This is a genomic window from Nostoc sp. UIC 10890 (assembly GCF_054786515.1).
The window spans coordinates 5606320-5663990 of sequence record NZ_JBSGKF010000001.1 but is presented as its reverse complement, the minus strand read 5'-3'; the positions used below and the strand labels follow the sequence as shown (position 1 = coordinate 5663990).

49 protein-coding genes and 1 pseudogene (2 of these 50 only partly in view) are annotated in these 57671 nt (G+C 41.8%); 30 read left to right on the top strand and 20 right to left on the bottom strand.

What is annotated here, in order from left to right; genetic code table 11:
- Positions 1-257, bottom strand: the beginning of a protein-coding gene (locus tag ACWATR_RS23545) for an ABC transporter permease (protein WP_460337767.1). 520 nt of this gene lie to the left of the window's left edge; only the first 257 of its 777 coding nucleotides appear in the window; the start codon lies at positions 255-257; its stop codon lies beyond the left edge, outside the window.
- Between the two features lie 328 nt (positions 258-585).
- Between ACWATR_RS23545 and ACWATR_RS23540 the strand changes: the two genes are divergently transcribed.
- Positions 586-1734, top strand: a complete 1149-nt coding sequence (locus ACWATR_RS23540) for a DegT/DnrJ/EryC1/StrS family aminotransferase (RefSeq protein WP_460337764.1) — start codon at positions 586-588, stop codon at positions 1732-1734.
- 128 nt (positions 1735-1862) lie between these two features.
- Here ACWATR_RS23540 and ACWATR_RS23535 read toward each other — a convergent pair whose 3' ends face one another.
- Complete coding sequence (locus tag ACWATR_RS23535; protein WP_460337761.1) at positions 1863-2606, bottom strand: DUF561 domain-containing protein; 744 nt, start codon at positions 2604-2606, stop codon at positions 1863-1865.
- Positions 2607-3001: 395 nt separating this feature from the next.
- On the opposite strand from ACWATR_RS23535, the gene ACWATR_RS23530 reads away from it, so the two are divergent.
- Entirely contained in the window at positions 3002-3403 is a 402-nt protein-coding gene (locus ACWATR_RS23530; RefSeq protein WP_435026484.1) for a fasciclin domain-containing protein, read from the top strand.
- 207 nt (positions 3404-3610) lie between these two features.
- The gene (locus ACWATR_RS23525; protein WP_460337758.1) at positions 3611-3946 is read left to right on the top strand and encodes a hypothetical protein; all 336 of its coding nucleotides are present in this window, start codon (positions 3611-3613) and stop codon (positions 3944-3946) included.
- 129 nt (positions 3947-4075) lie between these two features.
- On the opposite strand, the pseudogene ACWATR_RS23520 reads toward ACWATR_RS23525, so the two are convergent.
- Positions 4076-4558 (bottom strand): annotated as a pseudogene (locus ACWATR_RS23520) (GNAT family N-acetyltransferase); the annotation flags it as partial.
- A gap of 498 nt (positions 4559-5056) precedes the next feature.
- Between ACWATR_RS23520 and bicA the strand changes: the two are divergent.
- The 9 genes from bicA to ACWATR_RS23475 all read left to right on the top strand — a co-directional run bounded on the left by bicA (position 5057) and on the right by ACWATR_RS23475 (position 12466).
- A complete protein-coding gene (gene bicA, locus ACWATR_RS23515; protein WP_460337755.1) occupies positions 5057-6739 on the top strand; it encodes a bicarbonate transporter BicA in 1683 nt (560 codons plus the stop codon).
- Between the two features lie 152 nt (positions 6740-6891).
- Positions 6892-8307 carry a cation:proton antiporter gene (locus ACWATR_RS23510; protein ID WP_460337752.1) on the top strand — a complete coding sequence of 472 codons (1416 nt, stop codon included), beginning with the start codon at positions 6892-6894 and terminating at the stop codon, positions 8305-8307.
- Between the two features lie 254 nt (positions 8308-8561).
- Positions 8562-8897, top strand: a complete 336-nt coding sequence (locus tag ACWATR_RS23505; RefSeq protein WP_460337749.1) for a cation:proton antiporter subunit C — start codon at positions 8562-8564, stop codon at positions 8895-8897.
- The gene (locus tag ACWATR_RS23500) at positions 8894-10333 is read left to right on the top strand and encodes a cation:proton antiporter (RefSeq protein ID WP_460337746.1); all 1440 of its coding nucleotides are present in this window, start codon (positions 8894-8896) and stop codon (positions 10331-10333) included. The genes ACWATR_RS23505 and ACWATR_RS23500 overlap by 4 nt, the downstream gene beginning before the upstream one ends.
- Positions 10318-10707 carry a Na+/H+ antiporter subunit E gene (locus tag ACWATR_RS23495; protein WP_289795147.1) on the top strand — a complete coding sequence of 130 codons (390 nt, stop codon included), beginning with the start codon at positions 10318-10320 and terminating at the stop codon, positions 10705-10707. Before ACWATR_RS23500 ends, ACWATR_RS23495 begins: the two co-directional genes overlap by 16 nt.
- On the top strand, positions 10704-10961 hold the full coding sequence (locus tag ACWATR_RS23490; RefSeq protein ID WP_460337742.1) for a hypothetical protein: 258 nt from the start codon (positions 10704-10706) through the stop codon (positions 10959-10961). The genes ACWATR_RS23495 and ACWATR_RS23490 overlap by 4 nt, the downstream gene beginning before the upstream one ends.
- On the top strand, positions 10958-11236 hold the full coding sequence (locus tag ACWATR_RS23485) for a monovalent cation/H(+) antiporter subunit G (RefSeq protein WP_460337739.1): 279 nt from the start codon (positions 10958-10960) through the stop codon (positions 11234-11236). The genes ACWATR_RS23490 and ACWATR_RS23485 overlap by 4 nt, the downstream gene beginning before the upstream one ends.
- Positions 11229-11807 carry a DUF4040 domain-containing protein gene (locus tag ACWATR_RS23480; RefSeq protein ID WP_460337736.1) on the top strand — a complete coding sequence of 193 codons (579 nt, stop codon included), beginning with the start codon at positions 11229-11231 and terminating at the stop codon, positions 11805-11807. Before ACWATR_RS23485 ends, ACWATR_RS23480 begins: the two co-directional genes overlap by 8 nt.
- Positions 11804-12466: a Na(+)/H(+) antiporter subunit B gene (locus ACWATR_RS23475; RefSeq protein ID WP_460337733.1), complete on the top strand. Its 663-nt coding sequence runs from the start codon at positions 11804-11806 to the stop codon at positions 12464-12466. Before ACWATR_RS23480 ends, ACWATR_RS23475 begins: the two co-directional genes overlap by 4 nt.
- An 81-nt stretch (positions 12467-12547) precedes the next feature.
- Here the strand turns inward: ACWATR_RS23475 and ACWATR_RS23470 are convergent, their stop codons facing one another.
- From ACWATR_RS23470 to ACWATR_RS23440, 7 genes are all read right to left on the bottom strand, one after another.
- Positions 12548-13903, bottom strand: coding sequence for a UDP-N-acetylmuramoyl-tripeptide--D-alanyl-D-alanine ligase (locus tag ACWATR_RS23470; RefSeq protein WP_460337730.1), 1356 nt, complete (start codon positions 13901-13903; stop codon positions 12548-12550).
- Between the two features lie 313 nt (positions 13904-14216).
- Positions 14217-14663 carry a tellurite resistance TerB family protein gene (locus ACWATR_RS23465; RefSeq protein ID WP_420758513.1) on the bottom strand — a complete coding sequence of 149 codons (447 nt, stop codon included), beginning with the start codon at positions 14661-14663 and terminating at the stop codon, positions 14217-14219.
- 177 nt (positions 14664-14840) lie between these two features.
- Positions 14841-14978, bottom strand: a complete 138-nt coding sequence (locus ACWATR_RS23460; RefSeq protein ID WP_176727159.1) for a hypothetical protein — start codon at positions 14976-14978, stop codon at positions 14841-14843.
- A gap of 469 nt (positions 14979-15447) precedes the next feature.
- Entirely contained in the window at positions 15448-16368 is a 921-nt protein-coding gene (locus ACWATR_RS23455; protein WP_460337726.1) for a histone deacetylase family protein, read from the bottom strand.
- A gap of 73 nt (positions 16369-16441) precedes the next feature.
- Positions 16442-19078 (bottom strand): EAL domain-containing protein, encoded by a 2637-nt coding sequence (locus ACWATR_RS23450; protein WP_460337723.1) that lies wholly within the window; start codon positions 19076-19078, stop codon positions 16442-16444.
- A 626-nt stretch (positions 19079-19704) separates the two neighbouring features.
- A complete protein-coding gene (gene ileS / locus ACWATR_RS23445; protein ID WP_460337720.1) occupies positions 19705-22587 on the bottom strand; it encodes an isoleucine--tRNA ligase in 2883 nt (960 codons plus the stop codon).
- 360 nt (positions 22588-22947) lie between these two features.
- A complete protein-coding gene (locus ACWATR_RS23440) occupies positions 22948-23385 on the bottom strand; it encodes a hypothetical protein (protein ID WP_460337717.1) in 438 nt (145 codons plus the stop codon).
- Positions 23386-23535: 150 nt separating this feature from the next.
- Between ACWATR_RS23440 and ACWATR_RS23435 the strand changes: the two genes are divergently transcribed.
- The 9 genes from ACWATR_RS23435 to ACWATR_RS23395 all read left to right on the top strand — a co-directional run bounded on the left by ACWATR_RS23435 (position 23536) and on the right by ACWATR_RS23395 (position 33161).
- Positions 23536-23832 carry a hypothetical protein gene (locus tag ACWATR_RS23435; protein WP_460337715.1) on the top strand — a complete coding sequence of 99 codons (297 nt, stop codon included), beginning with the start codon at positions 23536-23538 and terminating at the stop codon, positions 23830-23832.
- A 338-nt stretch (positions 23833-24170) separates the two neighbouring features.
- Entirely contained in the window at positions 24171-24539 is a 369-nt protein-coding gene (locus ACWATR_RS23430) for a Crp/Fnr family transcriptional regulator (RefSeq protein ID WP_196514110.1), read from the top strand.
- Between the two features lie 178 nt (positions 24540-24717).
- A complete protein-coding gene (locus ACWATR_RS23425) occupies positions 24718-25083 on the top strand; it encodes a Lin0512 family protein (RefSeq protein ID WP_292850790.1) in 366 nt (121 codons plus the stop codon).
- Between the two features lie 200 nt (positions 25084-25283).
- Entirely contained in the window at positions 25284-25622 is a 339-nt protein-coding gene (locus ACWATR_RS23420; protein ID WP_069073499.1) for a hypothetical protein, read from the top strand.
- Between the two features lie 263 nt (positions 25623-25885).
- Positions 25886-27070: an AbrB family transcriptional regulator gene (locus ACWATR_RS23415; protein ID WP_460337710.1), complete on the top strand. Its 1185-nt coding sequence runs from the start codon at positions 25886-25888 to the stop codon at positions 27068-27070.
- A gap of 475 nt (positions 27071-27545) precedes the next feature.
- The gene (locus ACWATR_RS23410) at positions 27546-27893 is read left to right on the top strand and encodes a DUF3040 domain-containing protein (protein ID WP_460337707.1); all 348 of its coding nucleotides are present in this window, start codon (positions 27546-27548) and stop codon (positions 27891-27893) included.
- Between the two features lie 16 nt (positions 27894-27909).
- Positions 27910-29991 carry a dynamin family protein gene (locus ACWATR_RS23405; RefSeq protein WP_460340628.1) on the top strand — a complete coding sequence of 694 codons (2082 nt, stop codon included), beginning with the start codon at positions 27910-27912 and terminating at the stop codon, positions 29989-29991.
- Positions 29992-30139: 148 nt separating this feature from the next.
- Positions 30140-32362 (top strand): dynamin family protein, encoded by a 2223-nt coding sequence (locus tag ACWATR_RS23400; RefSeq protein ID WP_460337704.1) that lies wholly within the window; start codon positions 30140-30142, stop codon positions 32360-32362.
- 103 nt (positions 32363-32465) lie between these two features.
- On the top strand, positions 32466-33161 hold the full coding sequence (locus tag ACWATR_RS23395) for a DUF305 domain-containing protein (protein ID WP_460337701.1): 696 nt from the start codon (positions 32466-32468) through the stop codon (positions 33159-33161).
- Between the two features lie 89 nt (positions 33162-33250).
- Here ACWATR_RS23395 and ACWATR_RS23390 read toward each other — a convergent pair whose 3' ends face one another.
- Together ACWATR_RS23390 and ACWATR_RS23385 are read right to left on the bottom strand one after the other, a co-directional pair.
- Positions 33251-33541 (bottom strand): type II toxin-antitoxin system RelE/ParE family toxin, encoded by a 291-nt coding sequence (locus tag ACWATR_RS23390; protein ID WP_460337698.1) that lies wholly within the window; start codon positions 33539-33541, stop codon positions 33251-33253.
- Positions 33538-33768 (bottom strand): addiction module protein, encoded by a 231-nt coding sequence (locus tag ACWATR_RS23385; protein WP_334850497.1) that lies wholly within the window; start codon positions 33766-33768, stop codon positions 33538-33540. Before ACWATR_RS23385 ends, ACWATR_RS23390 begins: the two co-directional genes overlap by 4 nt.
- A gap of 431 nt (positions 33769-34199) precedes the next feature.
- Here ACWATR_RS23385 and ACWATR_RS23380 point away from each other — a divergent pair, with 431 nt between their 5' ends.
- The gene (locus ACWATR_RS23380; RefSeq protein WP_460337695.1) at positions 34200-36968 is read left to right on the top strand and encodes a DUF3131 domain-containing protein; all 2769 of its coding nucleotides are present in this window, start codon (positions 34200-34202) and stop codon (positions 36966-36968) included.
- A gap of 530 nt (positions 36969-37498) precedes the next feature.
- Entirely contained in the window at positions 37499-39481 is a 1983-nt protein-coding gene (locus ACWATR_RS23375) for a glycosyltransferase (RefSeq protein WP_460337692.1), read from the top strand.
- A gap of 158 nt (positions 39482-39639) precedes the next feature.
- Here the strand turns inward: ACWATR_RS23375 and ACWATR_RS23370 are convergent, their stop codons facing one another.
- The 3 genes from ACWATR_RS23370 to ACWATR_RS23360 all read right to left on the bottom strand — a co-directional run bounded on the left by ACWATR_RS23370 (position 39640) and on the right by ACWATR_RS23360 (position 41400).
- Positions 39640-40659: an aldo/keto reductase gene (locus tag ACWATR_RS23370; protein WP_460337690.1), complete on the bottom strand. Its 1020-nt coding sequence runs from the start codon at positions 40657-40659 to the stop codon at positions 39640-39642.
- Between the two features lie 124 nt (positions 40660-40783).
- Positions 40784-41119: a cytochrome c6 PetJ gene (gene petJ, locus ACWATR_RS23365; RefSeq protein ID WP_460337685.1), complete on the bottom strand. Its 336-nt coding sequence runs from the start codon at positions 41117-41119 to the stop codon at positions 40784-40786.
- Between the two features lie 56 nt (positions 41120-41175).
- Positions 41176-41400: a hypothetical protein gene (locus ACWATR_RS23360; RefSeq protein WP_460337682.1), complete on the bottom strand. Its 225-nt coding sequence runs from the start codon at positions 41398-41400 to the stop codon at positions 41176-41178.
- A gap of 191 nt (positions 41401-41591) precedes the next feature.
- Between ACWATR_RS23360 and ACWATR_RS23355 the strand changes: the two genes are divergently transcribed.
- From ACWATR_RS23355 to ACWATR_RS23345, 3 genes are all read left to right on the top strand, one after another.
- Positions 41592-42392 carry a histidine kinase gene (locus ACWATR_RS23355; RefSeq protein WP_460337679.1) on the top strand — a complete coding sequence of 267 codons (801 nt, stop codon included), beginning with the start codon at positions 41592-41594 and terminating at the stop codon, positions 42390-42392.
- A gap of 228 nt (positions 42393-42620) precedes the next feature.
- Entirely contained in the window at positions 42621-43427 is an 807-nt protein-coding gene (locus tag ACWATR_RS23350) for a hypothetical protein (protein ID WP_460337676.1), read from the top strand.
- Between the two features lie 643 nt (positions 43428-44070).
- Positions 44071-45009 carry a phosphoribulokinase gene (locus ACWATR_RS23345; RefSeq protein WP_460340625.1) on the top strand — a complete coding sequence of 313 codons (939 nt, stop codon included), beginning with the start codon at positions 44071-44073 and terminating at the stop codon, positions 45007-45009.
- A gap of 216 nt (positions 45010-45225) precedes the next feature.
- Here the strand turns inward: ACWATR_RS23345 and ACWATR_RS23340 are convergent, their stop codons facing one another.
- On the bottom strand, positions 45226-45801 hold the full coding sequence (locus tag ACWATR_RS23340; RefSeq protein ID WP_460337673.1) for a hypothetical protein: 576 nt from the start codon (positions 45799-45801) through the stop codon (positions 45226-45228).
- Between the two features lie 97 nt (positions 45802-45898).
- Positions 45899-46462, bottom strand: coding sequence for a hypothetical protein (locus tag ACWATR_RS23335; protein ID WP_460337671.1), 564 nt, complete (start codon positions 46460-46462; stop codon positions 45899-45901).
- Between the two features lie 171 nt (positions 46463-46633).
- On the opposite strand from ACWATR_RS23335, the gene radC reads away from it, so the two are divergent.
- Entirely contained in the window at positions 46634-47365 is a 732-nt protein-coding gene (gene radC, locus ACWATR_RS23330) for a RadC family protein (RefSeq protein WP_460337668.1), read from the top strand.
- A 711-nt stretch (positions 47366-48076) separates the two neighbouring features.
- On the opposite strand, the gene ACWATR_RS23325 is transcribed toward radC, so the two are convergent.
- From ACWATR_RS23325 to ACWATR_RS23315, 3 genes are all read right to left on the bottom strand, one after another.
- A complete protein-coding gene (locus tag ACWATR_RS23325; protein WP_435025516.1) occupies positions 48077-48868 on the bottom strand; it encodes an SDR family NAD(P)-dependent oxidoreductase in 792 nt (263 codons plus the stop codon).
- 291 nt (positions 48869-49159) lie between these two features.
- A complete protein-coding gene (locus ACWATR_RS23320; protein ID WP_460337664.1) occupies positions 49160-50632 on the bottom strand; it encodes a PGAP1-like alpha/beta domain-containing protein in 1473 nt (490 codons plus the stop codon).
- A gap of 82 nt (positions 50633-50714) precedes the next feature.
- Positions 50715-52724, bottom strand: a complete 2010-nt coding sequence (locus ACWATR_RS23315; RefSeq protein ID WP_460337661.1) for a hypothetical protein — start codon at positions 52722-52724, stop codon at positions 50715-50717.
- A gap of 604 nt (positions 52725-53328) precedes the next feature.
- Between ACWATR_RS23315 and ACWATR_RS23310 the strand changes: the two genes are divergently transcribed.
- From ACWATR_RS23310 to ACWATR_RS23300, 3 genes are all read left to right on the top strand, one after another.
- Positions 53329-54786, top strand: coding sequence for an NADH:flavin oxidoreductase (locus ACWATR_RS23310; protein ID WP_460337658.1), 1458 nt, complete (start codon positions 53329-53331; stop codon positions 54784-54786).
- Positions 54787-54851: 65 nt separating this feature from the next.
- A complete protein-coding gene (locus ACWATR_RS23305; protein WP_460337655.1) occupies positions 54852-56327 on the top strand; it encodes a c-type cytochrome in 1476 nt (491 codons plus the stop codon).
- Between the two features lie 31 nt (positions 56328-56358).
- Positions 56359-57671: the 5' portion of a c-type cytochrome gene (locus tag ACWATR_RS23300; protein ID WP_460337652.1), read on the top strand. 124 nt of this gene lie beyond the right edge of the window; the window shows 1313 of its 1437 coding nt (coding positions 1-1313); its start codon is at positions 56359-56361; its stop codon lies off the right edge, out of view.

Below are 57671 nucleotides of genomic sequence, written 5' to 3'. Positions count from 1 at the left end.
ATGCGATTTCGTGCGACAATCGCCGTAATTGTCAGCATTATTACTAATAACCCCAAAACTGCCCAAGCATTGTCTAAAGCCAAGATGAAATCTAAAATGTATCCCAATACAAGAAGTTGTAAGATGGTTCTCCCAGTAGCAAGGGCTAAGTTTAACTCTAGTCCTAATTTTTCCCAGGCAGATAAACCAATGGCGATCGCCATCAATCCCACAGCAATAGCTAAATCCACAAAATCCAGCTTGATCAATTCCTGCATGGGTTCTCTATCTCCTAGTATTTTCTTCTCACAGCAGCCCACACAAGAGGAACTTTGATCCGATGTGTTGGATCTTGGTTGATATATATCACTTTCATCAATTCAAAATTCCAAATGGTACGACCTTAACATGGCAAACACCTAGTATGCCTACTATCTGTAAATTAAATGTGCGGCAGTTTACCGCGTCACAATTTAAGTAAAAACCCTAATAGATGCGTATCTTGGGCGATAGTCTTTTAGTAGCTCCTATATTGATTAACAATTCAATCAGCAAAAATTGACTGTCGAAGTGCATCCTTTGTATCTTCCGATAAAATGAGAACTCATGATCCAAAGTGTAAATCCCATCCCTGCCTTTGATATCAAGCAGCAATACACCACCATCGAAGCAGAAGTAAGTGCAGCCGTCTTAGAGGTTTTAGCTTCTGGCCGCTATATTGGCGGCCCCTTAGTCGAAGGCTTTGAACAACAGTTTGCCGCTTATAATACTGTTACAGAATGTGTGGCTTGTAATTCTGGTACTGATGCGCTCTACTTAGCGTTACGAGTCTTGGACATTGGTGCAGGCGATGAAGTGATTACAACGCCTTTCACCTTTATTGCTACATCTGAAGTGATTAGCGCCGTTGGTGCAAAGCCTGTTTTTGTTGATATTGACGCTACTACGTTTAATTTAGATGTGGAGCAATTAGCGGCGGTCATTACACCCAAAACCAAAGCGATTATCCCGGTTCACCTATTTGGACAACCTGTGGATATGACATCATTAATGGCGATCGCTCAATCTCACAATTTGGCAATAATTGAAGATTGCGCTCAGTCTACAGGGGCTATGTGGGCTGATCAGAAAGTAGGAAGTATTGGACATATTGGTTGCTTTAGTTTCTACCCTACCAAAAATCTTGGTGGTTGTGGTGATGGCGGAGCAATAACGACTAATGATCCAGCGATCGCTACCAAACTCCGAATATTACGAGATCATGGTAGTAAAGTTCGATATTTACATGAGGAAATCGGTGTAAATAGCCGCTTGGATGCTCTGCAAGCAGCCATCTTGCAGATTAAGCTGCGTTATTTAGATATTTGGAATGATCGCCGACGAGATATCGCCAACTATTATTATCAGTTCCTCAGTCAAATTCCAGGGATAGTCCCGCCCCAAGAATTACCTGAAGGTGTTGGGGTATGGAACCAATACACTATTCGCATATCAGGCGAAGGGCGCAATGGTTCTAGCGCCAAATATCGAGATTGGGTGCGTAGTCAATTGCAAGAACAGGGCGTAAGTTCAATGATTTACTACCCCCATCCTTTACATTTGCAGCCAGTTTATCAAAATCTGGGCTATCAAATTGGGGACTTACCAATAGCAGAGCAAGCTTGCCATGAGGTTATATCCCTACCCATGTTCCCAGAATTGACACAACAGCAGCAAGATCAGGTGATTTATGCCTTGAAAGAAGTTATGAGTTAGAAGTTAGGAGTTAGGAGTTAGAAGTTAGGAGTTAGGAGTTAGGAGTTAGGAGTTAGAAGTTAAAAGTTTTGAATAAATAAGTTTCTTCAACTCATCACTCATCACTCATCACTCCTAACTCATAACTCTTAACTCCTTACTACATTTGCAGTAGCTAAGGCTTCTACTAAGCCACGCACAGCGGCAATCATTGCGATTTCGCTATTGAGTTGGTTGATGGCGGAACCAACACCAACACCAGCCGCACCAGATGCGATCGCTAAAGGTGCAGTGACGCTAGAAATGCCTGAAGCACACAATACTGGCACTGACACTACACGGGAAATCTCAAAAGCTGCTGCCAAGGTGGGAGCAGCTTTTTCAATTAATCCTAGAGTTCCAGGGTGAACTGGGTTACTGCTAGTACCGCCTTCGGTTTGGATAATGTCCGCTCCAGCTTTCACCAATTCTTCTGCTAACTGTACCTGTTGATCTAGTTCCAGGATGTGGGGAACGGTGACAGATAGGGTGATGTCTGGGAAGAGAGCACGAGTTTGCTTAGTCAGCGCTAGCACTTCCACAGCCTCAAAGCGGCGTCCTTGAGCATAGAAGGAATCGAAATTACCGATTTCAATTAAATCAGCACCCGCTGCCACTGCTTGTACAAATTTATCTGGCTCTACTGCCGATACACAAACAGGTAAATTTGTCAAACTTTTAGCTAGCTGGACTAAAGCTGGATCGGCGGCAATATCGACGAAAGTAGCACCGCCTAATTCAGCAGCTTTGACAGTAGCAGCAACGCTAGCAGCGTCGAAATTATTTAAACCGCTGATCACTTTTAGAACGCGGCGGTTAGTAAATGCACGTTGGAGTGTGGAATGCATCGTCATAGTTTGGCTTTTGAAGCTACGAAAATTAGGTATATTCTACCGTCCCTCAGTTGATGAGAGACTAAATCACTATAGTAGTTGCCAAATATTGATAATTTTATCGAGTCAGGCAGAAGGCAGAGGGCAGTCTTGCTGGAGGAAAACTGCCCGACGCTCGATAGTGCAGCGTTAGCGACACAGGAGCGTCTGACTCGCTACCGCTGCGCTATCTGTTTCCTGCCGCGACCATAGGGAGCAGGTTTAAGACCCCCACTGAACTCTCGTTCAGGCTGCTAAATCAGTAGGGGATTCAACCCCTTCTGCCTCCTGCCTCCTTCAAAATTTATTTTATTTAATAAAACTTAAAAGAGGTTTATTATCCTCTAAAATCTTTTGCAGAGATTTAGGTAAGATATATGGCTGATATTGTTGATATTGCAGTTACGGCTGAGTCTTTTAAAACACTGGTGGCGGCTGTACAAGCTGCTGGTTTAGTAGAAACATTAAAAAGTCCTGGCCCATTCACTGTCTTTGCACCAAATGACGATGCTTTTGCCAAGTTACCAGCAGGAACTATCCAAACTCTGTTACAGAATATTCCCCAGCTAACGCGGATTTTAAAGTATCATGTCGTTCCAGGAAAGCTGCTAAAGGCTGATTTGGCAGAGATCGGAACGGTTAATTCTGTGGAAGGTTCACCCATTAAAATTGATTCTTCCGATGGTTTTGAAGTTAAAAATGCCACAGTTTTAGCAGCAGATATCGAAGCTGATAATGGTGTAGTACACGTTATCGATACGGTAATTTTACCGGGTTAATTTAGCTAGGGTGGGTATTTTCCACCCTACCTATCTAAAATCTTTAGAATTAACTAACTATTGAGTAGTATCAAAACGTAACTCAATAGTTTAATTTATGTTATATTCGCAATGTGATTACTCACTCATCTGTTAATATAGATTTCGTTATTTTAAAATAAAGTAAATTAAATTCTTAAAAAGCTAACATCTATCCCAACAAAATTAATGCTCGATTTTAACACCTTAGCTGAATTCTCTCGTGGCAACTGCATAGGTATCTGTGCATTTCTTGTACCAGCGAACTTGCTGATCACAATTTTAACGATGAGCCTAGTAGCATTACGTCGCCCATCATCTCAAGTATGGCAATCTGCTGGAATTGCTAGCTTTTTCGCTTCCGTAATGATACTGCATGTATATACCTGGTTCCAGATTGGCGTGGTGATGGCTCCTACTTATATCTTGATGTCACTAGCAATCAGCTGCTTGGTAACTAATTTGGCAGCAATTCTTTTTCAAAGACGCTACAGTAACACCCCTGGTCTTTCCAACAACTCCTGAAATCTACACGTACTCTCAACGATATAATGACAATTAGTGAACTTTAAATTTTGGATTTTGGAGTGAAAGATTCAAAATTCAAACCTGGTTTCAGAGGAACTAGTTTGAACTATAGAAAAATCTCAAATCTCAAATCCCAAATTGATTGACACTTTTCCACTCATGTTCAAGGATGGCATATAGCCAAGAGTCTCGCCATTTTCCCTTAATCCAATGGTGTTCTCGCAAATATCCTTCTTGTTGCATTCCGATTTTTTGCATAACTCTTGCTGAGGCAATGTTTTCTGGGTGACAAGTTGCAAATATGCGATGTAAGTCTAACTCCTGAAAACCAAATGATACAACTGCTTTTACAGCTTCAGTTGCATATCCTTGTTCCCAGAATTACTTAGTGAAATAGTATCCAATATAGCCTGTTTTGTTATCAGTATCCTGAATGGATATGCGACAGATACCAATTAATTGCTTTTGGGCTTTCAAAGTCACTGCTAAGGCAAAATGCTGACGGGGTTTTTCGCCTTGCGATGATATTTCTCTTTGCAAAAAATTTTTGGTATCTTCTTCACTATTTGGGCCAAAAGTCAAATAACGCACAACTTCGCGATCGCTAGCGTATTTATGAACCGCTAACTAATCTGATTCTACAAAGTCCCGCAGTATAAAACCTTGGCTTTCTAGTGGTAGATTCGTTGTTTTGGATTAACAAGCCACATACTATTGTAATCAAAGTTAGCCAACACGTATAGCCTTTTATCTATGAAAGCAATTTAATATTTATTTAATATTATGGCTTGTAAATTAACAACATTGTCATCTAAGGCTGTAAGCTATTATTGATCCCATTCAACTTGACGATTAATAAAACTTGCGATCTTTGTAAGTTTTTCAACTCAAATTTTTGAACTGTCTTTGGCCTAAGCCTTACCGATTGGTGATTCGTATTCAGCGGCTCGCCATCTAGAAAAGTACCATAGCCCTGCTGCTTTGCAAAGAATTAAAGTTTTCTTTGTCTAATTTCTCATGGCAATAAAACTTCAAACTTACTCAAAGTAGCTGGCAATTTTGAGAAACCCAAATTTATTTTGCTGTTTTTGTAACCAAAACCCCAGTATGTCATTGACTAATACGATCAACTTTAGAAACTTACGAGGCGATTTATTCGGTGGTTTAACTGCTGCGATCGTTTCGTTACCTCTAGCGCTGGCATTCGGTGTTGCTTCCGGTGCTGGGCCTGTAGCTGGCCTTTATGGTGCAGTTTGCGTCGGCTTTTTCGCAGCCTTATTTGGTGGGACACCAACCCTAATCTCTGAGCCAACTGGGCCAATGACCGTGGTTATGACTGCAATTGTCAGTTCCATGACCGCAGCTAACCCCGAAAACGGCTTGGCAATGGCATTTACCGTAGTTATGCTAGCGGGAATATTTCAAATCTTTTTTGGGATATTTAAGTTGGGTAAATACATTACCCTCATGCCTTACAGCGTGATTTCTGGGTTTATGTCTGGGATTGGCGTGATTCTGATAATTTTGCAGATTGCTCCTTTTGTCGGACAACCAAACCCTAAAGGTGGCGTACTGGGGATGGTGCAAAATCTGCCTCAGTTATTAACTCAGATTAATCCTGCCGAAACAGCTTTGGGCTTGCTTACGTTGGCAATTATTTTCTTCATGCCATCCAAAATCAAGCGTTTTGCTCCTCCGCAGCTGGTGGCATTAATTATTGGAACTATAGTTTCTTTAACCATATTCGGTGGTACGGATATCAGACGAATTGGGGAAATTCCTGTAGGACTGCCCACATTACAAATGCCTACCTTCACTGCATCCCAAATGACAATCATGATTGTTGATGGGGCAATGTTAGGGATGTTGGGTTGTATTGATACTCTACTAACGGCAGTAATTGCAGACAGTTTGACCCGTACTGAACACAAATCTGACAAAGAATTGATTGGTCAAGGTATCGGTAACTTAGTATCTGGTTTGTGTGGTGGGCTACCTGGTGCTGGTGCCACGATGGGAACGGTAGTTAATATCCAAACTGGTGCTAGAACAGCTGTCTCTGGTTTAACTCGCGCATTAATTTTGTTAGTTGTAGTTTTGTGGGCTGCGCGTATCACTCAACCTATCCCAATGGCGGTATTGGCTGGTATTGCTCTCAAGGTGGGGGTTGACATTCTTGACTGGAGCTTCTTGAAACGCGCTCACAAGGTGTCGCTGAAAGGCACAATCATCATGTACGGTGTGTTGTTTTTGACCGTATTTGTTGACTTGATTGTTGCCGTCGGCGTGGGAGTCTTCATTGCTAATATCTTAACTATCGATCGCCTCTCTGAATTACAAGCTCAGGAAGTGAAGACAATTAGCGATGCCGATGATGCAATTGTCTTGAATGACGAAGAGAAAAAATGGCTTGATCTAGCTAATGGACGTGTCCTGCTATTTTACCTGAGCGGGCCGATGATTTTTGGAGTCTCCAAAGCGATCGCTCGTGAACATTCAGCAATGGCAGACTCTGATGTGTTGATTATGGATTTGACTGATGTACCAATGTTGGGTGTGACTGCATCTTTGGCAATTGAAAACGCCATCAAGGATGCTAGTGAACAAGGTCGTCATGTGTTAGTTGTTGGTGCAACTAGCAAAGTCAAAAAGCGCTTAGACAAGTTTGGCATTTCGAGGTTTGTACCAGAGCATCACATGTTTGTAGATCGTATAGATGCACTTAAACAAGCCGTTGCTTTAGTTAATCCTCATGCAAGTTCTGCTAATACTCCTGGGGTTAGCATCTAGACTGACACCTATTAATAATTCGTAATGACGCTCGCAGACTCGCTACCGCTACGCTAACGTAATTCGTAATTCGTAATTTAATTATTAATTACGAATTACGAGCTAGAAATCATGAATTATTTTGGAATTAATCAGCAACACAAATAGAAAACATGATTTTTTCAGAACCAATAGTTAATTCATTTGCCTGGTTGAATTTTTTCCCTGTGGGTTTACAACCACCTTTACTAGCAACAACCAATGAGGCAGAATATGCTCCTATTGTGCTGACTGGAGTATTGCTAACTTTAGTAGTCATTTATCTGGCTAGTAAAATTGGTGGCGAATTATTTAGAATGATTGACTTGCCACCTGTCTTAGGAGAATTAGTTGGTGGCGTGCTTGTGGGTGCTTCTGCTCTGCATTTGGTAGTGTTTCCCGACAGTGGAGCAACTGGTAGTGACTCCATTATCATGGCTATCCTGCAATTCATTAACAACCTCAGTCCTGATGCAGTCACATCAATCTTTCAAAGCCAGAGCGAAGTTGTTTCTGTACTCGCCGAACTAGGTGTGATCATTCTGTTATTTGAAATTGGTCTAGAATCAGACTTAAAAGAATTACAGAAAGTTGGTTATCAAGCGACAATTGTTGCTTGTGTTGGGGTAGCTGTTCCTTTTGCGGCTGGCACGGCGGGGCTGATTTTATTGTTTCATGCGCCAGTAATTCCAGCGATTTTTGCAGGTGCAGCGCTCACAGCTACTAGTATTGGGATTACCTCCAAAGTTTTGTCAGAAATTGGGCAGTTAAAATCTCGTGAAGGTCAGATTATTGTCGGTGCAGCGGTAATTGATGACATTTTAGGCATCATTGTATTGGCAGTGGTTGCGAGTCTTGCTAAAACTGGTGAGGTTGATATTTTCAACGTCATTTATCTAATTGTCAGCGCTACAGTCTTTCTCATTGGCTCGATTTTATTAGGTAAATATTTCAATCAAAGTTTTGTTGCCATTGCTGATAAATTGCAAACGCGAGGTAACTTAATTATCCCAGCATTTATCTTTGCTTTTTTCATGGCTTTTTTGGGGAGTGCCATTCATTTAGAAGCTATCTTAGGCGCATTTGCGGCTGGCTTAGTTTTGGATGAAACGGATAAACGCAAAGAGCTAGATGAGCAGGTTAAACCGATTGCTGATATCCTAGTACCAGTTTTCTTTGTGACAGTTGGCGCGAAAGTTGATTTAGGCGTTCTTAATCCTTTAGTTCCAGAAAATCGAGAAGGATTAATTATTGCTATCTTCTTAATGTTGGTAGCAATTATCGGTAAGGTTGTCACAGGATGGTCGGTTTTTGGTCAACCTGGAATTAATCGGTTAGCGGTTGGTGTGGGGATGATTCCCCGTGGCGAAGTTGGGTTAGTGTTTGCTGCCATTGGTGCAGCTAGTGGTACCCTTGATAAACCATTGCAAGCTGCGATCGTTATTATGGTGATTTTGACAACCTTCTTAGCACCGCCTTTATTGCGGTTTGCATTCAAACAATCACCAGAAGAAAAAGAAGCTTTAGAGGAAGCCAATTTAATCAGCTAGTTGCTTTTACCCTTAGAAGTTGTTTGAAAAGTTTTAGGCTGTGTATTTTAGGTACTTATTGATCCCCCCTAACCCCCCTTAAAAAGGAGGGAAGCGGAATCAAAGTCCTCCTTTTTAAGGAGGATTTAGGAGGATCTAAAGATTTTGATACCTCAGCCACCACTTTTAAAACATCCTCTTAAAAACAAAATAGGTAAAAGAGACGAATTTTCTTTTCTCTTTTACCTTCAACCCTCATCCAACAGGCAATTTCCGTGTTAGAAGCGTGCATATTCGCAACAATATTTTGCGGATTTTTTGGCATCATCCTTAAAAAGAACCTCGTTATGAAGATCATCTCTATGGATGTCATGAGTACGGGGGTTATCGCCTATTACGTGCTAATTGCATCACGAGGTGGTTTGTTCACACCAATTATTTCCAACGTCAAAAATATCAGATATGCCGACCCGGTTCCCCAGGCGGTTATATTGACGGCGATTGTGATCGGATTTTCGATTCAGGCGTTAATGCTAGTCGGCGTTATGAAGCTATCACGAGATAATCCGACTTTGGAAAGCAACGAAATCGAGAAGAATAACACGCCATGAATAGCATTACCATCGCCTGGATTGCACTACCATTTTTTTTGGGGTTTGTTATTTATCTGCTCCCAAAAGTTGACAAATATCTCGCTTTGTCTGTGGCTTTGGCTTCGACAGGATATGCATTGCAGCTATTTGTCACTCAGTCGCCACTGACACTACAGTTAATAGATAATTTTGGCGTTATTTTAACAGTCGATCAATTAAGCGGCTACTTTATATTAACTAATGCGTTGGTGACGGCAGCAGTCATCCTCTACTGTTGGCACAGCGATAAGACAGCTTTTTTTTACGCACAACTGATCATTTTGCACGGCAGTGTCAATGCCGCGTTTGTCTGTTCGGATTTGATCAGTTTATACGTGGCGTTAGAGGTGAGTGGTATTGCTGCGTTTCTATTGATTGCCTATCCCCGGACTGACCGCTCGATTTGGGTTGGCTTACGTTATCTGTTTATCAGCAACGTGGCAATGCTTTTTTATCTGGTTGGCGCGGTGTTGGCATATCAGGCGCATAATTCCTTTAGTTTTGAAGGTTTGCGCGTAGCACCTCCAGAAGCCCTTGCCCTGATTTTTTTGGGACTCTTGACAAAAGGAGGAATTTTTGTATCAGGATTATGGTTGCCGTTGACTCACTCCGAATCGGAAACGCCAGTGTCGGCGATGCTATCGGGAGTTGTGGTAAAAGCTGGTGTCTATCCATTGGTGCGGTGTGCGCTAATGGTGGCAGAGGTTGATCCGATAGTAAGAACCTTTGGAGTTGGCACGGCGCTTTTGGGAGTGTTCTATGCAGTCTTTGAAAAAGATACCAAGCGGATGCTAGCATTTCACACGGTTTCGCAGTTGGGCTTTATCCTCGCTGCGCCGTCCGTGGGTGGTTTTTATGCGCTGACGCACGGACTGGTGAAATCGGCACTTTTTCTAATTGCTGGGGCTTTACCGAGTCGAAATTTCAAGGAACTGCAACATCAAGCGATCGCTACCCCAGTTTGGATTGCCTTAGTTATAGCCAGCTTCTCAATATCGGGCTTTCCCTTGTTATCTGGCTTTGGGGCAAAAGTGTTGACAACGAAGAATTTGCTGCCTTGGCAAGCGATCGCTATGAATATTGCCGCCCTTGGAACAGCAATATCTTTTGCCAAATTCATATTTCTGCCGCGTGGGGGAAAAACAGAGGTAAAGCCTGGTTTCTGGGCAGCCATGATTCTATTGCTCGGTGGGCTGTTCCTAGCTAATATTGCGTATTACGAGGCGTACACCGTTGAGAATATAATTAAACCCCTCGCAACCATCGGCATTGGATGGTTGGCGTATTTACTAATTTTTAAACACTCAGCACTCAAGCTACCGCGTGTCCTTGAACAATTTGACCATTTGATCGGTGTCATGAGTCTGATTTTAATCCTATTGTTCTGGAAGGGATTTGCATGGTTGGGTATTTAAATCTAATATTGCGACTGACTATCTGGTTTTTGCTCACTGCCGATTTCAGTGTGGCAAATATCATCATTGGCATCAGCATCGCCCTCCTATTGCCGGGTGGTCGCACAGCTAAACAATCATTAAAAGATTGGCTGCGTGTGCTGGGTGAAATTATGGTGGCGATTCCGCAGGCGTATATTGAGGCATTTCAACTCATCCTCCGCCCGCATAAATACGAAGATATAACGATGGAACAAGTTAAACCAGGACGCACACCAGGGCTTGTATTCCTAGATATCTTCCTAATTACCTTTACGCCAAAGACCATTGTTTTGAAATACCACGAAGCAGGCTGGTACGAAGTACATTGGGTGCGACGGAGGAGAAAAGTATGATCCTGAATCTAGTATTGATTGCCATGATTTTGGCACTGCTCATCCCCATGTATGAGGCATGGCAAGATGATGATATTTGGCAAAAAATGCTCGCATTTGCCAGTGCTGCCACCAAAACTTCAATCATGATACTGGTGATATCCGTCTTCCGTGATGATTGGATGATTGGTGTTGTCGGGGTCATCATCCTAAGTGTGGGAAATGCTGGCTTAATGTTGCTGGCTCATGTAATCAAACGAATGAATGAAGTATGATTGACTTTTTAGGTTATATATGTATATGTTTAGGACTTTTCTTCTGGTTTTGGGGAACCTTTCCTTTGTTGGGCAAGCGATCGCTATTATTCAAACTCCATAGTCTTTCGGTTGCAGACACCCTTGGTTCAATGAGTATCATCATCGGGCTGCTCTTAAAGATACCCAGTGAATGGCCGCTGCTCATCCTCGCTCTCATCTCCTTGGCCATCTGGAATACGGTGCTGGGGTATGTATTGGCTTACTGTTCTAGTAGCGAGGGTAACTATGAATGATAGCTATCTCTATGTAATCATCGCCCTACTGCCGTTGGCTGCGTGTATGGTGGTATTTCAGGTAAATCCATACCATGCGCTGGTAATTCGCGGCATATTGGGAGCGGTGTCGGCAATGGTATATGCGGTTTTAGGAGCGCCTGATGTGGCTTTGACCGAAGCATTGGTGGGTACTATGCTGGCAATTACCCTTTATGCGGTGGCAGTACGTTCATCCCTGGTGATGCGTCTTGGCTTGGTCAAAGACGAGGCAGATGACGAACAGCATTTTGGGCAAATGATGGATGACTTACGCACAATTTTTCGTAAACGCCAGATGCGTCTTGAACTGGTTCCCTACCCAAATACCCAAGCTTTGCAACGGGCGCTAATGGATAAAGAAGTTCATGCGACCTGTGTCAGACGAGAACACGCTGATCCAGACCAGGCAACCAGTGAGGACGACAAACAGTTTTATCACACCGCCATTAGGGTGAAACGCATCTATGAGATTATGCAAACTGAACTTACATCACCAGCGACAATCCTGAGTTATGTAAGTACACCAGCTGAAGGGGAGAAGCATAAATGAAATGGATCTACATTGCAGCAGGGATAGCGCTGTTTGTAAAAATGCTCGTCTTGCCGAATTCAGCGCCAGTCGTACCGGATTTCTCGATCGTTGAATCGATTGTTAAAGATGGTGGCATACCCAATGCGGTTACAGTTATCATTCTCAGGAATCGGTTGTATGACACTATCTTCGAGGTAGTAGTATTTACGATCGCAATTATGGGAGTTAATTTTCTGCTGGCGAATGAACAGCCGTCCTGTGCGATCTATAGTTTCACAGATCAACCATCCATTGTGCTGGCGCGTTTGGGAGCAACTATTGCCGCGTTGGTAAGTATTGAACTAGCTATTCGGGGGCATCTTAGCCCTGGCGGTGGTTTTGCGGCTGGAGTCGCAGGTGGAACTGCGATCGGGTTGATTGCTATTACTTCATCACCAGAGTGGATGCAAGGGATTTACCAGCGCTACCACGCCGCTACATGGGAGAAAGTTTCGGTTCTTGTTTTCATTGTACTGGCGGCTATAACTCTGGCTGGAGTTGAGTTACCGCATGGAGAAATGGGCGCACTTTTGAGTGGGGGGATTGTCCCCTTGCTGAATATTCTAGTTGCAGTCAAAGTCGCGTTGGGGTCCTGGGCGGTGATTGTGGTTTTTATTCGCTATCGGGGATTGTTGTGAGAGTTTCTATTGGGGCATTGGGCAAACAGGTGACTCTTGCCCATGCCCAAAAACTCCATCCCGCAAGTGGCGTGGAGTTTTTCATTTGGGAAATTCTGCACGTAACTGATTAACTACCCGATCTAATCCCACAGAATGGGCAGCTTTAAACAATAAACGATCGCCTGTTTGCACAAATGTCTTCAACCTAGCCACCAAATCAGCATGAGTTGCAAAGCACTCCGATGGGATACCTTCGGCACTTTGAGCGATCGCTTCGGCATCTTGTCCATCTACCAAAACCAACAAGCCGTCTAAATTCAATTTTCGTACTGTTTCTCCGACTCGCTGGTGCAACTGCTGCGATCGCTCTCCCAATTCTTTCATTGCACCCAACACAGCAATTTTCCGCTTTCCGGGTGTATCTGCCAATAATTGCAACGCTGCTATCATAGCTTCTGGTGCAGCATTATAAGTTTCATCTAAAATTACCACATCGTTGGGTAAGGTAAATCGCTGCGATCTTCCTGTCGGCATATCCACGATCACACCTGCTTTGAGGCTTGCCCAATCTATCCCCAACACCTTTGCCACCGCTAAAGCAGCTAAGAAATTAGTCGCATTGTGACGACCGGGTAAAGGTAGAGGTAGTTGGATTCCTGCAACTTCCACTGTCTCGTTATCAATTAACTGCCCTTGAATATCTCCGCCAGAAAAGCCGTAAGTCAAAACTTCTCCGTGCCAAACTTTCGCCGCCGTGGCCATTAATAAAGGATTGTCGTGGTTGAGAATTGCCACACTATCAGCAGACATTTCGGCTAATAATTCACATTTTGCCTCAGCGATCGCTTCTTCGGAACCGAGTAACTCAATATGCGCTGTCCCCACATTGGTAATCACTCCAATTGTTGGACGCGCTATTTGTGTCAGTTCGGCAATTTGTCCTCTACCGCGCATCGCCATTTCAATCACGGCGTAGTCATTTTCTGCGCCAAGTTCTAGGAGAGTTTTCGGAACACCGATTTCGTTGTTGTAATTTCCATAAGTTTTGTGAACTCGTCCCTTCGTTCCTAAAACTGCGGCGATTAATTCTTTAGTTGTAGTTTTACCCACCGAACCCGTTACGCCAATTACAGGAATATTAAAGCGATCGCGCCACCATCTGCCAATTTGTTGATATGCCTTGAGGGTATCTTTTACCTGTAATACAGGGAATCCCGGATTTTCGTATTCAAAATCTACGATTGCAGCTATTGCACCCTTGGCGATCGCAGTTGGCACAAATTCATGTCCATCAAACTTATCGCCTCGGAAAGCGACAAATACTTCACCCGGCTTGAGGGTACGGCTATCTGTTTGGATACCGCTACTTACTTTTGTTAAGGCAGTTTCAGATAAGTTTAGAGTTTGGGCAAAAATAACTTCAACCAGTTCGGTTAGGGTGGCAGAACAATGCATAATAAGTAATTTACAATTTAAGGTTCAAAATTATAAAATCGGATTATGACACAATACTGCATTGATCAACAAGATTTACGACTCATCGAAAAAGGCGCGAATCTAAGCCTAGTACCGCAAGGCGGAATTAAAAATTAAAAATTAAAAATGAAGACAGCGTAAGGGCTTTGTTGATTGGGAATGGGTGGTTTATTTCCGCCGTGCTTTACTAGTCACAATAACACCAAAAATAGTGCCAAAGAAGTTAAGTTTCTTTGGCACGCTTTGTTTATAAGCTATCTATATAGTTTAATTAGGCATATCTTCTATCATCCTATCCCCGGTTTTTAATCAAGATTACTTGCACAATTTGTATTGCTATCTCACTAGAAACCCCTAAAGCTTGATATAAATCATTTAAGAAGTTTTTTTCTTCTTCAGCTACGATCCCTTCAGCTAAGACTAAATCGGTAGCTACTGCAAAGGCTGCTTCCCGTAAGTCTTGAGATAGAGAATCTTTTGCAGCATTAAATAAAGCATTAAAACCATCTCCCTGAAGAATGCCCAAGATTTTGTCAAACAGCCTGTTCATCATCTCATGGGGATAACTTTTAAAAAGTTTCATCCGTGACAGCACAGAAATGATAGAATTTGCTTGCTCAATAGAAATATAACCGTCTGAGGCTGTTGCCACCAAGATAATGACAGCAAAAGCTTCTGCTGGATTGAGTGCTGCTTGGGTTTGGCTTTCTGTGCCCAACACAGCGTCGAATAGACCCATTGTAGTAACTCCTTGGTTAGAGTCCCACCAGCGCGACAGTTACCTGTGTATTTGGTAGATTTCCAGGTAAGACTGTTACGCTGTGAGACATTCATGCTTTAGTGTTCCCAGGATTTATTCGCGGCGAACACTTGCAACCAATGGTTTTTGGCAAGAACTACACTGCCATTTATGAACTTAGCGTTCTCCTGTCTTTTCTATCGTCTCAATTACCGCCAAACCTATACCCGATCCTGCTATCAACAGTACTATTGACATCAAATAGGCGTTGGTCAGCATCCGTAGGGCTTCATCAAAAAAAATGTAGGTGGTCATTGCTTCACCTTTTGAAATTTGTGCTGCTAGTACTTTTTATTTCTCCACACACCGATAGGTGAATTTCGCTAAGAAACTGCTAGCAATTGCATCTTAACAAAACTTTAGCTGTTTAAGAACACTATTTAAACTTTTTATTTCTGAAGATTTGATGAATTTTAAAAAGCCTTTGTAAAAGAAATTACTTAGGTTGAGTTGAGAGCAAAAGTTATGTCACCCTAAATTTACGTAAAGACGGTTGTTAAATTAGTTAACTAGCTCACAAATAATTATGACAATCAATACGCACAAATTGCCGATTCTTGCAGATTATATTGTGAAATCCCAAGGAAATATATGAGAAGATTCCCGGTTTCTGGGAGAAGCCGGGAATCTGAACCACAAATCAATAGGATTATTATGATCTCAGTGCATATACGAAAGTCACTCAATAATAAGTTCCGAAGTTTTACCTAAAAAAAGAAAGTTCCTAAAGTAAACAGCGTTCAATTGTTGCTACAACTGATTGAGAAAGAGAATCAAAGTCATAACCACCTTCTAAGCCAAACAGAATTTTACGAGTTATTCCTAGACAATAATCAGTAAATAAAGCGTAATCTTGTGGCTGCAAATTGATACTTGCTAAAGGATCTGCGGCATTGCCATCATAGCCAGCACTCACAATCAGTAAATCTGGCTGAAAGTTAGCTAAAAACGGTACGACTTGTGTTTCAAATAATGGCTGATATAGTGCAATATCACTACCGGGGGGTACTGGTAAATTTAAGATATTATTATGAAAACCGCGTTCTGCCGCTCTCCCAGTACCGGGATAGCAGGGATACTGATGTAGAGAACAGTAGGCGATACGTGCTTCAGTTTCGACGATCGCTTGAGTACCATTACCATGATGTACATCCCAATCGAGGATGGCGACGCGGTTAATTCCGGGTTGATCGAGGGCAAATAAAGCTGCGATCGCAGCATTAGAAAATAGACAAAAGCCCATCCCCGCATCACTTTCTGCATGATGTCCTGGGGGACGCGCTAGGACAAAAGCTGGATTCGCTGAACTTAACACAACCTCAACTCCATCCAACCATGCACTGACTGCCAACAGTGCCACATCATAACTGCGTGGGGAAACTGGTGTATCTCCATCCAAAGGGCCACCACCACTAGAAGCTATTTGCCAAAGTTTTTTGATGTAGGCTGGGCTATGTGCCCTAACCAACGATGGCATCAGGGATGATTGTTCTGATGCGGGTGTAGGCGATCGCCAAGAGATTTTATCTGCAAATGTAGCTGCTTTTAGAGCATTTGCGATCGCTATCAAGCGTTCTGGTTTTTCAGGATGGTATTTTCCAGTCTTGTGATCTAAAAATTCGTCGGAATAGATGACTGGGAGCATAGGACGAAAAAGGTTGCAGCAGCGACACTGAATGCTATTGTATCGTCACTGGTACAAACAGTTTTTCTTTGTACTACAGTTTTGGTCGTTTACTTTCAAGGATTTCTGTTGCTTTCTGGACAGAAAGCGGCCGGTAGAATAGAAAGCCTTGTACTTCCTCGCAATTGATAGATTTTAAGAACTCTAATTCCTCTTCTTTTTCTACCCCTTCAGCTGTCAACTTCAATCCCAAGCTGTGTCCCAAGGTAACTATGGCCTTGATAATATGAGCTACTTTCACATCCTGCGTCAAATATTGAATGAAAGATTTATCTATCTTTAAATTATGGAGTGGTAAAAGTTGTAGGCGCGAGAGCGAAGAATGACCCGTACCAAAGTCATCAATGGAGATATAAACACCCATCTGCTTGAGATTCTCTAACACCGTTCTGGTAAAGTCTAAATCCTCAATGGCTGTGGTTTCCATAATTTCTAATTCTAAAAAACGCGCTTCCAGACCCGTTTGTTCTAAAACTGTGGCTATAGTCTCCACCAATTTGGGTTGGCGGAACTGCTTAAGAGAAAGATTGACAGCCATCATTATGGGTGGAAATCCTGCATCTTGCCAGATTTTATTTTGAATACAGGCTGTCCGCAGCACCCATTCGCCAATGGCGACAATTAATCCACTTTCTTCGGCCAGGGGAATGAAGACACTAGGTGCAACCAATCCCATCTCTGGGTGCTGCCAACGCAACAGAGCCTCCATACCAGTAATTTCATCTGTAGCAATGTTCACACGAGGCTGATAGTACACTGTAAATTCATTGCGTTCTAGGGCATAGCGCAAGCTCTTTTCTAAAGTCAAGAGTTCAGGATTTTTAGCGCTCAGGGAAACACTGTAGAATTGGTAGTTATTTCGCCCTTTATCCTTGGCATAGTACAAAGCAGCATCGGCGTGCTGGATTAGTGTTTCGGCGTCAGGACTGTTTTTATCAAGCAACGCAATACCGAGGCTGGCAGTCACATAAAGTTCATGCCCTTGTAGATGGAAAGCATCCTCTAAAGCTTGTAAGATTCTGCACGCCACCAGCGTTACCTCTTCAATATCATTAACTCGTGGGAGTAAGATAGTAAACTCATCGCCTCCCCAACGGGCTATGGTGTCTCCGCCTCTAAGTGAGTCTTTTAACCTTTGAGCGACGCTTTGTAACAATTGGTCTCCCAGAGTGTGCCCCAGAGTGTCATTAATAACCTTGAAGCGATCCAGGTCGAGGAAGATCACGGCTAAACTTTCACTATTACGAGTGGCGTTGGGCAGAGTTTTACTGAGCAGCTCGTTAAATAGTAGGCGATTGGGCAACCCTGTCAGCACGTCATGGAGGGCTTGATAGCGAATCTTTTCTTCTACTTGCTGACGCTGCCGCGTACTAATGATACTGGCGGCCATAGTCAAAAGGCTAGATTCTTCGTGCCTAGACCAATGACGCTCAAAAGTGCAGTCTGCTAAACCAAGGTATCCCCAAAACTCATTTTCCAAGCGAAGAGGCACTAAAAGAAGGGATTGAATGCCATCTCGAATTAGAAATTCTTGTTCGGCGACAGGAAATTTTTGGGTAATTCCGCTAATTGACTGGCCGGTAGAGAGAACATTGTACCAACGAGCTAATCCAGAAGCTTGATAAGGCAGATTTTGCCAATGGTGGTGGGTAGATTCAAAAAAAGAGTGCGTCCATTCAAACCGTAGGCTGACGGCTGTTTCCCCTGTAGCAGGATGGAGATGGTTTTGAAAAAGATAAGCCCGATCTGCCTTGGCAGCTTCACCCAGTACAGCTAAGGCTCGATCAATACCAGTTTCATAATTCATTTCTCCTAGCAAATAATTGGCAGCTTCCGCAACTGCTTGTAGCAAGCGATCGCGCTGATGAAGTTCGGCTGTGGCTTGCTTTTGCTCTGTAATATCCCGAACAATAAAAGTTCTAATTAAATCACTTTCAGGAAGGTAGAGAACGGATTGTTCAAAAACTTCTGTGCCTACTTCCACTTCCCGCACAAAAGAATTTTGTTCTAGATTGTTAACTCCACTCAGGAGTCCTGTTAAAATCGGGTGTTTTGTACCAACTTCCCGAAGTTTAGGAAACTTGATACCTGCGGCTGGATTGAGATAAGTAATTCTTCCCTCAAAATCCATCTCAATAATTGGATTGGGGATAAGTTCAGGGAAGGATGCTAGGCGAGCTAAGGCGGATTCACTAGCGGCTTCAAAGCTGGGATCGATCGCTAAGGTTTGAAAAGGATTGGCAGGATTGGCTTGCTCTGATAGGAAACCAGATAAGTCTTCAACATCACAAGATTCTGAAAATGCTTGTTCTGAGAGGTTAGAAATAGCATAATATTTAGCCTGAGCTTTATTACTGCCAAAGGCAATAACATCTCCGTTCCTGAGATTATGAGAAAAGCATTTATCACCATTCACAAATAAGCCATTAGTACTTCCTTTACCCTTATAGTTGCCATCAATAATTTGGAAGCCGTATTGATCTGTCTCTGGAACAGTTACTCGGAATAAAATTGCATGTTGCATTGATACTGACCGGGAAGCCAAGACAATAGTGTTTGCGGGATGCCGCCCCAGAGAATATGTCGTCTCTCGTAAAGGGACAGTTCGTCGCCCTTCCAGGTCTTGGATGACCAACAAATGGCGTATTTTTTCCCGCTCATTTCCTAGCATGGCTGTTCCTCAATTTCTCATATTTTTATGTCTTAGTCTGAAAAATACTACTCCCAGAAGTTCAGATTTTCAGGCTACACTTCTGGGAAAATTTTCTCAATCAAAGTTGTCACCATCTGCGATCTCATTGGTATGTGGGTGCATACCAGCTTTTCTCTTCAGAATTGACCACAGTGATAAGCTTTGTTCTTTCGTCTATATCATTTAACCTTGTCTTTCTTAGGATACCCAGAATAAAATCAAACACTTAATAGAACACATGCTATATTTGCGGATTTTTATTCTGAGTTGTGGGGAAACCTTTATGGGCTAAAGCACGAAATACGCAACTATATTGCTGTTTCTCTGGGGTTTTCAACCTATCCTTAATAACCGGCTACGGTGTACAGACAAGTCGAATTACCCCCCTTAATCCCCCCTTGGAAAGGGGGGAAAAAGAAATCTAGTTCCCTCCCCTTTGCAAGTTTTCTGAATGTGAGTGCAGTTTTGGAGGAGAGGGGAAAAAGAAATCTAGTTCCCTCCCCTTTACAAGGGGAGGGTTAGGGTGGGGGAAAACGCTGGTAATCAGCTATTTAAGACTTGGTTTCGGTGACTTTTAATCTGCAAGCGCTGTGGGATTCTTGCTTTTAGAACTCTCCGGCTAAGGCTGCAACGCATCTTTCGCAAATTAGCGGATGTTCTGCTGATTCTCCCACATGGGTGGAGTAGTTCCAACAGCGATCGCATTTTTGCCCATCTGCGTTCACTACCCCAATTGTCCAGTCTTCCGTCTGCGCTGTATATTTTAATCCTTGCAACCCTTGAGCAGAATCTAATAATTCCACTTGGGAAGTCAGCAATAAATACCGCAGTTCGTCAATCCCGTTACCTTTAGCAGGGTTAAAGGCTTTGATAGCATCACCTAACTGTTTTTGAGGGATATGAATCAAAGCTTTTGCTTCCAGAGAAGAACCAATGAGTTTTTCTATCCTGGCTTGTTCCAACACCTTATTAACATCGGTGCGGAGTTGTCGTAACGTTTCCCAAAATTCCGCTAAATCTGGATTACGCCATTTTTCCTCAACCTGCACCCAACCGGCTTCAAACACCGATTTGTAAGGTGTTTTGTAAGGGAGATATTGCCAGATATCTTCGGCTGTGTGGGATAGTACTGGTGCGATCGCTCGTGCTAAATTTTCTAAAGCAATCTGCAACACCGTTTGACAACTGCGACGGCGGAAAGCATCTTTTGCACTGATGTACAGCCTATCTTTGGCAACATCTAAATAAAAGTTGGATAAATCCACCACGCAGAAATTCTGCACCGTTTGGAAAAAGCGGAAGAATTGGAAAGTATCAAAGGCTTCGGTAACTTCCTCAAACACCTCGGTGATGCGGTGTAGCATATAACGGTCAAGTTCCGGCAATTCCTCGAAGGGAACTGCATCTTTTTCTGGGTCAAAATCATCCAAGCTACCCAACAAAAACCGCGCCGTATTGCGGATTTTGCCTCTGACATCATTCATCTGCTTGATGATGTTTTTGCCAATGCGGACATCGCCGGAATAGTCAACCGATGATACCCACAATCTCAATATATCTGCACCGTAAGGCGGTTCTACTTTTTGATTTTTCCCGCCTTCAATGATTGTATTGGGGTCAACCACATTTCCTTCTGACTTACTCATCTTCCGCCCTTGTTCGTCCAAAGCGAAGCCGTGAGTTAGTACAGTTTTGTAAGGTGCAATGTCATTTACCGCTACACTGGTGAGCAAGCTTGACTGGAACCAACCGCGATGTTGGTCGGAACCTTCCAAATATATATCAGCAGGGTAGCGTAACTCTGGACGCTGTTGAGCGACAGCTGCCCAAGATGAGCCAGAATCAAACCATACGTCCATTGTGTCTGTACCTCTGCGGTAAGACTTGCCATTATTACGATAAGATTCTGGTAACAACTCTTCAACTGAAAGTTCCCACCAAGCATCAGAACCTTTTTCGGCAATAATTCCTTGAACGTGGTTGATAGTTTCCTCATTCAGCAGTGGTTCTCCCGTGGCTTCGTCGTAGAAAACGGGAATGGGTACACCCCAACTGCGCTGACGAGAGATACACCAATCGGAACGTTCCGCTACCATTGGCGTGATCCGATTTTCACCTTGGGCTGGAATCCATTTTACCGTTGCGATCGCCTTTAGTGCTTCTTCTCTAAATCCTTCCACGGAAGCAAACCATTGTTCAGTCGCGCGGAAAATCGTCGGCTTTTTCGTCCGCCAATCATAAGGATACTTGTGGGGATATGGTTCTTCCTTCAACAAGGAACCAGCCGCACTTAATGCATCAATCACCGCCTGATTCCCATCACCCAGCACATTCAAACCTGCAAATTGTCCCGCTTCTTCGGTAAAATTGCCGTTGTCATCCACTGGTGCAAGGATGGGCAAACCGTAACGCTGACCAACAATGTAATCTTCTTGACCATGACCGGGTGCGGTATGTACTAACCCAGTACCCGACTCAGTTGTGATGTAATCACCGCCGACAACAATCGGACTTTCGCGGTCAAATAGAGGATGACGGTAAGTAGTATGTTCTAAGTCATTCCCTTTGAACGTAGCTTTTACGGTTAACTCAACTCCCAACGTTGAAGATAAACGTTCTACTAAATCAGCAGCAACGATTAGGTATTTGAAATTACACTGCGCCTCTCCCTCTGGATGTGAAACTTCCACCACTGCATAATTCAAATCTGCATTCACCGCTACAGCCAAATTCCCCGGAATTGTCCAAGGTGTAGTTGTCCAAATAGCCACACCCAAATCTGACTGATATTCCGCCAACAGTGGTTTTACAGCTTCCGCCAAACCTGTGATTGCAAAAGCTGCATAGATACTGCGGGAAACGTGACCTTCAGGATATTCCAACTCAGCTTCAGCCAAAGCGGTTTTAGAACTCGGACTCCAGTGAACCGGCTTCAAACCGCGATAGATGTAACCTTTTAAGAACATCTGACCAAACACGCCAATTTGAGCCGCTTCATAAGCCGGCTTCAGAGTTAGATAAGGGTTGTCCCAATCACCCCAAATACCGTAACGTTTAAAATTTTGACGTTGGTCATCTACCGTCGCTAGACCAAATTCTTTCGCTTTTTGCCGGAGTTGTAAAGGCGTTAAGTTTTGCCGTTCTGCTGACTTCATGTTCTGCAAAACTTTTAACTCAATTGGTAAACCGTGACAATCCCAACCAGGGACGTAGCGAACCTTACGGCCTTTTAGCAGTTGGTAGCGATTAATAATATCTTTGAGAATTTTATTTAAGGCATGACCAATATGGAGTGAGCCATTAGCGTAGGGAGGCCCATCGTGCAGTATAAATAATTCGCCGGGGTTATTTTTGGAGAGGCGATCGTAAATTTTATTTTCTTCCCAAAATTTTTGGATTTCAGGCTCACGCTTGATGGCGTTTGCCCGCATATCAAAATTAGTCTTGGGTAGGTTAACAGTATCTTTGTAACTTCCTGGTTCGGTCACAGTCTCATGCCTAGAATTAGGTGTGCAGGTTTTATCAATTATAGAAGATGGCAGGAAAACCAAAATTCGCTTTTTGAGAGCGAGTTTGATAAACCTCTCCCTACCTTGAATTTTCGATAATAAAGTTGCAAAAATAAAGATAGGACTTTTCCACAAGAGCGTAGGGCGTGTTTTCAAAGTCTTAGATCCCCCCAACCCCCCTTAAAAAGGGGGGCAAAGAGTCTCTTAAAGTCCCCCTTTTTAAGGGGGATTTAGGGGGATCTAAATTAAAGGTAGGTTGGGTTGACGTAAGGAAACCCAACTTATATTTAATGCAACAATTTAGTCTTGACACGCTACTATATTTATGCAAGGAGTGGATTATTGCAGCAAAGGAGTTGTGCCGTTACCGTTAATTGACGCATTCGCAATTGCAGCTTGAGTAGGTTGAGTAGCAAGAACCGCTACAAGTGGAGCAACTTTTGAACTAGATTTTTTATTTCTTTTTCCATTAGAGCCGCCAGCCTTGGAATACTCTATACTGTTTCTGCCGTAGACAGTTGCAACTCCACTTAGCATTCGTTCAGACATTTCTGAGAGGGCTTTATCCATCTGGATTATTGTTTTACGCGATTCTTCAAGATTGGATACAAGCGTGTTATGAGCTTCTAGCGTCGAACGGGTAGTGTTGATGAGGTGGTTGTAGGCTTCGATAGTTAATCCATGTCCTAAATCCAGATTTTCATCAACGGATTTAAGCAAGGCGAGACGGAGTTGGGCTTTGTCAACAGCAGCAGAACCACGAGTTCTTAAAGACATGAGATATCCTTTTTTTTAAGAATTACTTTTTCAACATAGTGGAGTATCCTTTTGTCTGAAATGGGTAGTTTTGTGGATTTATTTCATTAAAAGTTCAACGAAATAATTACGAGTTTATCTGTATTTTTACTCATTCTTTATATCGATTTGTTGTTTGAGAATAAGTGCAATCAGCAAATGCGATCGCTAAATCAGCAAATGCGAACTCCGAATCAGCAAATGCGATCGCTATATCAACAAATGCGAACGCCATATCAGCAAATGCGAACGCCATATCAGCAAATGCGATCGCTATATCAGCAAATGCGAACCCCGAATCAACAAATGCGATCGCTAAATCAACAAATGCGATCGCCGAATCAACAAATGCGAACTCCGAATCAGCAAATGCGAACTCCGAATCAGCAAATGCGAACTCCGAATCAGCAAATGCGATCGCCAAAATAACAACGGTGTATACAAAAGTCGAATTACCCCCCTTAATCCCCCCTTGTAAAGGGGGGAAATAAGAAATCCAGTTCCCTCCCCTTTACAAGGGGAGGGTTAGGGTGGGGTTAAAGCTTGGTTAATCAGCTATTTCAGACTTGTGTATACACCGTAGCTCCGACTCAGAGAGGGACGGTTTTGCCTGCATAGTAAAACCAGGGAAAGGTTTCTAGACGATTAGCAAATCAGAAATTTTGCGTAAATTGAGCTTAAGTAACAGAAAGTAGTATACTTTTCTGGGTTCGCCTAAAGCTATCAAAAAGTTTCGTCTAAAAACCAATAATTTTGGGGTTGCTCTAATGCTAAGTCCTGTATTAACAGTCAGTATCTTTCAAAAACAGCCCGACCCTAAAGGATTTTCAGCAGGTCAAGTCATCTTTGAAGAAGGACAGCCTGGTAATGAAATGTACGGCATTCTGGAAGGAGAAGTCGATATAGTAGTCAATGGCAAGGTTGTAGAAACCATTGAAACGGGCGAAGTTTTTGGGGCCGGGGTACTTGTAGGAGTAGCAAAAAGAACTTACACAGCTATTACCAAGGTAGATACCAAACTGGGTTTCCTTGATGAGAAAAAGTTTCTCTTTGCCGTTCAGGAAACACCTATGTTTGCCCTAAAGGTGATGAAAAGTTACTCAGAGCGTCTCAGTCGCTTGCAGCACATGCTCTAAAGCACCTCAAGCAGAAGTTGCAAAACGAATCAAAATCTGCCACTAATTTTCCCTTCTCCCCAGAAGGCCATACATAATATATATGCTCTCTTGGGGAGTCATAAGTCAGTATTCAGATAACTCTAAATTCTGGCTCTTGACTCCTGATTTATCGTTGCAGAATTTACCGGAGGTAGTAATGGCACGTAAACGGTTGATTATTGAAATGGGGATGGGAATAGATCAGCATGGACAAGAACCAACAGTAGCAGCATCTAGGGCGGTACGAAATGCGATCGCTCACAATGCTTTACCTGGTGTTTGGGAAGTTGCTGGCTTAAGTCATCCCAATGAAATGATTATAGAGGTTCAGGTAGCAGTTCCATATCCAGAACAAGTTAGAGAAGAAGAAGTATTAGCTGTATTACCATTTGGTCGGAAAACCCTCATCGTAGAATCTGGGGGGATGGTAGTTCAAGGGCGGGCAATTCCTGAACTCAACGATAAAAATGATGAAATGTTGATTGCGATCGCAGCTGTTACAGTTCTGATCGAAAATGATTAACCCACAAACCCTCAAAACTAGCTTGACAAAATACCAGTACATTGTGCCGGAAGTTTGCTTACTTTAAACAATTTTCTCAAACCCCTTGTGTGGTTAAGTCATGATCAAGTTAGTGGCTCTGCGCTAAAGTAAAAACATTGGGATAAAAATCTCTGGCAGTAAGTTCAACTGAATCACTAATCTTTAGCACTGCGGCGATCATGTCTCAAGAACATAACGAATCACTCCAAATTCAGGAGATCACCAAACTCAAACCGAAACACTTTGCTGATTTAGTCAGATCAGCACAATTGATTTTCGACCCCACAGCCGGAGTTTCGGGAAGACACATCACAGTTGACTGGGAACAATTTGGAATTCCCCGTGATGTAGCAGACAATCTCAAATCACTTGGTCAGCAGTACCAATATGCATCTCCTCACATCCCTGTTGAAGACATTTGGAGCAAATTAACTCCAGAAACTCGTATTTGGTTCGTTGAAAATAAAGATCGGTTGTGGCAGCTTGAAGAAGCTTTCCCAGCCCTTGATGAAGATTAAACGGCTGAACCATTGAAAGGAATACAAATTATCTATAGGGGGACAACGGCAGTTGTCCCCCTATCCTCTCTCTATAGCCATTCTTGTGTAAATTGAGAAGTGGGTCTGTTATGGGACTCCTATTTTATTTTTGAAAAAAATAAGTATAACTTGAAGAGGCTTGTTGCCTATCTACGCCAATAATTTCAGAAATCAAAGCGGATTCTATATGCGATCGCATTAGCTTGAATAGATAAGTTAAATTAATAAAAAAGCTTATATAGATGAATCACAGCCTAAGTGTTGCTCCCAGCCTGGAAGAACACACTCATGAAAATCCTATTGTTACCAAACAACAGCTATTTGCGAAGCAACTAATTGTCCTTGTCTTGGAAATACTTCTGGCATTGCCTCTGGGTTTACTCCTCGCCAAGTTTCAAATTGGCAGGATTGCCTGGATCTTTGGCGGGATTGCAGCTGGTACAGTCGTTCTTCAAGGGTGTCGAGTTTTTTATCAATATTCTCCCCAACCTAACCGCACTGCAAGAAAAGTCGGAATGGCACTTGTAGGCTTAACTGTCGGCGCTTCTAATGCCCACGGTAATCTAGCTAGTGTTGCTTCTGGTATTCCCGTATTTATTTTTCTTACCTTGTTTCTACTGCTGAGTGGCAGCTGTATCGGTTATATTTACTCCCGCGTCACCAAAACCAACCTCATGACAGCAATGCTGGCTACCGTTCCTGGTGGTGTCGGAATTATGGCAGCGATCGCCGCCGATTACAATAAAAATGTTAGCTTGGTTGCCCTAGTTCAGGCGATTCGCGTCACCTCAGTAGTTGTTCTAATTCCCTTCGTCGCTAGGACATCAACTGGCAATTACTATCCACAAACACTCCCAATCAACGCTGCTTGGCTTAATTTCGATCCATTTCAACTAGAATTACTCTTGTTAGTACTGGTAATTACTGGATTAGTAGTTTATCCAGCTATATTATTTAAAATTCCCGCAGGCGATTTCTTTGGTGCATTGTTGATTGGTATCGGGTTTAATCCTTTGCTGCATTGGCTGCCTTTTGTGGGTGATATTAGCTTTAGTCCGCCGCCAATAATAAACTTATTGGGTCAAATGCTCCTGGGAATTACTATTGGTGAATATTGGGGAGACAAACCCAACTTTAGGAAGCGGACTGTGGGCTATGCCTTGATCTCTGTAGCCATGACCCTCATAGCCGGAGCGATCGCTGCTATACTTGCGATGCAATTAACCTCTTGGGACTGGTTAACCTGTCTTTTAGTCACAGCCCCAGGAGGATCAGCAGAAATGATCCTGGTTTCTCTGGCGTTGAATCATAATGTTGAAATTGTCACAACTGGTCATTTAGTGCGACTAATTGCGATTAATAGTTCCCTACCACTTTGGGTATTTTTGTTTCGCCGTCTGGATGAGCAACTTTCTGAACCAGTTTAATTGCAGAAGTATATAAGTAACGATTAACCTGACAAAAGTCAAAAAACTGCTCGTCTGTCATTTGCATTTGCACAACTAAAGGGGATGAAAACGTGATGATTTCCTCTAGGTTTTGCTGTTTATTCGACTGGCTTTTATTTCTTACTTCTCACGCAAGTTATTGTTTTGGTGAGAGCGCATTTCACGATTACGGTCTAATTCCGCAAACATGAGAGCCGAAGATTTTACACCTAATTACTAACCAAAATTTCCTACTAGGACGAAATCATACTAGCGGTGATAGTCGTTTTCGCTACAAATTTCTGGAAAGCGAGTGTATTTTATGGTGGCTAACTTCCAGCTTTAGATTTGTAGGCTAGGAAAATTAAAATAGTAATTTTACTGGGGTTAAAAAATATTTGTGTAAGTTACTATACTGCATGATTGTCGAGTGAATATTGACATCATTTCATTGTCTTAGATGGGGTGGACACCGATGACATCTGAAAGCGTAGGCGAAGCCCGCCGTAGGCATCGCCAAAAAGAACTTGAACACCGGGAACGTTTACTACGAGAACGAGAAGTTGAATTGCGACTCCGAGAAATGGAAACTAACCTCCATACTACCGATGCAGCTTTTCATCAAACTGTGAAGCATCAGCCAGAAAATTCCCAGAAACCTTGGATGCAAAAAGTGATTCTGGGTGGAAAGCTGTTTGCTCTTGGTGTAGTAACACTAGTTGCAGTCAGAATAGCCGCAGTATTAGCTGGGTTTATTATTGTTGCTGCACTGGGGTGGATGTCTTACAAATTATTTTTGGAATCTAAAAAAACTAATTCTTAATAGAGGTGTAAATATGATGAGTGAGCAGGTAGCAACTGACAGATTTATCCAAGATTTAGAGCGTGTTGCTCAAGTGCGCTCTGAGATTTCTGTATGTTTGAGTAAACTGGCTGAAACAATTAGTAAAGCTGAGTTAGTTGGTGATTCTTCATCAGGAAAACTCAGTTTAGAGCGAGATGTTGAAGATATTACAGTAGCTAGTAAAAACCTCCGCCAAGGTGTATTTCGCCTTTTGGTTTTAGGCGATATGAAACGGGGAAAAAGCACGTTTCTTAATGCCTTAATTGGTGAAAATTTATTACCGAGTGATGTTAATCCTTGTACCGCAGTATTAACAGTTTTACGCTATGGGCCAGAAAAGAAAGTCACCATTCATTTTAATGATGGTAAAAGTCCACAACAACTAGATTTTCAGAACTTTAAATATAAATATACCATTGATCCGGCTGAAGCTAAAAAACTAGAGCAGGAGAAAAAACAAGCATTTCCCGATGTAGATTACGCAGTAGTTGAGTATCCATTAACGCTACTAGAAAAGGGAATTGAAATTGTCGATAGCCCAGGATTGAATGATACAGAAGCGCGAAATGAATTATCTTTGGGTTATGTAAATAATTGCCATGCGATTTTGTTTGTGATGAGAGCTTCTCAACCTTGTACCTTGGGTGAGCGTCGCTACCTAGAAAATTATATTAAAGGTCGAGGATTGACGGTTTTCTTCTTAGTTAATGCTTGGGATCAGGTGCGGGAATCATTGATTGATCCTGATGATGTCGAAGAATTAAAAGCATCTGAGAATAGATTAAGGCAAGTATTTAATGCGAATTTAGCAGAATATTGTACTGTAGAAGGTCAGAATATTTATGACGAACGCGTGTTTGAGCTTTCGTCAATTCAAGCACTCAGGCGGCGGTTGAAAAATCCCCAAGCTGATTTAGAGGGGACTGGCTTTCCGAAGTTTATGGAAGCGCTTAATACTTTTCTTACCAGAGAACGTGCGATCGCAGAACTCCGTCAAGTCAGAACCTTAGCAAGACTTGCCTGCAATCATACCCGCGAAGCAGTTGCTAGACGAATACCATTACTTGATCAAGATGTCAATGAATTGAAAAAACGGATTGATTCAGTAGAACCAGAGTTTAACAAACTCACAGGTATTCGGGATGAATTCAAAAAAGAAATTATCAATACAAGAGATACTCAGTCAAGAACAATTTCTGAGTCTTTTCGTAGCTACGTTTTAAACTTAGGTAACACCTTTGAAACCGATTTCTTACGCTATCAGCCGGAATTAAATCTGTTTGATTTTCTCAGTAGTGGTAAACGAGAAGCATTTAATACCGCACTACAAAAAGCCTTTGAGCAATATATAACTGACAAATCTGCTGCTTGGACATTAACTGCTGAAAAAGATATCAATGCAGCTTTTAAAGAACTTTCTCGCAAAGCAGCACAATATGGTGCTTCCTACAGTCAAATCACAGACGAAATAACAGAAAAGCTCACCGGACAAAACGTCAAAGTAAATACCACTACTACTGCTGAAGAAGATAACTCTCCCGGCTGGGCAAAATGGGCAATGGGATTGTTATCACTGTCTAAGGGAAATCTTGCTGGTTTCGCAATGGCGGGGGCTGGATTTGATTGGAAAAATATCTTGTTAAACTACTTCACTGTAATTGGTATTGGCGGGATAATTACAGCAGTGACAGGGGTTTTGCTTGGCCCTATCGGGTTTGCACTACTAGGTTTAGGAGTAGGATTTTTGCAAGCAGATCAAGCGCGAAAAGAGTTAGTTAAAACAGCAAAAAAAGAGTTAGTTAAACACCTACCACAAGTCGCACATGAACAATCTCAGGTTGTATACAATGCTGTGAAAGAGTGTTTTGACTCTTATGAAAGAGAAGTGGGTAAGCGGATTAACGATGATATTATATCTCGCAAATCTGAATTAGATAATCTAGTCAAGCAGAAAGAAACTCGTGAAATAAATCGTGAGAGTGAGTTCAAACGTTTAAAAGATTTACAGGAAGATGTAATAGCTCAGTTGCAAAAAATCGAGGCAGCATATAGCAACTTATTAGCTTACTATAGCTAATATATTTCATTACTCTCGCTCTCGTTCCCAGCTTCTAGCTGGGAATGCCTACTGGGAGGCTCCGCCTCCAATAACTATAAAAATATGAGGCGGAGCCTCAACGAATTGCATTCCCAGCTAGAAGCTGGGAACGAGGAATAGGGGAACTATGCAACAACAGTATGAAGGTTATAAGGATTTAGCAGATTCTCTCAAATCTGCATCTGCGTTGCTGAATTTAGAACGCAAATCGCAACTACATCAAGATATAATTACCATCTGCAATCATCTGGTTAATCCTAGCTTTCGGATTGCAGTATTTGGGCCTTTTAATCATGGCAAGTCTACCCTATTGAATGCCATGTTGGGAAATCGCACCTTACCAATTGATTTAATTCCCACTACAGGCGCATCGATTACTGTGAAGTATGGCTCTGATGTGCGGACTCGCATCATGTTGGTAGATGGTACAGAAATCTATCGCACTGGCACAGAAATTTTACAGCAATTTGCAATTTTGGATGGCAATAGGCAGATGCGAAAAGATGTAGCATCTGTAGAAGTTTTCTGTCCACATCCATTTTTGGAAACAGGAGTAGAATTTCTCGATTTACCGGGAACAAATGATCGAGATGAACAAGATAATTTAGTCAGAGAAAAACTTTTAAGCGCAGATTTAGTTATCCAATTATTAGATGCACGTAAATTAATGACTTTGGGTGAGCGGGAAAACTTACGAGATTGGCTATTAGATCGCGGTATTAAAACAGTTATATTTGTTGCTAATTTTCTTAACTTACTCGAACCCGACGACCAAAAACAAGTCCAAAATCGTCTGCTGTTTGTTGCAGAAAGTTTTCGAGCCGAATTACCTCCAGGTTTTAGTAATTTATATCGCGTTGATGCTTTACCTGCTTTAAGAGCCAGATTAAAAGGCGATGTTGCTGCTGCCAATAGTAGCGGGCTAGCAGCATTTGAAACAGCTTTGCAAAATATTGTCGGGATTTTGCAACCAAATCGTGGTAGTGTGCGTTTGCCAAGAGTGGAAGCGATCGCTTCTCAAATCCAACTCTCATTAAAAACTAAAATTGACCCGATTGCTATTGAAATAAAATCCTTTGATGATAAACAAAATAGCAAAATTGAAATTAAACAAAAGGCAGCTAACTTAATTTATAAAGGTTTTACTACTAGCGTAGGAGAGTTACGCAATTGGCTAGCATTACCCAAGCTCCTGACAAAATATCAAGCTGATGCGGCAGTTGCATTGGCAGAAAATAACTTTAAAGTTTGGCAAACAAATACTCTTAAAAAAGACCTAACCCAATTGCAATTGGCTGCGGTGAAATGGCTTTATCAAGCTTACGATTTTTTTCAAGAAGAACGACCGCAAGATTTAATAATTCCTTTTCCTAGCGAACCACAAGTAATACTACCCCCAAAGCCAAGTAATAGTGATGATTTGAGTGAACCTGGTTCCATCGCGGTTGGTGGTGGTATTGGTTGGTTGTTAGGCGGCCCGGTGGGTGCTGCTGTCGTCGGGAGTATTTCTTATTTGTTAAACAAGAATATCCAAAAACAAGACGAACAATTAGCAAAGGAATCTTATCATCAGGACGTTGCTAAACTTTGTATAACTGCAATTGAAGATTATTTATCCAACTTCAGCAGTCAAGGGTTATCAATTTTGACTGAATATGAACAGAAAGCCGATAAAGTAATTTGCTTTGAAGTCAGTCAAGAACCACTAGAATTTACTAATAAACGGGAAAAATTGCAACAGTTACAAAACGGTTTTAATCATTTATTACGAGAGTTAGAAAAAGTCAAGATCCTCTCAAATCACCAACCTTATAAAGAAATACCTAAATACAGCAACACCAAGAGAAAATATTCGCCACAGCCAAAGAGAGTTCAAATTTCCCCTGAAAAAGATCCTGATGTTAAGCGACAACAGGAAAATACTCCTAAAAATAATGCGACAAGGGTAGAATCTGTTTCCCCACCACCACCGCCAAAAGCTCCTCCCTCTCCACGGAAAGAAGAGGTGGAGGCGAAATTTCGTGATTGGGAACTCAATGAAGAAATAGCGCGAATGAAAGCAGAGATGCGAGCGCCTGGTTTTAAAACTGGTAAACAGCAAAATACAACTCAAAGCAACGAAGCACCCAACCAACCTAAAACACAGACACAAAAAGATAAAATTACTCGCGCCTACAGTATTTTAGGATTGCAAACAAATGCATCTCTGGCTGAGGTAAAACAGGCTTATCGAACTTTAGTAAAAAAATGGCATCCAGATTTGTTTGTGAATCAGCCGCAACTGCAAAAACAAGCACAAGAGAAAATGCACTTAGTTAATGAAGCGTACACAATTTTGAGTGATAAATAAACAACCAGATCCCCGACGCCTCAAAAAGTCGGGGATTTTTAGATTCATCCTAATTTCATTTCTGGCTGTCAATATAGAATTAGGAAACTGTTAGGTGAGACTTATGCAACTGCTATCTTTGAGGAATGGCTTTTTGGCGTTAACCTTGACTGCGATCGCTTCAGGCGGTGGGTTAATCACAGGCTGCGCCAGTACTGCTTCCCAGAACCAAGGCCAAGCGCCAGAAGCAACCACCAGCAATGCTAATGACAAGCAGATGATGAACCACGGTGGTGGCATGAATCACAGCATGGGAATGGATTTAGGCCCAGCCGATGCTAACTTTGATTTACGGTTTATCGACGCTATGATACCGCATCATCAAGGGGCTGTGGAAATGGCTAAAGAAGCGCAGCAGAAATCAAAACGCCCTGAAATTAAAAAACTAGCAGACGATATCATCAAATCGCAAAACCAAGAAATCACTCAGATGAAGCAGTGGCGACAAGCTTGGTATCCCAGCGCCGGAGATAAACCAATGGCTTATAGCAGTCAAATGGGTCACATGATGGAGATGTCATCCGACCAAATGCAAGCTATGATGATGAGCCAAGACTTAGGTGCAGCTGATGCTGAATTTGATCTGCGCTTTATCAATGCGATGATTCCTCACCATGAAGGCGCTGTAACAATGGCAAAAGATGTCTTGAGTAAATCTAAGCGCCCTGAAGTCAAGCAATTAGCCCAAGAAATTATCAACGCACAAAATACAGAAATTAAGCAAATGCAGCAGTGGCGAAAAACTTGGTATAACAAGTGATCGCATTGCCAAAAATCTTTGTTTGCGACTCAACTAACCATTTTGGTAGGTTCTGGTGCATCATAGTGTTTGCTTGCTGGGAACTGCGATTATCTACGACTTTTCCAGTATCCAGGTTCTCGACTACAATGCATCACTGCTAGGACAAGAATATAGTCTTGCTCAATCGTGTAAAGAATTCCATACGGAAACTTGCGTGTCATGCATCGTCGAACATCTTCATCAATCTCAACGTAGCGAGTAGGGGATTCTCTAATCCGATAAATTGTATCCTCAATTGTATTGATAAATGCCTGCGCTACCTCAGTACGCTGTTCTGCGTAATATTGAACGGCATTAGCATATTCTGTGAGAGCTTCAGGATGAAATACATACCTCATTGCTGAAGTAACTGCCTCACCTGAGCCAAAGCTTCTTCTCCAGGAATTGATTGTACAGAACCGTCCCGAATTTCATCTCGTCGTTTCTTTGCTTCAGTAGTCCAAGCTGTTTGAATGGTTGGATCGGTTCCAAATTCTAGGCTTTCGACTAACTTCTCTGCCAACAGTGCCCTAGACACGTCAGGAAGAGATAATAGCTCTTCTGTCAGTTCCTCAATTGATCTCATAACTCCTCGAAAAGTTGACAAACTTTACTACATAGTTTATCAAAAATCCAAACTCAACGAGTGTAACAACTAATAAACTCTCGAAACACCCATCTCCAGATTCTATATTTCTCTTTGTAATATCCACCGACCTTTGCCCACAGAGGATTTTTCTAGGATTGCATAAAAAACTTTATTAAATTTTGAAAATATACCAATAATTATCCGTTTATTTACTTAATTCGTTCTAAATATATAGAAACTTTCTCCATAACATCTCTTTTTGGGCAAAATATAAACTTTTTCCGTATACAGACCCCGTTTAAGGAAACAAGATACAAAATTTACGTGTAATTCACCCTGATATTTAGAACTTTTGCGAATATCATTCACTAGCGCTACTCGACTCTATCGATAGCTGTACAGACACGCTCCTAACTCCTTCTTTGCTTATGCTATACAAACCTCCTCAACAAAAGCTGTTGAGATGGATTGCATTGTTCCTAGTTGGAACATTTCTGCAATTGTTGTTTTACATCCCGACACCAGTCTTATCCCAAAATTCCAATAGCTGTAGCAATATTACACTCCCACTCACATCTGAAGAACAAACTTATGCTCGTTCGGCTTGGCAGTATTTTGTCAAAAATTATCAGCCAGCAACAGGATTTACTAATTCTACTGGGGGTTATCCTTCCGGTACACTCTGGGATATGGGTAACTACTTGATGGCGTTGAATGCTGCACGCTGGTTGAATCTTACTGACCAAGCAGACTTTGATTCCCGCCTCAATAAGTTTTTGACGACCCTTAGCGGCTTGAAGTTGTTTGAGGATGCCTTGCCAAATAAAGTCTATAATGCAGCCACCGCACAGATGGTTGATTATGGTAATAATCCACTGGAGCGCGGTCTTGGTTGGTCTGCTTTGGATATCGGGCGAATACTGGCTGCCTTTGATGTTATTCGCACCTGTCATCCTCAATATAATGATTGGCTCAAAGGAATTGTAGCAAAGTGGCAAGTGGCGCGATCGCTCAAAGATGGACAACTTTTTGGCGCTACTGTTCTCTCAGACAACAAAACGTTACTGGTGCAAGAAGGACGACTCGGCTACGAAGAATACGCCGCTAGGGGTTATCAACTCTGGGGTTTCTCTGCACCCAAGGCTATTGCTTTAGAACCCTTTAAGTTAGTCGAAATTAATGGTGTGCAAATTCCCGTTGATACCCGTGACTTTCAAAGCACTAACGCTAATAATTATGTTGTGAGTGAGTCTTATATCCTTGATGGGATTGAATTTGGCTTCCAAGGTGAATTAGCTGATTTTGCTGCCAGGGTTTTAGATGTCCAAAAACGGCGTTTTGATACCACAGGTCAGTTAACTGCGGTTACAGAAGATAATATCGACCAACCACCTTATTTTCTCTACAACACCGTCTATGCAAATGGTGTAAATTGGGCAACTATTACCGATGCCAATCAGCCTTACCCACAGTTTCGCAGCATCAGTACAAAAGCTGCTTTTGGTTGGCACTATCTGTTTCCAGATAATGCATACAGCCAAAAACTTTTTGATGCAGTCAAGGATCTCCGCAGTCCTGATGATGGTGGTTACTATGCTGGTATCTATGAAGAATCAAAACAACCCAACAAGGCTTTGACAGGTAATACTAATGGGTTAATTTTGGAGATTTTATACTACAAATCTAAGGGAAATCACCCTTTAATTGCTTCCAATTCTGCAAGTGTCTCTACTGGCAAGCCCAGTGAAAATGCTTCTGCTGCAAAACCCTCAAATCAACCGAATTCTACTGTTACAACCCCGATCGCAACCCCTGCGGATACTTCTAAACCTACAGAAGTGGCCGTTGCACCTATCCCACCAGTGGATAGTCCCCAATCGTCATCTAACCTAAAACTAGATCGACCACTGACGGTTATTGAACGGCGTTATGCGGAAGCGGCTTGGCGATACTTTCAAGCAAATTATCACTCCAAGAGTGGGCTGATAGACGATCGCAGTGATTTCAAAGGCGCAACTTTTTGGGGATTAGGAGATTATCTCGCAGCCCTCCATGCAGTGCGATCGCTCGATATAATTACCCCTAAAGAATTTGATCAGCGCACCCGACATCTTTTAGCAGCTTTGACAAAGTTACCGTTATTTGCCGGAGAATTGCCGAGTCGGGGTTATGATACGCGATCGCTGCAACCAGTAGATTATGGTGGAAATCCAGCCCCAGAAGGAAACGGTTGGTCAGCTTTAGATTTAGGCAGAATGCTGGCAGCCCTTTACAACTTAAAAAGCTGTCATCCAGAATATACGGCTGCTGTAGATAAAATTGTCCTGGATTGGTCATACTTGCGTGTGGTGCGCGAAGGTATTCTTTCCAGTGCCACTGTTACCAAAGCGCAAGATGGGCGATATCTTACCCGCGTCAACCCTGAAACCCGCTTGGGTTATGAGGAATATGCCGCTCGTGCTTTTCAACTATGGGGATTTAATGTTGATGGTTCTGCTGTTGGAGGTGAATATCAAACTGCCTCAGTGGAGGGATTGAAAGTCCCAATTCAACGCCATCGCACAGATACTAACTCCAAAGTTAACCAATACACAGTTAGCAATCCTTTTGTACTCTATGCACTGGAGTTTGGATTAGATCCACAAATGCGATCGCTCTTTGAGCCAATTTTCCAGGCGCAAGCTGAACGTTACCGTCGCACCGGCACCCTCACAGCCTCAGCTACCACCTTGATTGATCGTAAACCTTACACTGTTCACAGCACAATTACTGGACAGGGAGAGTCTTGGGTGGCTTTAGGAGACGATAGTCAACCAGTACCAAAAGGGCGATTGGTAAGTACAGCAGTCGCTTTTGCTTATCATGCCCTGCTTCCAGAAAACAAGTACAGTCAACAATTACTCCAAGGAACGACTGACTTATACAATCCATTAGCTGGATTTTATGAGGGCTTCTACGAAACCACAGGTAAAACAGCAGTTGGTTTCACCAGCAGCACCAACAGTATGATTTTGCAATCCTTGCTATACAAACTGATGAATCGGCAACCCCTGATTCGTCCGACGAACACCATGAAATCTCCTTGGTGGCAGGCTGTTGCTCAAGGAGATTCTGGGCGGGGTCTACCCAATACTGCCAAACAAAGAACCAGGTTAATTTCTGATATTTCTGGAAGTTACTGGGTTTCAGGTAGCTAAGGGACTTCCAAAAAAAATACTCAACTACTTCTTGTGGGGTGGGCGACACGAGCGCCCGTAGGCAAAGGCGGGCGAGATAGCATTGGTGTCAACTTAAGCTAAAACCTCGTTTCCAGCCAGAGGCTGGAAATGCTCCTCCTAGCGGCTCTGCCGCCAATGAAAAGTGCTGAGTGCTGAGTTGGTAAAAGAGGCGGAGCCTCTAGGACGGCATTCCCAGTCTGAGACTGGGAACGAGGTAAAAACCTTTTTTCTTTCCCCTTTAACCGAACTGTATTTTCCCCACATCTTCACCCTACTCAGTAATGTCGAGTAATAGGCTGTTAGTAATGAATTCAACTAGGGAATACTTATTTTGAGGGTATCCAGATAATTTAAATGGAGATGACAGAGATAACAAATGTGATTTTGCAATCGGTAATTGTGATAGATGCAAGAGTCACAAACCTATCCAGTAACTCTTTATCTTGTCTACGAGAGGCTGCATTAACACAATCCAAAATCTAAAATCTAAAATCTAAAATTATAGTAAGATGACTTCAGTTTCTATTAATGAAAACTCCGCAAATTTTTCCGGCAACAGTCGCTCGTCACTCAAAAAAAGAACCCTATTATTTCGATATCTAGCAGAAATAAATTTAATTTTTGGTATCTGGTATTTGCAATGGCGCATCACCCATTCCATCAATTTTGATGCGCTCTGGATTTCGATTCCTTTGCTAATCGCAGAAATTTATAGCTATTTCGGTGGCGTGATGTTTGTGATTGGATTGTGGCGTCCCTTAGTTCGACAGATTAAGTCTCTCGACCAAATGATCCCACCTATACCCAAATCCACCTGGCCAACAGTAGATGTGTTTATAACGTGCTACAACGAGCCACCGGAAATTGTAGAAGAAACTGCCAAAGCTGCTCTGGCAATGGATTATCCACCAATAAAGTTACGCGTTTATGTGTTGGATGATGGTAATTCACCTGCGATGCGAGCGATGACAGAAAGATTGTGTATTGAGGATTTGCAGTCGCCACAACTACAGCTAGAAGCGGAACGGATTGATGCAGAACACTGTTGTTTGTTGGAGCGTCTGAAGCAACTGGAAAATCTGACATCTAAGACTCAAGCCGCTGAACAATGGCTGCAAGCATCATCAGAATCAGTGGTTGACGAGTCTGCTGCTGGATTTGTGCAAAGTTTGCGATCGCTTATACTTTGGCTACCTCCAGAACATCATACTATTCGCGATCGCCTAATTACCGAACGCAAAGCCTTAGAAGAAGCGATTCGCAAGAAAGAACTAGAACTAGTTGAACTCGCTCGTTTTCACTATATTGCTCGTCCCAAACCAGCTGGTGTACCCCACCACGCTAAAGCGGGTAATCTCAATTACGCGATTTTTTCTGGAGAAACTTCAGGACAGTTTATTCTTACCCTAGATGCTGACCATATTCCCAAAGCCCAATTTATTAAGCGAGTTCTGCCTTATTTTTACACCTATAATCTTTTCACAGGAGAATACGACCAGAATCAAATTGCTTTTGTTCAGACTCGCCAGGATTTTTACAATATTCCTCCGGGCGATCCCTTTGGGCATCGAGCAAATTTATTTTATGGGCCACTTCAACAAGGCAAAGATGGCATGAATGCCGCTTTTTATACAGGCACAAATGCGATTCTGAGGCGGGAAGCATTGATTAGTGTTGGACTACAACATTTTGCTGATGAGTTTGCCAAAGATGAAAAACGTTTAGATGAATTTCAATTAATTGGTGGTGTATCTAGTAACAGTATTACAGAAGATATGAATACCGCTATGCGTCTGCATGGTGCTGGATGGAAATCTATTTATCACAATGAACTTTTGGCAGAAGGTTTAGCACCAGATGACCTGAGTTCTACTTTGAAACAGCGGCTACGCTGGGCACAAGGAACTATTCAAGTACTACTGAGAGAAAATCCGCTCACCAAATCAGGGCTAACGTTTTGGCAAAGATTGCACTATTTCAAGACGATGTATAGCTATTTTTCTGGTTTTGCAACTCTGGTTTTTATTTCTTGCCCAATTATCTATTTTTTTACAGAGATTATTCCAGTTAAAACCTACGGCCCTGACTTTGCTCTACACTTTTTTCCAGCTTTTATTATCAACAGGCTGACTTTTATCGCAGCTACCTGGGGCATTCCAGCTAGAGAAGTTTGGCGATCGGAACAATACGCGATCGCTTTATTTCCCTTATTAATCCAAGCCGTATGGAGTGTGTTCACAGGACAAAAACTCAATTTCCAAGTAACACCCAAGCAACGGCAATCTGGGATTTATCTCCGGCTAGTTTGGCCACAGGTGGTTATCTTTGTACTGACCATCTTGGGAATATTATGGAGTCTTTACCAATTAGCGATCGGTCATCTGAATTATCCTGGGGTTCACTTCCTCAATGGTGCATGGGCTATCTATAACTTATTGCTTTTATCAGCCATCATCCGCGCCTCTGTTTGGCAACCTCCAAAAGAGGTCTAAGAGGTTGTTTGAAAAGTCCAAATTATTACTCGCCTCTGCGACTAGATGTCGCTACTACACATACAAAACCCGCCTACGCGGGTTATCAAACTAGATTTTCTGCTAGTCCACGCAGGTGGACTTAGCCTGTGTAGTAGCGAATTATATTCGCCCAAAACTTATCGCCGATATTCGTCGCCGCAATCGCCTATTAGCTGGTACAAATCGCGTGATTGGCGAGATACTGCATTGATGCGATCGCGATCGTCTGTATCTAAACTAAAACTAAATACTTTGGCGTTATCTTCTATATGTTCAGAGACACCAAGTCTTGCACCAACTATCACACCGCCCACCGTTGGTTGATCTAAAATATAACGCACTGCCACGTTGGAAATGCTTACACCATGTTTATTAGCAATTTCTTTGAGGATAGCTAGCAATTCTTGAAATAATTGCCAACCACCCCAAGCATCGATCATATTTTTATATTTTTTCAGACTAGCAGTGGAGAGATCAAATCCTCGCGGTTCCGGTTTCCCCAAATAGTTTTCTGATAACAAACCGCCACACACTGTACCGTAAGTAAAAAGCTTTATGTCATGCTGTTGACAAAACTCCACCATATTAACTTCAGGACGGCGATCAACTAGGGAAAATTGCACTTGGTTAGAAACAATTTTAATACCTGCTTCAGTAATAATCTTCAAGTTTTCCGTATCAAAATTAGTTAAACCTAGATGCTTTATTTTACCTTCAGTCTGAAGTTCCGCCATATATTTGAGAGCATCCAGATAATTTTTATCCTGATATTCCCACCAGTGAAATTGCATCAAATCTAACGATTCCACATTCATCCTTCTCAGGGAAATATCAATATTTTCCTCAACCAGTTTTTTCGTCATTTTGCCTGGACGAGGTACCCATTTCGTAAAGGCTTGCACCTGAGATAAAGCATCTTTACCACGAGTATCAATTAGTTGGCAGCGAAACTCACCAATAAAGTCTTCTGCTGGGCCATAATGGTCTGCTAAATCCCAAGTGATAAAGCCTGCATCTAAGTATTTGAACATAGTCTCAATAGCGGCATTGGGATTGATCCGTCCGTGTGCGCCAGAGACTTGCCACATCCCATTTAATATGCGGCAGATGTTCAAATCAGGAGTAAATTGGAGACGGCTAGCTGCGGGTAAGTTCATTTTCAATTTATGAGTGAAAAGTAGGAATGGCAAGACTTAAGAATTACTAATAGATAAATCATAACTGATAATTCATAATTCCTAACTTCTAACGTACAGACCCGATTAATCGGGTCTGTAGTTTTTAACGCCAGCCTTTTTCAGCTTGTTCGAGAACATAAGCAGCAACGTCTTGAATTTGCTGTTCAGTGAGACGCTCTTTGTAAGCTGACATATTATTTTTACCATTGGTTACTATGGATGTAACAGCCTCAATTGAATCCATACCATACTTTTTCAGGGCTTGCTTTTTGAGATTTTTCCCTCGCCGAATTATGTTGCTACCGTTAATATGACAACCAGCACAATGAACACTAAATATTTGTTCACCGTTAACTGTATCTGCTGCACTAGCAGGCAAAGTAAAAGTACTGATTAATAACAAAATTGTTACTAATACTAATCTGAGTAACTTTTTCAATTAATTTCTCCCGATTTTGACATACTGGTTGCAAGTATTAAGTGTAAGAACCAATACTAGAGGGATTCAAAATCTGTTGTAAATCCAGCAAAATTTGCACAATCTTCTTGAAAGGCTTCTGCATCGCTAACATCCTCAATTTTATAGGACATGATCCGCGTACCATCTGGCATTTTTTTGGAACCAATTAATTCACCTTGATATTTCTCTGCGATCGCTTTAAATTCAACACCATAAATCTTCCAGGCATCGCCCGAACAAGTAATATTTACTTGCCACATATTTTACTCTCAATTACTACCACTAAATATTCATCATCTCACAAATGGGCAACATCTTACACATCACCTCTTTGGGATTGCAATTTTCTATCTAAAGGCAGTGCCAAGCCTGATCGGGCTACGCCATAATGTGGATGTAGGAACACTTCTAGAAACTTTTATCCCAATTAGTTAAACTCCAAGAGTTGAAAATGCCTAACAATATCAAACAACAAATTCAAGCAGACCTGCAACAAGCTAAAGAAACTGGACAATTAAGAACTGAGCGAATTCGAGAAATTGTCAAATCCGCAGTTTCTCAAGTATCGTCTGAGTTTAAACAAGGTTCTAGTGAAGTTCGTAGCATTGTTAAAGATGCAGTCTCTGCTGTCATTGAAAACTTCCAAGAAAAAGGTAGCGAACTCAAAGATGAAGTAACAGCTTCCATTGAAGGAGCGCTGGAAGGGATTAATAGCAAAAGGCACGAAAGCATTGCTCAAACTCAAACAGATATCAAGCGGCTACAGGCTCAACTGGATGGTGAAGAAGAACAACTCCAGCAAGAGGTTGATGTAATTTTGGCAGAGATTGAAGAGACGGGTAGGGAAAAACCAGCTAGTACCAAAACTGCAATTGATTCTGCTGTCAATGCCATTAAAGATAGTGAAGAAGTCGGATTGTTAAAGAAACGTTACGCGCAACTGCAAGCGCAGCTAGCCATTGTCCGAGCTAATATGGCTGCACGCTATGGCGGACGTAATATGGAGGTTCAAGATTATCTAGACGAGGCTAAACACTGGTATGATAAAGCTCGTCCCCAAGCTGAGTCTGTAGCTGTACAGGTAGGACAGAAGCGATCGCAGCTAGAAGATAAACTGGGTGAAGCTGGTACATCTCTAGCAAGAAAAGAGCGCCAAATCAAACAGACTTTAAGAGAGTTACTCCTAACTGCCGCTGACTTATTCAAAGATAAGGAACCTGTTGATAAAGAGCGGGAGACTATTCATAAATAGACTAGATTCCTTTTTGACGAAAATCATGTTTTTGTAGGGGTGTAGGCAATGTCTGCACCCCTACAAATGTATTTATAATATAACTGACTCAATGCCGAAAATCTGGATTACCTTGTTTTTTGCAGGGTTTACTCATAAATAGTATCAACACCACTGGGTTTTGGCTTAAGTTCAATAGCCGTAAATTAAATTCTCCAACTGTCGGGTTAAAAATCGAGCAAATGTCTTATGGATTGGCTAATCTCAATTGATATATTTCACCTTGGGGATTGGATTCTTGCCCAAAGTCCAACTCCTACACCATTACCAACACCTGCCAAAAATGTTAATGATATTGAATTACTCAAAAGCCAGTTGGAATTTCTCAAGGCAACAAATGGTCAATTGAGTGAAAGTTTTAACAAATTTGTGGGTGCGATGCAATTTACTTTAGTAGTATTTGCATTTTTAGGTGGATTTTTAGCCTATGTATTTGGCAAAAACTTAGACGATGCTAAAAAAATTGCTAGCCAGGTAATTCGTCAGGAAATTGATAATAAAGTTGCTGATTTAATAAAATCAGAAGTCGCAACAGTTACGCGAACTTTGCAACGTGAAAGGGTGATAGCTTCGACAGTTGTAGATTATTACTTGCCTAGCAATGATCTAGAGACTAATGATTGTAAGCTGTTGCAAAAACGAGGCTTTCAAAAAGTTAGGTTTTGGAATCAGAGAAGACAACCTAAAAATCCAATAGGTGATGTTTTTATACTGGATTTAATAAATTCTAATCTGCTTTCAGGACAAGAATTCGCTGGGCTTTCTGATACTGATGCAACTAACAAACGGGAAGAAAAAGTTAAAGAGCAAGTGGATTTAGTACTGAATTGGCTGGAAAAATCAACCGTTCTCGTAATTTATGTTAAGGGAAGGTATAGAGAAATTGATAATTTAGCAACGCGAGTTGATTACTATTACGTTTCAGCAAATGCACCTGTGAGTTTAATGGGAATTGTTACAGATTCTGCTTACGTTGCTCATGGTGAAAAGAATTAGGTTTGACTCTATTATTACTAATTTTCACACTTTAAAGGGGTTTGAACTTAGAGGATGTTTGAAAAATCCTCTTGTCAGTATCAAAAATTTTATATCCCCCTAAATCCCCCGATAAATTGGGGGACTTTGATTCCGGTTCCCCCCTTTTTTTATTTACTCGCTTGCCGAGGCACTCAGCACTGAGTGGGTAAATAATACTCAATTTATTCATGTTGACTTCAATGATGGGAAACGAGTTCTAGTTTGGCAGCATGGTAATAAAGCAATACAGTTCAGATAAGACCAAAACACTTGTCTTGACGGCGATTTATCGCGTCTCGAAAACCCACAATTTTGTACAATTAGCCCCTTAACCCAAGCGTATTGGGCTATAGGACTCATATTTGATTTTTGAACAAAATTCAGTACATATTTATTCCCTCTTCCCAGTCCCTTACCTCTACAAGTGATTCTCCAAATCAAAGACGCTCGTTCGCGTAGCGTGTCGTAGACAAGACTCGCTACCGCTTCGCTATCGGATTGCTATATATGTAGAGATATTGCATACCAAGCCTTTGCTTGAGTTACTCGCCTAAACCCTTCTAGAATGAAAACTATTGTAGGGAATTTTATTAATAAACTTGTTTTTATTGTGGGAGGTATGATGAGCCGTCCAATAATTCTTGGTATTGTCGGCGACAGCGCGGCTGGGAAAACAACACTAACGCGAGGAATCGCTCAGGTACTCGGCCCAGAAAATGTTACGCTCATTTGTACAGATGATTATCACCGTTACGATCGCCAACAACGTGCAGAAATTGGCATCACTGCCCTCCACCCGGACTGCAATCACTTAGATATTATGCAGCAACATCTGTCGTTGCTACGCACGGGACAACCAATTCTGAAGCCAGTTTATAGCCATAAAACCGGCACATTTGAGCCACCGCAGTATATCAAGCCGAATAAATTCGTGATTATTGAGGGATTACTCGGTTATTCGACTCGTGCGGCTCGTGACTCTTACGATGTGAAAGTTTACCTTGCACCCCCAGAAGAACTACGCGCTAAGTGGAAAGTTAAGCGAGACACCCAAAAGCGCGGCTACACGGCTGAACAGGTATTAGCGGAACTAGAAAAGCGTGAACCAGACTCATCACAATTTATCCGTCCGCAGCGGCAATGGTCTGATATAGTCATTAGTTTTTATCCACCCACCGGAGAAGATGATGAAACCAATGGCCATTTAAATGTCCGTCTGGTACTTCGCCCGACAATTCCCCACCCAGATTTTACTGAGATTGTCAACTCTGGCTATGGTAATTCTGACTCAGCAATCCGTTTGGGGCTAGACAGGGATATGAGTAAGCCTGTGGATGTCTTAGAAGTTGATGGTCATGCAACCTTAGAACAGGTAAATAAGCTAGAGCATATTATTTGTTCTGATATGCCCCATTTACGAAGTATTTGCGATCGCGAAAGTAATCCAGAACTGGGTAAAATTGCAGGTACAACTGGAGAAACACTGCAAAGTTATCCTCTGGCTTTGACTCAGTTGATTATTACCTACCACATGCTAAAAGCAACGCAAACTTATCAGTAATCAGCGAAGATGGAGGATTAAGGAGTTTGCGATCGCGTGCAATGTTAGATTGTTGAATTATGCGAACGCACTATTAGTCTGTCAAGTTTTAATTGATGGGTAAGCAAGTTCGTAGTGAGGACTTTAGTCCTTATTTTCTAAGCACTAAAGTGCTTACTACAAACCCTCAAAACTATCTTGACAAAGTAATATAATTATGATTTTAAACTCAGATGCTCATGATTGTGACTTGACGGGAGCTTGCAGCAATTCAATATCTCTAATCTGAAGAATACCACTACTCTCAAATTGCACACTGATTTGAATTTTGGAAGCATTCGCTTCTTTTTTAAAATAGGCACGCACTTTGTAAGGCTGAAAATTTTCCGTTGGTGAAACTCCTGTACCCCATGAAATTGCTTTCATTCCGCTCGATTCTGGTGGTCTAGCTACACCCAAACTTACTGCAATTGATTCTTCTGTATTCAGCGCTTTCGCATTAAATTGACAAGCAAGAACACACTCTTGGACATCGGGTTCTGCAACTTCAAACAAGATGACTTTTCGCAAAGGATCTGTACTATTAGTTAGAAAGCGCTGAGTATTATCGTCATAAGCTTCAATTTGCCAACTTTCTCCGACAATTGCAATGCCTCCTTTTGTCACAGTGGAATCGGCAGGTGTGAATCGACGAATCAGCACAAATGGCTCTGCGGGTTCGGGAATAGCAAAGGGTTTTTCTAGCTCCTTAAGGGTTTCCTTAGCTTTAGAGAGAATAAAACTTGTCAGATTGTTGAATAGCTCGTCAAACATAGCGTAGTTTACCCCCTAAATTAGATTATTTTTAGTATTTCCTTTGAAATAGTAGCCTTTTGTCATATTTGGGCGTTCTAGATATTGCTCATGATTGTTACTTTACAGGCGCTTGCAACAATTCAATATTTTTAATTTGAAGAATGCCACTACTCTCAAATTGCACGCCTATTTGAACTGTGGCAACATCTGCTTCTTTTTTAAAATAGGCACGCGCTTCGTAAGGCTGAAAATCTTCCGTTAGTAAAACTTCTGTTGGCCAGAAGTGTCTCCATGTACCCCACTGTCCCGTTCTCCGAAAACCTAAACTAACTTTAATTGGTTTTTCTGTGTTTAGCGCTTTGGCGTTAAATTGACAAGCAAGAACACACTCTTGGACATCGGGTTCTGCAACTTCAAATAAGATGACATTTCGCAAAGGATCTGCACTATTCGTAAAAAAGCTCTGATTATTATCGTCATAAGCTTCAATTTGCCAACTTTCTCCCACAATTGCAATACATCCCTTTGTCACCGTAGAATCGACAGGTGTGAATCGACGAATCAGCACAAATGGCTCTGCGGGTTCGGGAACGCCGAAGCGTTTTTGCAGATCGTTACCGACTTCTTGAATTTTAGAGTCAATAAAACCTTTCAGATTGTTGAATAAATCATCGAACATAGCGATCGCCTAAATCATCTTATTTTTAGTGTTCCCTTTGAAGGTTGCAAATGAGATTACCCATAGAAACTGACCAAGGTTAAAGATTTTCTCAAATAAAGATGTTTTTGAGAGCAAACAAGGGATAAATAAAGATAGTTACATCTTTAGTGACTATTTTCTTAGTTTCCTATGACCTATTGCCTCAGAATTGCTGACTTACCTACAAATGAGCGTCCGCGTGAGCGATTAATGACACATGGTGCAAAAATTTTAGCCACAGCGGAGTTAATCGCAATTCTTCTAGGCACCGGTCAAGGGCCAGGAAAACTATCTGCTGTGGGTTTGGGACAATATATCTTGAGCGAATTAGGCAAACACCAACGTGATCCTTTGGCAGTTCTGCGAGAAGTTAGTCCTGCTGAGTTGATGCAAATTCCTGGTGTTGGCCCAGCGAAGGCGACAAGTATTTTAGCAGCAATTGAATTGGGTAAACGCGCTTTTCAATCTCGTCCCAATGATGGCACATTAATTGATAGCCCACTTGCTGCTGCTGCTACCCTCAGTCAAGATTTGATGTGGCAGACACAAGAACGTTTTGCAGTGGTGCTGTTAGATGTCAAGAATCGCTTATTGGGTACGCAGGTAATTACTATTGGCACAGCAACCGAAACCCTAGCCTCTCCCCGTGATATTTTTCGAGAAGTTATTCGTCAAGGCGCAACGCGGGTAATAGTTGCTCACAACCATCCTTCTGGGAACCTTGAACCCAGCCAGGAAGATATAGAATTGACGCGTCAGTTGTTAGCAGGGGCGCAGCTTTTGGGCATTCCAGTACTAGATCATCTGATTTTGGGAAATGGCAATCATCAAAGTTTGCGGGAACTAACAACCTTGTGGGATGAGCATCCACAGGGAGATTAAAATAATTCGTAATTCCTAATGGGCTACGCCCCGCTACGCTAACGTAATTCGTAATTAAAGACCAAAATACTTGTAGAGACGGCGATTTATCGCGTCTCAAAAACCCACAATTTTTTACAATTAGTCCTTAACCCAAGCGTATTGAATTAAAGATTTGTGAGGATTATAGGGACTGACAAGAAATAAATTATCCATCTTGTGGGGTGGGTGTCTCGCCATTGGTGTCAACTTAACGTGAGTTCGACAAGTCTTATTTGGCCTCTCCCCCAACCCCTCTCCGACACGGAGAGGGGAGCAAAAAGCTGAATTTTTCGTTGCTCCTCCCTTTCCGTTTCGGAGAGGGAGGTTGGGAGGGAGAGGTTCATCGAACTCACGTCAACTTAACGCGAAACCGCACGTCCGCCAGGGATTGTAAATCCCTGTCTCATAGCTAAAGTCCTCTGAAGAGGACTAAAGATTGCAAAAATTTTCAGTCTACTTCAGTAGACTTGAGCAATTAGTCAGGGATTTACAATCCCTGGGGGGTGAACAACACCCAATCAGTACGCTATTTTTGGCAAAAGTAGACACCAGTGGCTTTTCGGCCCATCCCACAAGAAAATTTGGGATGTTTTTTTATTTGTCAGTCCCGTAAGCCGCAGATCCCGGACTTCTTTAAGAAGTCCGGGATCTTGTTTCTGCGCGTTTGATTTAGGATTGCGATGGTAAAACTTATTTGCTTTCCTGCATATTTCTGACTAGTTTAGTCACTAGCTTTCTGGGAGTAAATCTTACAGATTCAGCAAGGAGCTTATTTTTAATTCCAGGAACGACAACAGTTTTGTTTTCTAATAGACCACGATAGCCGATTTGGGCTACTGTTTCCGCAGTCATAATTTTTTGACCGCTTACTAGCTTTGAGTCTTCCATTGCGGCTCTTTGTTGAAAACCAGATTCGGTAGGCCCTGGACAAAGCGCTGTTACAGAAACACCTGTATCTTCTAACTCATTTGCGATCGCTTCTGTGAACGATAATACATAGGCTTTACTAGCGTAGTATACTGCCATCAGCGGCCCTGGTTGAAAAGCAGCAGTCGAAGCCACATTTAATATTTTTCCAGACCCCCGCTTAACCATACCCTTAAGAAATAGCTTGGTTAAATGTGTGAGACATAAAACATTAACCTGTAGCATTTGCATTTCAGCATTCAGGTCAATTTCGTTAAATAATCCGTAGGTAGCAAACCCAGCATTGTTTACCAGCACGTCAACCCTGATAGATGCTTGTTCTAGCTCAGTGAAAATTTCTTCTGGGGCTGATGGATTTGATAAATCCTTGGAAATAACTTTGGCAACAATGCCAAATTTATTTTTAAATTCATCGGCGATTTTATTCAGCTTGTCCACGCTTCTAGCTACCAACACCAAATTGTAACCATCTTGAGCAAATAACTTTGCAAATTCATAACCGATGCCACCAGATGCACCAGTAATAAGAGCCGTTTGTTTGCGATTACTCTGCATAGTTTTTTCTTTGTTAACAGCTTAAAAAATGAATCATTAGTTATTAGCTATTATTAACCTAACGCTCTTGAACCTTAATGATTCTCTCTTCACAATAATTAAAAAGCGCTAATTAATTTAAACTAATCACTGACTACACAACAAGCATTCCGCACACTACTACTTACAGCAGATTTAAAATTAGTGAAGTACACAAGCTAAGTCTTAAAGCCAGATATTTTACTTCTGTTAGCGCAGCGAGGCGTAGCCCATTCTAACTCCTGACTCCTGACTCCTGAATTCTGCTGTAATTTATTGCCATCGTGAAATTTCCAAGCGGACTGCCACATTTTTACCTAAGACTCTTTGCCCACGTTCAGGTAGGGGAACGTATGCAACATATACATTTGAACTGGATTCTGAAGTGGGATTTAAGTTCGTTACTGGCTCTTTTTCAACGGAATTCCAACTGTATTTAGCCTTATATGTACCATCTGTTGCGACAACATCAGTAATTAGATAGTCAGTCCACAAAGGTACTTGGTCGAGATGACTGTCACGTAACCAATTTGTCTCTTGTTTTGTGAAAGAATGTAGTGCTAAACGCAGGGCATATCTACACACATTATTATCACTAGCTGAGTTTTTTGGGATTAAAAAGGCTGTAAACAGAGGAACGGGTTTATCTGTTCTGGTTAACTCTTGTGTGATTGGGCAATAATGAGCGATCGCTTGCTCATATATAGGAGTAGGAAGACCACGCAAAGCAACCCTAGTTTCCAGTTGATAAAAATTCTTGTCTCGGTCTTTTAACTCTACATCACTCAGAGACAGTTTCACCTGAATATCACCGAACAAAAAGCGTTGCAGATTTTGATAACCTTCTTCCGAATTTAATATACCATAACGCCCACCATGAGCGCGATGAATATATGCCCGATGAGATCCAGTGATGTAGGCTTTATCAATCTGAACTAAACCATCACTTTTCACCCCGACAGCCTTTCGTGAAAGACCCAAAGCCTCTTCATAATCATGTGCATTAGTGCCGATTAGAGAAAAAACGCGGCTTGGCGAAAATGCATTCTCTATACTTTGTAACTTTTCTAGTTGAAAATTATTAGGTAACTTATCGGTTGGCTTAACATAAGGTGTTAAATACTGGTACATCCTTTGGGGGCCAAAATCATCAGAATTATTCAATTGGAACCTGTCCCTTAGTTCTTCCAGCAAACCACTCCCAACCTCAAAATAAATGCCACCATGAGGTGTACCATAGGTAAAGAATTTATCAATGTGATGGGCAGCTTGCTCACCTTTTTCTGGATAAATCTTTTGAATCAGGCTGCGACAAACAAGACCTCCCATTGAGTGGGCAACGAGATAAACTTTATCTGCACCCGTCGTTTGCTTGACATTTTTGATCAAGTCTCTTAAACCCTTAGCTATCTCCTCCATCTCCTGACGAACTACACTTGAGGAGCCAAAACTAGGTGTAGTTACATCATAAAATCGGTAGATCCAAATAGTTTTATGAAGTTGACCAGACAATCTTTTAATCTGATTGCTCACATTCTGATTGTCAACAATCGGTTGATAACCATGATCGGTCATTAGCCGCAGCAATGGACTCTCAAAAACAAACTTTTGGGGATTTTCTTTCTGGTCTACTCGAATATGTGTTGAACCACTATTGAACCCATAAAATGGATCATTAACTGTTTGTTCAACATCTTTTTGTGTACCTGCATATCCACGAACAAAGATTATTGGTAAATACTGCATCTATATCCTCACTATTTAATAAATATTTTTGCTCGTTCCCATATTTAACATGGGAACGAGTGCAGCATCCAGACAATTTGTCTTAGAAAGTTTTCACAAACTCAATTAGGGCTTTCTTATCTTCATCTGGCAGATTTGAGCCAAAATAATGACCCTCATCTTCAACGAAGTCGGGAGATTTATTGGCTCTTAATAGCACACGTGCCAACTTATCTTTGATTCCACCGCCCGGTTTCAAGTCTTGGAAAAGGCTGCTGAGATTGAGAGATGTAATCGCCTCTCTAATATTGATGCTTGCCAGCAAATTCACAGGCGTACCTTTAGGAATAGGAATCCTAAATCTGGGATTTGGATCTCCTGGAGGAAGCTCTAATTTAGTATCTTGAGATGTCCTGCTGATAATACCCTCACGCTTTTCAGGCCACAGCAACTTTTCCATTGCATCCGTATAGGCTTCTACACGTCCTTTCACTGAAGGATCTTCGTTGTAAAGTCCTAGTGTGTTGTTGTGCAGAAGTGGTGCTGTTGCCCAAATACTAACTAGCGAAGGTGTGCGGTAATATCCCAAACCGCCATCTGGTATTTTAAATTCGATGGGTTTTTTCTCATTGAAGGGATTGTACAGCGTCAAATTACCTGGTGACGGTAGTTCTTTGTAGGTTTTAGACGAGAACTGATCCCAAATATGCCCCTTAGTGGCATTTGTCCCTAGCGATCGCGCCGCATTAGTACCAATTAGTGTAACTGGATAACGCTGATCATCAGACAAGAAGTTGTGGTCCAGAAAATTACTACTGAGTACAGATTCTTCATACCATTTCTGAGCCTGTTCGGCGTCAGCAGCAATTTCAGCAGGTGGCTTTTTGCTGGAATGGCAACCAGCACAAGTACTAGCAAAAACCAGTTTGCCACGTTTGAGAACTTCCTCATCTTTCGTTAAGAACTCTTCACCACCCGCTGCATCTTTTAGGTGCATCGGCTTGATGGTTTTCAAGAATGCTTCGGCATCAGCCATGCGTGCTTCTGTCTGTCTCCAGCCTTCGCACTCTTTCCGTGCCTTTTCGATATCAAAAGGTTTTTGGGGAGTTCTGCCTAATAAAGGTTCATGGAGAGTCGTCCAGTAATCGCCGCACATCCCAATATTGACGTAGACGCGTAGTGAGGCATTTGCCACTCCTGTAGAGTCCGCACCATCCTTGAGAATATGATTGACATCCTTGATTGAACCATCGTTCATCACTTCTGGATATGTGGGGCGATCGCCTAAATTAAAAATGGCATTGATCGCATTCGGATTGTTGATGTGATCGTTACCAATCCGTGAAGTATCAGATGTACCCGGTCTTTGAGAGTCAAGTACTTGCTTAACAAAACTATTTGCCCCAACACTGGATGCAAATAATTTGCTTTCCTTGATGTACTGATTACCCAATGCTGCTACGAGATTTTCCCATTTCGGATGTTCCTTGTCTTTAGGTGGGTTGAGAGGATCTAACGCTACATGACAGATGGCGCAAGACTGTCCAATCACGTATGGAGGCTCAACTTGTGAAGTTTTGGCATATTCCACAGGGTTCCATTTTGCCGAGTCGAAGTTGGGGTTTTGGAACTTACGCAACCCAATAACGCCTGTTGAAAGTGGATCTTTGCACTTATCTAGCCACAAACCGTATTCATCTGGTGTTGTTGCTTTCTCACATCCAGGATCGTTAATAGCGCCATAGCGTTGGAATCGTTCATCATGCACACGCGAATCAATCAGCTTTAGCAGATCAACACCACCATGTGTCCGCTTCGCTAAATCACGATAGTACTTGGCGTTACCGCCAGTCCATAAGTACCAGGTGCAACGACCCCGTTTCTCAGCATCTGTCAAATTCTCTATTTTGTAGTCTGGGAGATAACCGATACCCTCACAGTTATCAGGGTATTCAGATACACCCGCATCCGAATAGCTAGTACTTATGGACGTAGGTGTTTCACTATACTCATCAGCGAAAGCTGTAGGCGTTCCATAAAAGCCGCAGACTATAAACATAGTCACGAATAAGAGGAGCAGACAGCCCTTAAAAATTAGACTTGTCTTTTTCATAAAACTCTTTGTTTGTAAGACCTAAACCTTCTCCACAGCACCTCACATTTGCAGAGGTACACTAATACTTCATCACTAATTTCCCATTTTCCAGATTTAGTCTTGGGATATTTTGATGATTTTAAATGTACCTTACTGAGGTTCGTTATATATGAACTTACTACACAAGTTTGCAAAACGTCATCAATAAACTTTTATACATTTTTAACCTAAAAATTTAAAAATTTGTAAACTTACAATAGTGTTCAATAACCAATTTGCTATGGTTATATCCATTCCCTAGATACTTGGTTAAGTTTGTAACAAATTGTTAGAAGCTAATCTTAAGGTTGACTTAACCTTTTAAGAGAAATAAAGACGAAAGTTTTCATTTTTCTTAAGATTTTGTTTGTTCATGTTGTAGGTTTACAAACTGCAAAAGACTTTATATAACTGTAAAAACCAATAAGGATAAACATCCATGCTGAAACTGGGTAGGAAAATATAAGTAACAAAAACTTAATACTTAGCTTTCGTATCCGAAAACCTCCACTGTAGATTTGTAGACATAAAACATTACCCTCCCAGAGACACTAGAAATCATAATTCTCTGGCGAGGCTATTCGTGCTAAAAAAAATTCTGACACCTAATTTTATTGTCGAAATAACACAAAAGACAGAGGAACAGATGGAAAACGATATTATCTTTGAACCATTGAGATTCCGTAATCTCACAGTAAAAAATCGGATCTTTCGCTCTAGTATTTCTGGAAGATGGGATAACTATGATGGTTCAGGAACCCAAGCCCGAATCAACTGGGAAGAAAAGTTTGCTCGTGGTGGTGTAGGGGCTATTATTACTTCCTTTGTACCAGTCGCCATCCGGGGAAGAATTATGCCTAATTACGCCACCATTGACTGTGATGAGCGCATTCCTTTTTGGCGAAAAGTAGGCGAAAAAGTCCACGAATATGACTGTAAATTTATCTTGCAATTAAGTCATTCGGGGCGACAGCAGGATATTGCTGGTGTAGAAAATTTAGGAAAAAAAGCCTTAAGTTCCACTAGCCAAACTGAGCCATTTCACGGCTTTTTGTGTCAAGCAATGACACTAACAGAGATTAAAGAAACAATCCAATATTTTGCTGATGGTGCTAGACGGGCCCGTGAAGCGGGGTTAGATGGAGTAGAATTGCACAGTGCTAATGGATATCTTTTTAACCAATTCCTTAGTTCTGGAATTAACGATCGCCAAGATGAATACGGTGGATCATTAGAGAATCGAGCGCGGTTTTTGCTAGATGTAATTAGAGCAATTCGTAAAGAAGTAGGTAACGACTTTCACCTGCAATTCAAAATCAGTGCCGTTGACTATAACAACGCCGTCACCTTTTGGGAAAAACCAGGTAATACCATAGAAGATTCTATCCAAGTTTGTAAATGGGCAGAAGAAGCCGGGGCTGATGGCATCCATGTATCAACTGGTAGCTTATTTCCTCACCCACTCAATCCCATTGGTGATTTTAATTTTGATGTTATTACTAGAACTTATGATGCGATGTTGTCAAGTGGCGTCGAAACCACACGCAACTACATTTTATTTCGCAAATCATTTCTACATCCACTTTTCAATCTTTTATGGAACCGTGTAAAAAAGCAATTGCCTCCTCAAGCATTTAGTGGCGATGATGTCAAAGACACCAAAATGAAGCAGTTATTAATAGAGAATCAAGGCAGAAACTTACTAGATTCCAGAGAGATTAAAAAGCACGTTAATATTCCCGTATTATGCACTGGTGGTTTACAGCAAGCTTCATATATTCGTCAGGCAATTAACGATCAGTATTGTGATGGCGTCACAATGGCTCGTACCCTAATTGCTAACAATTACCTAGTTAAATCTTTTCAAGAAGGTAAAGACCTAGCAGATAAACCTTGTACTTATTGTAATAAATGTCTGTTGAATGTAATTGAAAATCCCTTGGGTTGTTACGAGCAGGATCGCTTTAATAGTTATGAAGAGATGATGGAAGAAGTAATGTCAGTATTTCATCCAACTCAGTTTGCCAATTCATCTAAATAAAAAGCGATGGGTATCACATTGACAATTTCGCTTACAGATAATTTCGACAACATGGGGAGTGTTTTATGACTGAACAAACTAACCCTACCCTACTTCCTACCCCAGTCAAGGGAATAAAGGGCATCTTCCGGCGGATTTGGGTTGTGATTGTAGGCATTGTAGCAGTAGTAGTATTTTTCCTTTGGCCTGTTTTATCTAACTCCCCAGTGGATTATGCTGATATTGAAAACCACTTTAAATATGGTTCAATTGGTAGCGAACCCATCAATGGCATCCCTTACTGGATTTGGAAAGTTTTACCAGAATTATTCCCAGATAAATTACCCGGACAAGGTTATAATTCTCTGGGATTTATCAAAGAACCTGACAAAGATTTACCTGTCGGTTTTTCGCAACGGCGAGTCTTTATTGATCGAGTTGGGTTGAATTGTGCTGTATGTCATACAGGGACACTGCGAAATACCCCTAATAGTGAACATCAAGTCATGACTACGATGCCTGCTAATGTGCTGAACTTGCAGGGATATATCAAATTTTTATCAGCAGTTGGTGTGGATGAGCGCTTTACTGCTAACCGGATGTTACCAGAAATTGAAAAAATTAGTGGTGGTCTTAATCCCATTGAAAAATTACTTTATCGCTTCATTGCAATTCCTCAAACTAGAGATGCACTAATTAATCAGGCATATCGACTTAAGTTTGTGGAAGAACAACCAGATTGGGGGCCAGGAAGAGTAGATACTTTTAATCCTTATAAAGCAATTCAATTCCATTTCCCAATGGATAAATTGCGTGAAGATGAACTGATTGGTACTTCTGATTTCCCCTCAATTTGGAATCAAAAACCCCGCGAGGGATTGCAGTTACATTGGGATGGCAATAACACATCTGTTGATGAACGTAATAAAAGTGCAGCGTTAGGAACTGGAGTCACACCCACAACAATTGATTTGCCTCGAATTCAGAGAATTGCCGATTGGCTGTGGGAACTACCACCACCCAAATATCCTTATGAAGTTAACGAAACTTTAGCAGCTACAGGAAAACCGCTTTTTGAAAGTAATTGTGCTAGTTGTCATGCTTTTGGTGGCGCATATACAGGCAAAGTTGTACCAATTCAAGAAATTGGTACAGACCAACATCGCCTAGATTCATTTACTTATGAAACCATCTCTAACCAAAATACGCTGTATGCAGGTTATCCGTGGCGCTTTAAGAATTTTCGCAAGACTAATGGCTATGCGAATATGCCCCTTGATGGTGTTTGGTTACGCGGCCCTTATTTGCACAATGGTTCAGTCCCTACCTTACGAGATTTACTAGAAAAACCAGAGAACAGACCACAAGAATTTTATCGGGGCTACGACGTTATCGATAGAAAAAAAGTTGGTTTTATCTCTGATGTAGCTGAAGAAAATGGTAAAAATTACTTCAAGTTTGATACAAAACTTGATGGTAATAGTAATAGCGGTCACTTATACGGTGTTGATCTTTCCCCAGAAGAGAAAGATGCGATCGTTGAGTACATGAAGAAACTTTGAAAAATATTTTAGCGAGAAAAAACCTAAGTTTATGGCAATACTTAAGTCAAAATTAGGGAAAATAATCACCTCAATTGCTGTAGTTATTGTCCTTCTTTTTGGGGTTGTTGGTTATGTGGGATGGTACAACCTTTTCCGCGAAGTTCCTAGCGAAGTTTATGAGTTACCAGAGGATCATTTTAAATATGGTTCTATTGGTACAGAACAAGCGCAAGGTGTACCGTATTGGATTTGGTTAGTATTACCGCGCATATTTCCCGATAAGCTACCAGGCCCAGGCGGTTATACTTCTCTGGGAATTACCTGGGAAGAAGGTAAAGAGCTACCAGTGGGTTTTTCTAAAAAAACAATTGGGTTTCCCAGAGTTGGGATAACTTGTGCTGTTTGTCATCATGCTACTTATCGAGAAAATCTCAAAGATAAGCCAACAATTATTGCAGCTGGCCCTGCTAATAGATTTGATTCGCAAGGCTATATCCGCTTTCTCGGTAATGCTGCTAGTGACCCCAGATTTGAACCGGATTATATCCTTGATGAAATCAAATATAGTCATGAGTTTAACTGGTTAGAAAACCTGCTTTATCGTTTTATAATTATTCCCCAAACAAAAAAAGGGCTGTTACAACAAAGTGCAGACTTTGCTTGGACTGATTCTCGCCCCAATTGGGGCCCAGGTAGGATTGACCCGTTTAATCCTGTGAAGTTCACTACTTTAAAGTTGCCTAAAGATGACACCATTGGTAACTCAGATATGATGCCTCTGTGGAATCAAAAGCAACACCAAAACTTTGCCCTGCATTGGGATGGTTTAGAAACTTCGCTGCGAGAAACGGTGCAGACTGGGGCGATTGGTGACGGTGCAACTAAAGAGTCTCTACCAGTAGAGGATCTGCTACGAGTAGAAGATTATATTTCGGAACTACCGCCTCCTAAATATCCGTTTGCAGTTGATGAGCAACTAGCTACACAAGGAAAAGCAATTTTTAACAAAACTTGTGCATCTTGTCATGCATTTGGCGGCGAAAGAACTGGTAAGGTGATTCCTGTTGAAGAAGTGGGAACTGACCGCCACCGCCTAGATATGTGGACGCAGCAAGCAGCAGATACTTACAACAAATTTGGTGATGGTTACTCTTGGGACTTCAACCAGTTGCGGAAGACCAATGGTTATGTTTCTGTCTCTCTTGATGGTCTTTGGTTAAGAGCGCCTTATCTCCATAACGGTTCGGTGCCATCCTTACAAGACTTGTTAGAAAAACCAGAGAATCGTCCCCAATCTTTTTATCGAGGATTTGATGTCTATGACCAAAACAAAGTTGGCTTTATTTCCGAAGGAGAAGAAGC

Coding starts and splice junctions, on each gene's coding strand:
- ACWATR_RS23540 (WP_460337764.1), top strand. CDS start 586: ATGATCCAAAGTGTAAATCCCATCCCTGCCTTTGATATCAAGCAGCAA.
- ACWATR_RS23535 (WP_460337761.1), bottom strand. CDS start 2,606: ATGACGATGCATTCCACACTCCAACGTGCATTTACTAACCGCCGCGTT.
- ACWATR_RS23530 (WP_435026484.1), top strand. CDS start 3,002: ATGGCTGATATTGTTGATATTGCAGTTACGGCTGAGTCTTTTAAAACA.
- ACWATR_RS23525 (WP_460337758.1), top strand. CDS start 3,611: ATGCTCGATTTTAACACCTTAGCTGAATTCTCTCGTGGCAACTGCATA.
- bicA (WP_460337755.1), top strand. CDS start 5,057: ATGTCATTGACTAATACGATCAACTTTAGAAACTTACGAGGCGATTTA.
- ACWATR_RS23510 (WP_460337752.1), top strand. CDS start 6,892: ATGATTTTTTCAGAACCAATAGTTAATTCATTTGCCTGGTTGAATTTT.
- ACWATR_RS23500 (WP_460337746.1), top strand. CDS start 8,894: ATGAATAGCATTACCATCGCCTGGATTGCACTACCATTTTTTTTGGGG.
- ACWATR_RS23495 (WP_289795147.1), top strand. CDS start 10,318: ATGGTTGGGTATTTAAATCTAATATTGCGACTGACTATCTGGTTTTTG.
- ACWATR_RS23490 (WP_460337742.1), top strand. CDS start 10,704: ATGATCCTGAATCTAGTATTGATTGCCATGATTTTGGCACTGCTCATC.
- ACWATR_RS23485 (WP_460337739.1), top strand. CDS start 10,958: ATGATTGACTTTTTAGGTTATATATGTATATGTTTAGGACTTTTCTTC.
- ACWATR_RS23480 (WP_460337736.1), top strand. CDS start 11,229: ATGAATGATAGCTATCTCTATGTAATCATCGCCCTACTGCCGTTGGCT.
- ACWATR_RS23475 (WP_460337733.1), top strand. CDS start 11,804: ATGAAATGGATCTACATTGCAGCAGGGATAGCGCTGTTTGTAAAAATG.
- ACWATR_RS23470 (WP_460337730.1), bottom strand. CDS start 13,903: ATGCATTGTTCTGCCACCCTAACCGAACTGGTTGAAGTTATTTTTGCC.
- ACWATR_RS23465 (WP_420758513.1), bottom strand. CDS start 14,663: ATGGGTCTATTCGACGCTGTGTTGGGCACAGAAAGCCAAACCCAAGCA.
- ACWATR_RS23460 (WP_176727159.1), bottom strand. CDS start 14,978: ATGACCACCTACATTTTTTTTGATGAAGCCCTACGGATGCTGACCAAC.
- ACWATR_RS23455 (WP_460337726.1), bottom strand. CDS start 16,368: ATGCTCCCAGTCATCTATTCCGACGAATTTTTAGATCACAAGACTGGA.
- ACWATR_RS23450 (WP_460337723.1), bottom strand. CDS start 19,078: ATGCTAGGAAATGAGCGGGAAAAAATACGCCATTTGTTGGTCATCCAA.
- ACWATR_RS23440 (WP_460337717.1), bottom strand. CDS start 23,385: ATGTCTTTAAGAACTCGTGGTTCTGCTGCTGTTGACAAAGCCCAACTC.
- ACWATR_RS23430 (WP_196514110.1), top strand. CDS start 24,171: ATGCTAAGTCCTGTATTAACAGTCAGTATCTTTCAAAAACAGCCCGAC.
- ACWATR_RS23425 (WP_292850790.1), top strand. CDS start 24,718: ATGGCACGTAAACGGTTGATTATTGAAATGGGGATGGGAATAGATCAG.
- ACWATR_RS23420 (WP_069073499.1), top strand. CDS start 25,284: ATGTCTCAAGAACATAACGAATCACTCCAAATTCAGGAGATCACCAAA.
- ACWATR_RS23415 (WP_460337710.1), top strand. CDS start 25,886: ATGAATCACAGCCTAAGTGTTGCTCCCAGCCTGGAAGAACACACTCAT.
- ACWATR_RS23410 (WP_460337707.1), top strand. CDS start 27,546: ATGACATCTGAAAGCGTAGGCGAAGCCCGCCGTAGGCATCGCCAAAAA.
- ACWATR_RS23405 (WP_460340628.1), top strand. CDS start 27,910: ATGAGTGAGCAGGTAGCAACTGACAGATTTATCCAAGATTTAGAGCGT.
- ACWATR_RS23400 (WP_460337704.1), top strand. CDS start 30,140: ATGCAACAACAGTATGAAGGTTATAAGGATTTAGCAGATTCTCTCAAA.
- ACWATR_RS23395 (WP_460337701.1), top strand. CDS start 32,466: ATGCAACTGCTATCTTTGAGGAATGGCTTTTTGGCGTTAACCTTGACT.
- ACWATR_RS23390 (WP_460337698.1), bottom strand. CDS start 33,541: ATGAGGTATGTATTTCATCCTGAAGCTCTCACAGAATATGCTAATGCC.
- ACWATR_RS23385 (WP_334850497.1), bottom strand. CDS start 33,768: ATGAGATCAATTGAGGAACTGACAGAAGAGCTATTATCTCTTCCTGAC.
- ACWATR_RS23380 (WP_460337695.1), top strand. CDS start 34,200: ATGCTATACAAACCTCCTCAACAAAAGCTGTTGAGATGGATTGCATTG.
- ACWATR_RS23375 (WP_460337692.1), top strand. CDS start 37,499: ATGACTTCAGTTTCTATTAATGAAAACTCCGCAAATTTTTCCGGCAAC.
- ACWATR_RS23370 (WP_460337690.1), bottom strand. CDS start 40,659: ATGAACTTACCCGCAGCTAGCCGTCTCCAATTTACTCCTGATTTGAAC.
- ACWATR_RS23360 (WP_460337682.1), bottom strand. CDS start 41,400: ATGTGGCAAGTAAATATTACTTGTTCGGGCGATGCCTGGAAGATTTAT.
- ACWATR_RS23355 (WP_460337679.1), top strand. CDS start 41,592: ATGCCTAACAATATCAAACAACAAATTCAAGCAGACCTGCAACAAGCT.
- ACWATR_RS23350 (WP_460337676.1), top strand. CDS start 42,621: ATGGATTGGCTAATCTCAATTGATATATTTCACCTTGGGGATTGGATT.
- ACWATR_RS23345 (WP_460340625.1), top strand. CDS start 44,071: ATGAGCCGTCCAATAATTCTTGGTATTGTCGGCGACAGCGCGGCTGGG.
- ACWATR_RS23340 (WP_460337673.1), bottom strand. CDS start 45,801: ATGTTTGACGAGCTATTCAACAATCTGACAAGTTTTATTCTCTCTAAA.
- ACWATR_RS23335 (WP_460337671.1), bottom strand. CDS start 46,462: ATGTTCGATGATTTATTCAACAATCTGAAAGGTTTTATTGACTCTAAA.
- radC (WP_460337668.1), top strand. CDS start 46,634: ATGACCTATTGCCTCAGAATTGCTGACTTACCTACAAATGAGCGTCCG.
- ACWATR_RS23325 (WP_435025516.1), bottom strand. CDS start 48,868: ATGCAGAGTAATCGCAAACAAACGGCTCTTATTACTGGTGCATCTGGT.
- ACWATR_RS23320 (WP_460337664.1), bottom strand. CDS start 50,632: ATGCAGTATTTACCAATAATCTTTGTTCGTGGATATGCAGGTACACAA.
- ACWATR_RS23315 (WP_460337661.1), bottom strand. CDS start 52,724: ATGAAAAAGACAAGTCTAATTTTTAAGGGCTGTCTGCTCCTCTTATTC.
- ACWATR_RS23305 (WP_460337655.1), top strand. CDS start 54,852: ATGACTGAACAAACTAACCCTACCCTACTTCCTACCCCAGTCAAGGGA.